General features: G+C 45.2%; 60 protein-coding genes (1 of these 60 cut by a window edge). 35 read left to right on the forward strand and 25 right to left on the reverse strand.

The features are described from left to right. Positions 1-9 precede the first annotated feature (9 nt). From OA79_RS18590 to OA79_RS03120, 3 genes are all read left to right on the forward strand, one after another. Positions 10-96 (forward strand): hypothetical protein, encoded by an 87-nt coding sequence (locus OA79_RS18590; protein ID WP_442919194.1) that lies wholly within the window; start codon positions 10-12, stop codon positions 94-96. Between the two features lie 30 nt (positions 97-126). Next, positions 127-621: a hypothetical protein gene (locus tag OA79_RS03115; RefSeq protein ID WP_156486208.1), complete on the forward strand. Its 495-nt coding sequence runs from the start codon at positions 127-129 to the stop codon at positions 619-621. A gap of 291 nt (positions 622-912) precedes the next feature. Then, positions 913-1,485 carry a hypothetical protein gene (locus tag OA79_RS03120; RefSeq protein ID WP_063331766.1) on the forward strand — a complete coding sequence of 191 codons (573 nt, stop codon included), beginning with the start codon at positions 913-915 and terminating at the stop codon, positions 1,483-1,485. A 65-nt stretch (positions 1,486-1,550) separates the two neighbouring features. Here the strand turns inward: OA79_RS03120 and OA79_RS03125 are convergent, their stop codons facing one another. Further along, positions 1,551-3,386 carry an ABC transporter ATP-binding protein gene (locus OA79_RS03125; protein WP_063331767.1) on the reverse strand — a complete coding sequence of 612 codons (1,836 nt, stop codon included), beginning with the start codon at positions 3,384-3,386 and terminating at the stop codon, positions 1,551-1,553. A gap of 237 nt (positions 3,387-3,623) precedes the next feature. Here OA79_RS03125 and OA79_RS03130 point away from each other — a divergent pair, with 237 nt between their 5' ends. The 3 genes from OA79_RS03130 to OA79_RS03140 all read left to right on the forward strand — a co-directional run bounded on the left by OA79_RS03130 (position 3,624) and on the right by OA79_RS03140 (position 5,197). Further along, a complete protein-coding gene (locus tag OA79_RS03130; RefSeq protein WP_063331768.1) occupies positions 3,624-3,968 on the forward strand; it encodes a hypothetical protein in 345 nt (114 codons plus the stop codon). Positions 3,969-4,032: 64 nt separating this feature from the next. Beyond that, positions 4,033-4,398, forward strand: a complete 366-nt coding sequence (locus OA79_RS03135) for a VOC family protein (protein ID WP_063331769.1) — start codon at positions 4,033-4,035, stop codon at positions 4,396-4,398. Between the two features lie 112 nt (positions 4,399-4,510). Further along, positions 4,511-5,197 carry an HAD family hydrolase gene (locus tag OA79_RS03140; protein WP_063331770.1) on the forward strand — a complete coding sequence of 229 codons (687 nt, stop codon included), beginning with the start codon at positions 4,511-4,513 and terminating at the stop codon, positions 5,195-5,197. A gap of 103 nt (positions 5,198-5,300) precedes the next feature. Here OA79_RS03140 and OA79_RS03145 read toward each other — a convergent pair whose 3' ends face one another. Then, positions 5,301-5,948: a LysE family translocator gene (locus tag OA79_RS03145; protein ID WP_063331771.1), complete on the reverse strand. Its 648-nt coding sequence runs from the start codon at positions 5,946-5,948 to the stop codon at positions 5,301-5,303. Between the two features lie 78 nt (positions 5,949-6,026). After that, a complete protein-coding gene (locus tag OA79_RS03150; RefSeq protein ID WP_063331772.1) occupies positions 6,027-6,821 on the reverse strand; it encodes an AraC family transcriptional regulator in 795 nt (264 codons plus the stop codon). A 189-nt stretch (positions 6,822-7,010) separates the two neighbouring features. On the opposite strand from OA79_RS03150, the gene OA79_RS03155 reads away from it, so the two are divergent. Continuing rightward, a complete protein-coding gene (locus tag OA79_RS03155; protein ID WP_063331773.1) occupies positions 7,011-7,382 on the forward strand; it encodes an STAS/SEC14 domain-containing protein in 372 nt (123 codons plus the stop codon). A gap of 7 nt (positions 7,383-7,389) precedes the next feature. On the opposite strand, the gene OA79_RS03160 is transcribed toward OA79_RS03155, so the two are convergent. Continuing rightward, complete coding sequence (locus tag OA79_RS03160) at positions 7,390-8,736, reverse strand: anti-phage deoxyguanosine triphosphatase (RefSeq protein WP_063331774.1); 1,347 nt, start codon at positions 8,734-8,736, stop codon at positions 7,390-7,392. Positions 8,737-8,847: 111 nt separating this feature from the next. On the opposite strand from OA79_RS03160, the gene OA79_RS03165 reads away from it, so the two are divergent. Further along, complete coding sequence (locus OA79_RS03165) at positions 8,848-9,123, forward strand: LysR family transcriptional regulator (protein ID WP_063331775.1); 276 nt, start codon at positions 8,848-8,850, stop codon at positions 9,121-9,123. Here OA79_RS03165 and OA79_RS03170 read toward each other — a convergent pair. Together OA79_RS03170 and pabB are read right to left on the reverse strand one after the other, a co-directional pair. Further along, entirely contained in the window at positions 9,120-9,779 is a 660-nt protein-coding gene (locus OA79_RS03170; RefSeq protein WP_063331776.1) for an NUDIX hydrolase, read from the reverse strand. The genes OA79_RS03165 and OA79_RS03170 overlap by 4 nt on opposite strands. Positions 9,780-9,787: 8 nt before the next feature. Then, positions 9,788-11,224 (reverse strand): aminodeoxychorismate synthase component I, encoded by a 1,437-nt coding sequence (gene pabB, locus OA79_RS03175; protein WP_063331777.1) that lies wholly within the window; start codon positions 11,222-11,224, stop codon positions 9,788-9,790. A gap of 88 nt (positions 11,225-11,312) precedes the next feature. Between pabB and OA79_RS03180 the strand changes: the two genes are divergently transcribed. The 5 genes from OA79_RS03180 (at position 11,313) to OA79_RS03200 (ending at position 14,484) form a co-directional block, all read left to right on the forward strand. Next, the gene (locus OA79_RS03180) at positions 11,313-12,179 is read left to right on the forward strand and encodes an alpha/beta hydrolase (protein WP_063331778.1); all 867 of its coding nucleotides are present in this window, start codon (positions 11,313-11,315) and stop codon (positions 12,177-12,179) included. Between the two features lie 67 nt (positions 12,180-12,246). Next, complete coding sequence (locus tag OA79_RS03185; protein WP_063331779.1) at positions 12,247-12,780, forward strand: GspH/FimT family pseudopilin; 534 nt, start codon at positions 12,247-12,249, stop codon at positions 12,778-12,780. After that, positions 12,777-13,139 (forward strand): hypothetical protein, encoded by a 363-nt coding sequence (locus OA79_RS03190; RefSeq protein WP_063331780.1) that lies wholly within the window; start codon positions 12,777-12,779, stop codon positions 13,137-13,139. Before OA79_RS03185 ends, OA79_RS03190 begins: the two co-directional genes overlap by 4 nt. Next, positions 13,139-14,035: a hypothetical protein gene (locus OA79_RS03195; protein ID WP_063331781.1), complete on the forward strand. Its 897-nt coding sequence runs from the start codon at positions 13,139-13,141 to the stop codon at positions 14,033-14,035. The genes OA79_RS03190 and OA79_RS03195 overlap by 1 nt, the downstream gene beginning before the upstream one ends. Then, a complete protein-coding gene (locus OA79_RS03200) occupies positions 14,032-14,484 on the forward strand; it encodes a hypothetical protein (protein WP_063331782.1) in 453 nt (150 codons plus the stop codon). Before OA79_RS03195 ends, OA79_RS03200 begins: the two co-directional genes overlap by 4 nt. On the opposite strand, the gene OA79_RS03205 is transcribed toward OA79_RS03200, so the two are convergent. After that, complete coding sequence (locus OA79_RS03205) at positions 14,468-14,728, reverse strand: PP0621 family protein (RefSeq protein WP_063331783.1); 261 nt, start codon at positions 14,726-14,728, stop codon at positions 14,468-14,470. The two genes, OA79_RS03200 and OA79_RS03205, sit on opposite strands and share 17 nt — an antisense overlap. Positions 14,729-14,801: 73 nt before the next feature. Here OA79_RS03205 and OA79_RS03210 point away from each other — a divergent pair, with 73 nt between their 5' ends. Continuing rightward, on the forward strand, positions 14,802-16,439 hold the full coding sequence (locus OA79_RS03210; protein WP_063331784.1) for an NAD+ synthase: 1,638 nt from the start codon (positions 14,802-14,804) through the stop codon (positions 16,437-16,439). Positions 16,440-16,562: 123 nt separating this feature from the next. On the opposite strand, the gene OA79_RS03215 is transcribed toward OA79_RS03210, so the two are convergent. Beyond that, on the reverse strand, positions 16,563-17,528 hold the full coding sequence (locus OA79_RS03215; RefSeq protein ID WP_063331785.1) for a carbohydrate porin: 966 nt from the start codon (positions 17,526-17,528) through the stop codon (positions 16,563-16,565). Positions 17,529-18,318: 790 nt separating this feature from the next. On the opposite strand from OA79_RS03215, the gene OA79_RS03220 reads away from it, so the two are divergent. From OA79_RS03220 to OA79_RS03280, 13 genes are all read left to right on the forward strand, one after another. Continuing rightward, positions 18,319-19,011: an aspartate/glutamate racemase family protein gene (locus OA79_RS03220; protein WP_063331786.1), complete on the forward strand. Its 693-nt coding sequence runs from the start codon at positions 18,319-18,321 to the stop codon at positions 19,009-19,011. Positions 19,012-19,037: 26 nt separating this feature from the next. Further along, positions 19,038-19,622, forward strand: a complete 585-nt coding sequence (locus OA79_RS03225) for a DUF6151 family protein (RefSeq protein WP_063331787.1) — start codon at positions 19,038-19,040, stop codon at positions 19,620-19,622. A 45-nt stretch (positions 19,623-19,667) separates the two neighbouring features. Next, positions 19,668-20,288: a pyridoxamine 5'-phosphate oxidase family protein gene (locus OA79_RS03230; RefSeq protein WP_063331788.1), complete on the forward strand. Its 621-nt coding sequence runs from the start codon at positions 19,668-19,670 to the stop codon at positions 20,286-20,288. A 17-nt stretch (positions 20,289-20,305) separates the two neighbouring features. After that, complete coding sequence (locus tag OA79_RS03235) at positions 20,306-20,941, forward strand: LysE family translocator (RefSeq protein WP_063331789.1); 636 nt, start codon at positions 20,306-20,308, stop codon at positions 20,939-20,941. An 8-nt stretch (positions 20,942-20,949) separates the two neighbouring features. Further along, positions 20,950-21,300 carry a putative quinol monooxygenase gene (locus OA79_RS03240; RefSeq protein WP_063331790.1) on the forward strand — a complete coding sequence of 117 codons (351 nt, stop codon included), beginning with the start codon at positions 20,950-20,952 and terminating at the stop codon, positions 21,298-21,300. A gap of 52 nt (positions 21,301-21,352) precedes the next feature. After that, positions 21,353-21,838: a DUF6653 family protein gene (locus OA79_RS03245; RefSeq protein ID WP_063331791.1), complete on the forward strand. Its 486-nt coding sequence runs from the start codon at positions 21,353-21,355 to the stop codon at positions 21,836-21,838. A 79-nt stretch (positions 21,839-21,917) separates the two neighbouring features. Next, a complete protein-coding gene (gene rluF / locus OA79_RS03250) occupies positions 21,918-22,949 on the forward strand; it encodes a 23S rRNA pseudouridine(2604) synthase RluF (protein WP_063331792.1) in 1,032 nt (343 codons plus the stop codon). Positions 22,950-23,293: 344 nt separating this feature from the next. Further along, positions 23,294-23,893: a hypothetical protein gene (locus tag OA79_RS03255; RefSeq protein ID WP_063331793.1), complete on the forward strand. Its 600-nt coding sequence runs from the start codon at positions 23,294-23,296 to the stop codon at positions 23,891-23,893. A 10-nt stretch (positions 23,894-23,903) separates the two neighbouring features. Continuing rightward, positions 23,904-24,902 carry a hypothetical protein gene (locus OA79_RS03260; RefSeq protein ID WP_063331794.1) on the forward strand — a complete coding sequence of 333 codons (999 nt, stop codon included), beginning with the start codon at positions 23,904-23,906 and terminating at the stop codon, positions 24,900-24,902. A gap of 116 nt (positions 24,903-25,018) precedes the next feature. Beyond that, complete coding sequence (locus OA79_RS03265) at positions 25,019-25,522, forward strand: DUF2867 domain-containing protein (RefSeq protein ID WP_063331795.1); 504 nt, start codon at positions 25,019-25,021, stop codon at positions 25,520-25,522. A gap of 180 nt (positions 25,523-25,702) precedes the next feature. Continuing rightward, on the forward strand, positions 25,703-26,968 hold the full coding sequence (locus OA79_RS03270; protein ID WP_231908798.1) for a paraquat-inducible protein A: 1,266 nt from the start codon (positions 25,703-25,705) through the stop codon (positions 26,966-26,968). Next, entirely contained in the window at positions 26,958-28,604 is a 1,647-nt protein-coding gene (gene pqiB, locus OA79_RS03275) for an intermembrane transport protein PqiB (protein ID WP_082825358.1), read from the forward strand. The genes OA79_RS03270 and pqiB overlap by 11 nt, the downstream gene beginning before the upstream one ends. Next, positions 28,604-29,218, forward strand: coding sequence for a PqiC family protein (locus OA79_RS03280; protein WP_231908785.1), 615 nt, complete (start codon positions 28,604-28,606; stop codon positions 29,216-29,218). Before pqiB ends, OA79_RS03280 begins: the two co-directional genes overlap by 1 nt. A 51-nt stretch (positions 29,219-29,269) precedes the next feature. On the opposite strand, the gene OA79_RS03285 is transcribed toward OA79_RS03280, so the two are convergent. Beyond that, positions 29,270-30,187, reverse strand: a complete 918-nt coding sequence (locus OA79_RS03285; protein ID WP_156486209.1) for a homocysteine S-methyltransferase family protein — start codon at positions 30,185-30,187, stop codon at positions 29,270-29,272. A gap of 161 nt (positions 30,188-30,348) precedes the next feature. On the opposite strand from OA79_RS03285, the gene OA79_RS03290 reads away from it, so the two are divergent. Continuing rightward, positions 30,349-30,996 (forward strand): hypothetical protein, encoded by a 648-nt coding sequence (locus OA79_RS03290; protein ID WP_063331797.1) that lies wholly within the window; start codon positions 30,349-30,351, stop codon positions 30,994-30,996. Between the two features lie 132 nt (positions 30,997-31,128). Here the strand turns inward: OA79_RS03290 and OA79_RS03295 are convergent, their stop codons facing one another. Together OA79_RS03295 and OA79_RS03300 are read right to left on the reverse strand one after the other, a co-directional pair. Further along, positions 31,129-32,001 (reverse strand): alpha/beta fold hydrolase, encoded by an 873-nt coding sequence (locus OA79_RS03295; RefSeq protein WP_231908786.1) that lies wholly within the window; start codon positions 31,999-32,001, stop codon positions 31,129-31,131. A 166-nt stretch (positions 32,002-32,167) separates the two neighbouring features. Continuing rightward, entirely contained in the window at positions 32,168-33,457 is a 1,290-nt protein-coding gene (locus OA79_RS03300; protein ID WP_063331799.1) for a cation:proton antiporter, read from the reverse strand. Positions 33,458-33,728: 271 nt separating this feature from the next. Between OA79_RS03300 and OA79_RS03305 the strand changes: the two genes are divergently transcribed. Further along, positions 33,729-34,592 carry an isocitrate lyase/PEP mutase family protein gene (locus OA79_RS03305; RefSeq protein ID WP_063331800.1) on the forward strand — a complete coding sequence of 288 codons (864 nt, stop codon included), beginning with the start codon at positions 33,729-33,731 and terminating at the stop codon, positions 34,590-34,592. Between the two features lie 111 nt (positions 34,593-34,703). Here OA79_RS03305 and dapA read toward each other — a convergent pair whose 3' ends face one another. After that, a complete protein-coding gene (dapA, locus tag OA79_RS03310; RefSeq protein WP_063331801.1) occupies positions 34,704-35,576 on the reverse strand; it encodes a 4-hydroxy-tetrahydrodipicolinate synthase in 873 nt (290 codons plus the stop codon). A gap of 350 nt (positions 35,577-35,926) precedes the next feature. Here dapA and OA79_RS03315 point away from each other — a divergent pair, with 350 nt between their 5' ends. Then, a complete protein-coding gene (locus OA79_RS03315) occupies positions 35,927-36,544 on the forward strand; it encodes a LysE family translocator (protein ID WP_063331973.1) in 618 nt (205 codons plus the stop codon). Between the two features lie 89 nt (positions 36,545-36,633). Here the strand turns inward: OA79_RS03315 and OA79_RS03320 are convergent, their stop codons facing one another. From OA79_RS03320 to leuS, 6 genes are all read right to left on the reverse strand, one after another. Continuing rightward, a complete protein-coding gene (locus tag OA79_RS03320) occupies positions 36,634-39,252 on the reverse strand; it encodes a cyclic nucleotide-binding domain-containing protein (protein WP_063331802.1) in 2,619 nt (872 codons plus the stop codon). A 26-nt stretch (positions 39,253-39,278) separates the two neighbouring features. Then, positions 39,279-39,887: a flavin reductase family protein gene (locus tag OA79_RS03325; protein ID WP_063331803.1), complete on the reverse strand. Its 609-nt coding sequence runs from the start codon at positions 39,885-39,887 to the stop codon at positions 39,279-39,281. Between the two features lie 153 nt (positions 39,888-40,040). Next, complete coding sequence (locus tag OA79_RS03330; protein ID WP_063331804.1) at positions 40,041-40,724, reverse strand: TIGR02466 family protein; 684 nt, start codon at positions 40,722-40,724, stop codon at positions 40,041-40,043. Between the two features lie 130 nt (positions 40,725-40,854). Beyond that, positions 40,855-41,892, reverse strand: coding sequence for a DNA polymerase III subunit delta (holA, locus tag OA79_RS03335; protein ID WP_063331805.1), 1,038 nt, complete (start codon positions 41,890-41,892; stop codon positions 40,855-40,857). 24 nt (positions 41,893-41,916) lie between these two features. After that, positions 41,917-42,492, reverse strand: coding sequence for an LPS-assembly lipoprotein LptE (locus OA79_RS03340; RefSeq protein ID WP_231908787.1), 576 nt, complete (start codon positions 42,490-42,492; stop codon positions 41,917-41,919). A gap of 3 nt (positions 42,493-42,495) precedes the next feature. Beyond that, a complete protein-coding gene (leuS, locus tag OA79_RS03345) occupies positions 42,496-44,943 on the reverse strand; it encodes a leucine--tRNA ligase (protein WP_063331975.1) in 2,448 nt (815 codons plus the stop codon). 188 nt (positions 44,944-45,131) lie between these two features. On the opposite strand from leuS, the gene OA79_RS03350 reads away from it, so the two are divergent. Continuing rightward, positions 45,132-45,548 carry a zinc ribbon-containing protein gene (locus tag OA79_RS03350; RefSeq protein WP_063331806.1) on the forward strand — a complete coding sequence of 139 codons (417 nt, stop codon included), beginning with the start codon at positions 45,132-45,134 and terminating at the stop codon, positions 45,546-45,548. A gap of 18 nt (positions 45,549-45,566) precedes the next feature. On the opposite strand, the gene lnt is transcribed toward OA79_RS03350, so the two are convergent. From lnt to miaB, 5 genes are read right to left on the reverse strand one after another with little or no spacing between them, the layout of a single operon-like run. Further along, a complete protein-coding gene (gene lnt / locus OA79_RS03355; RefSeq protein WP_082825359.1) occupies positions 45,567-47,156 on the reverse strand; it encodes an apolipoprotein N-acyltransferase in 1,590 nt (529 codons plus the stop codon). 1 nt (position 47,157) lies between these two features. Continuing rightward, positions 47,158-48,027: an HlyC/CorC family transporter gene (locus OA79_RS03360; protein ID WP_063331807.1), complete on the reverse strand. Its 870-nt coding sequence runs from the start codon at positions 48,025-48,027 to the stop codon at positions 47,158-47,160. 12 nt (positions 48,028-48,039) lie between these two features. Next, a complete protein-coding gene (ybeY, locus tag OA79_RS03365; protein WP_063331808.1) occupies positions 48,040-48,504 on the reverse strand; it encodes an rRNA maturation RNase YbeY in 465 nt (154 codons plus the stop codon). Beyond that, positions 48,504-49,577: a PhoH family protein gene (locus tag OA79_RS03370; RefSeq protein ID WP_063331809.1), complete on the reverse strand. Its 1,074-nt coding sequence runs from the start codon at positions 49,575-49,577 to the stop codon at positions 48,504-48,506. Before OA79_RS03370 ends, ybeY begins: the two co-directional genes overlap by 1 nt. 13 nt (positions 49,578-49,590) lie before the next feature. Next, on the reverse strand, positions 49,591-50,946 hold the full coding sequence (gene miaB / locus OA79_RS03375; protein WP_063331810.1) for a tRNA (N6-isopentenyl adenosine(37)-C2)-methylthiotransferase MiaB: 1,356 nt from the start codon (positions 50,944-50,946) through the stop codon (positions 49,591-49,593). A gap of 180 nt (positions 50,947-51,126) precedes the next feature. On the opposite strand from miaB, the gene OA79_RS03380 reads away from it, so the two are divergent. Beyond that, on the forward strand, positions 51,127-51,840 hold the full coding sequence (locus OA79_RS03380) for a hypothetical protein (protein ID WP_231908788.1): 714 nt from the start codon (positions 51,127-51,129) through the stop codon (positions 51,838-51,840). On the opposite strand, the gene OA79_RS03385 is transcribed toward OA79_RS03380, so the two are convergent. Both OA79_RS03385 and OA79_RS03390 read right to left on the reverse strand, forming a co-directional pair. Next, entirely contained in the window at positions 51,837-52,832 is a 996-nt protein-coding gene (locus tag OA79_RS03385; RefSeq protein ID WP_082825360.1) for an OmpA family protein, read from the reverse strand. The genes OA79_RS03380 and OA79_RS03385 overlap by 4 nt on opposite strands. Before the next feature lie 79 nt (positions 52,833-52,911). Continuing rightward, on the reverse strand, positions 52,912-53,367 hold the full coding sequence (locus OA79_RS03390) for an EVE domain-containing protein (RefSeq protein ID WP_063331813.1): 456 nt from the start codon (positions 53,365-53,367) through the stop codon (positions 52,912-52,914). A gap of 146 nt (positions 53,368-53,513) precedes the next feature. Here OA79_RS03390 and OA79_RS03395 point away from each other — a divergent pair, with 146 nt between their 5' ends. The 3 genes from OA79_RS03395 to OA79_RS03405 all read left to right on the forward strand — a co-directional run. Then, positions 53,514-54,617 carry an HD-GYP domain-containing protein gene (locus tag OA79_RS03395; protein WP_063331814.1) on the forward strand — a complete coding sequence of 368 codons (1,104 nt, stop codon included), beginning with the start codon at positions 53,514-53,516 and terminating at the stop codon, positions 54,615-54,617. Positions 54,618-54,787: 170 nt separating this feature from the next. Then, entirely contained in the window at positions 54,788-55,678 is an 891-nt protein-coding gene (locus tag OA79_RS03400) for a histone deacetylase family protein (protein ID WP_231908789.1), read from the forward strand. 86 nt (positions 55,679-55,764) lie between these two features. After that, a protein-coding gene (locus OA79_RS03405) for a MerR family transcriptional regulator (RefSeq protein WP_063331816.1) crosses the window boundary here: on the forward strand, positions 55,765-55,891 show its 5' portion. 230 nt of this gene lie beyond the right edge of the window; only the first 127 of its 357 coding nucleotides appear in the window; the start codon lies at positions 55,765-55,767; the stop codon falls past the right edge of the window.

Here is a 55,891-nt window from a genome sequence, read left to right on the forward strand (position 1 = left end):
TTTGAATACATTGAAGTATTTTATAACCGAAAGCGGCGTCATGCATTTTTAGATTACGTAGCGCCAGTTGATTATGAGGCTCAGTATGCCTCTTAATTATTTTATCCGTTTTATTGTGGCAACCTCATGTATTTGAATTCTGCATGTGAACAGTTCGATAGAGCTCTTGAAATATCAATAGAAGATGTTATGTGGCCAGGATTTATTAATTATAATAAAGCTAGAACATTGTATTTCTTGAGTTTATTATCTGAATCAAAAGAAAGTTGGGTTAGAGTAATGGATGATGCCATTGCGTCTCGATCTAGACAAAACCGACTTATCGATGAGGTTTTAACAGAAAGTCAGGCAGGTAAATCAGATGTTATTGATACACACTTAAGGCAGTTTTTTCTTTATCAAGAAGAGCTTGCTCGTGTGATGAAATTAAACCTAATGCTCTCTAACAGAAAAAATGAAAATAAGATTTTCTCCATGTTGTATAGAGGTACAGATATAGAAAACTTGCAGAAAGAAGATTTTATAAAATTGTTTGTAAATGTCGACAGTTTTCCAATGATTCGCTCTTATCAAGAAAAAATTATTGAAACTCTTGCTGTGGATAGAAGTTTTTCTAACTAAAAGAGTCAGAGTGAAATTATCCTTACCAGATCATTGGAGATTTCCTCAAATATCTGGGGAGGATTTAGAATGGTAAGTCATGCTCAAAGTTGATAGAACTTAACTCTAATATTACCCAGTGCCCAGGATACGAATCTCAGTGATTTAGGGTAAAATCATACTTAATTTTACTCTGACCCTTTAGATTTTACTTTAGATTTTAAGAAAGTATGATAAAAGATTCGAGTTAAAGTGATGCTTTCGCTTAGGATTAGTTAATGATCAGAACGTCAATGAAATCAAGGAGGATGAATGGGACTTACGATTAATATCATAAATTTTCTAGTGCTGATAATCCCTCCAATTGGTATATGGCTCTATCTGAGACCAAAAAGAAAAAAAATCTTGGCTCGTCATGTTACTACGAGGACTGAAAAAGCTCATCAAAATTTAGATTTGAGAGATTGGAGCAATCATTCCACCCAGTTATTTGCTAAATGTTTATTCCCAATTATTATAACTACAAACCTAATCTCAATATGGACGACAATGATGGACACAAAAGAGCAAGATATTATTAACTTAAAGTCTCAAATATCGACTTTAGCGGAAAATCACCACGATAGAATTAAGTTTATTGAAGAATACCTTTTCCCTCCGGAGGGCCCTACAGGACCAACTATTTTTCAAAGAATGGATTCAATGGAAAAAAGCAGGGATGACTTAGAGACATTAATGCTCAGAGTTACTAATCCGAATCCTGAGCTTAACAGACAGATGGAAAATCTAAAGCAGGAAATTATTTCGCTTAGAAAAGAAATGGATTCTCTCAAGCTTCGTTTAGGCCGTTCTCAACAATCAGGTTATTCTTCTAGTTCGATGTAATTGGAATAATCAGGCTCATAATCCTAGCCAATAAATATGGGCTTTTGATGTCTTTTGCATTTCGTTTAGCGATAGCCCTGTGCTTGTAGCGAAAATAAGTGAGCATATTGACCCTGTTGGGCAAGTAGATCTTCATGGGTGCCACGTTCTTTGATTTGGCCTTGACCCATGACGATGATCTCGTGGGCGAGGCGAACCGTAGAGAAACGATGGGATATTAAAATCGCCATCTTGTCTTTGGTGTGCTCTTGGAAATGCTGGAATATATTGGCTTCTGCTTGGGCATCCATGGCCGCGGTGGGCTCATCGAGAACCAGTATATCGGCTTCTTCGCGCATAAACGCGCGAGCTAGGGCGACTTTTTGCCATTGGCCACCAGACAGTTCTTGTCCATCTTTGAACCAGCGGCCCAGTTGCGTGTTATAGCCGCTTTCTAATTGGTCGATAAAGTCGGTGGCTTTGCCTAGTTCAGCGGCTTTTTGCCAGCCTGCTTGATCGTTGAAACGGTCATTGTCGCCTGCCCCTATGTTTTCACCGACAATGAATTGGTAGCGTACGAAGTCTTGGAATATCACACCAACCCGTTTTAATAGGGTGGTTTCGTCCCATTCAAGCAAATCTAAGCCATCGAGCAAAATTCGCCCTTCAGTCGGGTTATAAAGACGAGTAAGTAGCTTAATTAAGGTGGTTTTCCCTGAACCATTTTCCCCGACAATGGCGAGGCTATGTCCAGGTCTAATATGCAGATTGATTGCCGATAGGGCGGGTTTTGTACTGCCGGGGTATTGAAAGCTGACATTCTCGAAGCGAATGCCATCGTTGGGCTTTGGGCCGACCAGTAGACCTTGTTGCGATGAGGGCGTTTCTTGTTCCAAATATTCATACAAGTTAGACAGGTAAAGATTGTCTTCGTACATGCCGCTAATCGAGGTTAACGAAGCGGATACCGAGCTTTGCCCTTGTTTGAACAGCAACAGGTACATGGTCATCTGTCCCAGTGTAATGGCACCGATAATCGTGTCGCTGACGATCCAGCCGTAAGCACCGTAGAACACCAGAGTGCTGATGATGCCTAGAGCAAACCCCCAGCTTTCACGACGTAGAATTAAACGCTTACTTTCTTTAAATAGCTTGAGAAAAATTTCCGCGTAACGCTGTAAGAAGCGCTCGCCTAATTGGTAGAGTCGTACTTCTTTGATGTTGTCTTCCCTAGATAATAGGGTTTCCAAATAATTTTGCTGACGAACCTCTGGGGAGCGCCAGCGGAACATGATGAAGGCATCCCCTGAAAATTTGGCTTCAGCCACAAAAGCGGGTAACGCGCCGAGCACTAATAACCCTAAGGCCCAAGGAGAGAATTGCCATAATAAAACCGCAAAGCTTGTAAGAGAGATGGCGTTTTGGATAAGAGCGAAAGTTTTATTGACCAGCGCGAGTGGACGACTAGAGGCTTCGCGACGGGCGCGAACCAGCTTGTCGTAAAATTCGGAATCCTCAAAGTGTGAGAGTGTTAATGTCTGGGCTTTCTGCAGAATTAGCATGTTGACCTTTTGCCCTAGTAAACCTTGTAATATGGCCTGTTGAGCAGTGATCGAGCGTTGGGCAGCAGCAATGATTAAAACCAAAATGCCTTCTACGACAACATAGTTAAGTGCGGTTTGATAATGCAGAATTTGATCTTGCTGGTACATTGCCATGGCGGCGACCACCGCATCGACAATTAACTGCCCCACATAGGCCATCGCTGCAGGGACAACACCCGCAATCAAGGTGGCTATTGCCAAGCCAATGGTTAGCGCTGGAGAGGTTTGCCACACTAATTCAATAGCGCGACGACTGTAGCGAAACACACCTAACATGTTCTTATCGACGGTATTTTTAGGTGCGGCAGCGGGCTTCATTGTTTGTCCTAGCGTTAATGAGTGCCGATATTATAAGGTATTTTTCGTGGTCTTTAGGCATTTAAATCATCGTCCTTTACTGTCCAAAATTCCTGTTTTCTGTCCTTTTGAGCTTATCCTTATATTAATCATTAGGGTCAGAGCTAAATTAAATGCTAACTTCAAAGGCACAGGTGGTTCTTCAATAATAGGGTATTCCGCCAAGCGAATTTAACTGACTTATGATGCCAAATTATTATGCGTAAATCCGATAAGAAACTCGATAATCAAATCCGTATCGCCCTTACTGATGTGTGTGAATCGGCGTTGAAAAGTCTTAATGGCTTTGAGTGGTTAACCCACAGTGTGAATTATGATCGCTTTCCTGAGAGTTTGAAGGTGGTTTGTGTGTTTGATACCAATGAGCATCTTGAGGCGTTTAAAACGTCGCCATTGTGCGGCCAACTTGAGCAGCAAATCCATGCTGAGTTTAATGCTTTGGGCCTTAAGGTTAGGAATGTCCAAAGGCATGTGTCGTATGATACGGAAGAAAATTGTGTCCAATCTCATGATGGAAACTGGGCGAAAAGACTGCAAGGTTAGCGATGTGCATTATCGTTGGCGCTTGCGAGTAGACGATAAAGACAGGTAAGGATAGGTGTGTAAAATGGCAAATTTGAAGGCAGTGGAAATAAAGTCATTCGTTCCTGCTAAGGACTTTGAATGCTCTAAGCGTTTTTATCAGTTTATTGGTTTTGAAATGGCGTCTGAATTTGAAGGCATCGCTTATTTTAAATCTGGCGTTTGTTCGTTTTTGCTCCAAGACTTTTATGAAGCGGTTCATTGTAATAATTTTATGATGCATCTTTTGGTGGAAGATGCTCAAAGTTGGTACGAGCATATCCTAGCGCTGAATCTTGTTGATGAGTTTGGTGTTACGGTGACGGAGCTTATCGAACAACCTTGGGGAATGCTCGAATTTTGTCTCACTGACCCGAGTGGCGTTTTGTGGCGCATCGCCCAGAATAAATAGTGCAATCGCTCTCGTCAGTGGGGAAGCAACCGTTAGACCTCATTATTCTGTACTTTAGCGCACGACTGATGGCTTCTTGAGAGGCGTCAGCGGCCAAATGATAAGGGATTTTATGACAATTAAAGCCATACTTTTTGATCATGATGGGACCATAGTAGATTCAGAACAGGCGCATTTTGAGATGTGGAGGGACGTGCTTCGAGAGTATGATATTGAGTTAACTCTTGAGGACTATACGAACCAATATGCTGGTATTCCAACCACGTCAAATGCGGTCACAATGGTTAAACATTACGCTATAGCGGCTAAGCCTTCAGAGCTTGTGTTGGCCAAGTCTGCAGCGACCAATCGATATTTATCGGAACACGCTTTCCCTCTTATGGCAGGGGCGATGGATTCAGTGCGTTTTTTCCATGAGCAAGGTTTTAAAATTGGCATTGTCACCGGTGCTGGTAGAGAAGGGGTCGATGTCACGCTTAAATGTCATGAATTTCATGAATACGTCTCCGTTGTTGTTTCGGGTGATGATGTCATCAATAGTAAACCTGCGCCTGATTGTTATTTATTAGCCGCAGAGAAATTAGGTCTTCAGCCTTCAGAATGCTTGGCGATTGAAGACACCTATAATGGCAGTGTGGCGGCAATTGATGCAGGTATTGAGTGTGTTGGTGTCTCCACATCAAGTCGGGTAAGAGATTTATTTGTAGGAACAATTCATAAATGCCGTAATCTCAATGCCGCGACACAGTGGATCGCTGAATTTATCGAGAGTAAATCCGCTCGCAATCACTATCAGTAGGACAAGGAATCGTCGTAATTTACCACTGAAAAAGTAAGCGTTGGCTTATGTTAGGGTCAGTTCGTAACTCTGTTTTAATGCATCAGCGTCTTCCATCCTGTTCTCAATGAAACACCAGCCGCCATAGAATCCCGATGCCCAGCACAAAGAAGACCAATCCACATAGCAAGTCTATGTAGCGGCTTACCCGGCGGAGGGCTTTTTGGCTAGCGGGTTTGGTGAGTAGCCAAGCTAAGGCGCTGAACCAACCAAGAGACAATCCCCAAATAATGACTAAGGCGGAACCTTTGCCAGCCCATGACATGCTGGCTGGTATTAAGCTGGATATGAGGCTGATGAAGAACACCAATGCTTTTGGGTTGAATAGGTTGGTTAAGAAGCCTTTTGAAAAAGCCTGATGTTTTTGCGTGAGCAGGGCTTTCCCATCAGGGTCACTCAGCTCGGTGGTTTGTTGCCAATTTCGCCATGTGCCAATGAGTGCCGTGCTTCCCAAGTACAACAGGTAGCTGCCTCCTATTCCCTGCAATAGACGATATAAGGTGGGTTGCTGATGCACCAGCAAGCTGATGCCGGTAATGCTAAGAACGGCGTGAGTTAAGATGCCTAATGACAAGCCAAGGGCAATGTAAAAACCGGTTTGGCGACCATAACGGGACGCGTTTTGTACCACGAGGGCAAAGTCGGGTCCTGGGCTGATTAAAGCAACAAAATGCACTAGTGCTAAGGTGAATAAGAGGGATACTTCGTTCATTCTGTTTTCTACTGTTTGTGATAGGAAGAAGTGTATTATCGCCAATCTTTTTGGATTGAGCTTGTAAAATACTGACGCTTAACGAATTTGTGAAGGGGGAAGGCCAAAGCTGTGTTTAAAGGCTTTGCTAAAGTGAGCTTGATCGTAGAAGCCGACTTGGTGTGCCACGTCCGTGCCGGGGATCTTGGCTTTTAATAGTTTCATGGCCTGCTCAAGGCGCAAGCGAGTAAACCAAGCGTAAGGTGTCATGCCCACTTTGGCTTTAAACTGGCGTTGTAATTGACTCTGACTGAGGTCACACAAGTCGGCCAGTTGTGGTAGAGAAACCGGTTCGGCCAGATGGGCCAGTAAAAATTCCCGCAATCGTTCTAGATCACTTTTTCCTAAGGCGTATGTTGGTCTGATGCGGTTTTGACCGTAACGTTCGATCAAGGGCGAGAAGCCGTCGTAGGGCAAACAGTCACGGGCTAGCTGGCTGATGTTTTCATCACACAGGGCCACATAAGCTTGGTTGAGTGAGTGGAATACCGCAGGGTCTTGAATGACATTGTGAGGAAAGGCCAATTGGCTATGGGGCGATCCTGTGATGTTTAGGTCGTGAAACCAGTGTGGCTCTACTGAAAAGACCTGTGTTTTATAACCGGACGCTTCTAGTGCACGACCATCATGTAGGACATCCGGCGGCATGATGACAATGTCGCCCGGCCCAACACGCTGACGCTCACCTTGTGACGCAAAGGCTTGTTGACCTTCTGTAATGAGCCCAAAGTGATAATCAAGGTGGTAATGGCGGTCAAATTCGAAGGATTGATAATGTCCGCTGATTAAACTCACGCCAGGGTCAGACGATGTGAAGTGTTGTACTTTGTCCATGTTGGTGCTTTATCCAAGACGCTACTGTGATTTATGAAGGTGCTGTTATTGGTGAAGGTCGTGCCTCAGTCGTTGATTTCATTGATTAGCTTAATGTAGGAATGGTTTGTTGTCTTGTAAAAAACTGACACTCTCAGGGAAAAGGTCTAACGTTAAAGTCACTGATTGCTGCTTCATAAGGAGAAGGTTATGTTCCGCATTGAAAAACAAGGTGAAAACCATTTACACATTGAGTTTGATGGCCAGATGGATTCAGGGCAAATGGAAGTAGCGTTAAATGAGTTTATTCTCTTGGCGAAAGGGATTGAAAAAGGCACAATGTTGTATGAGATAGCGGCCTTTCATATGCCGTCGTTTAGTGCCATTGGCATTAAATTATCGAAATTACCTACCCTGTTTGGTTTGGTCGGTCAGTTTCGTAAAGCCGCGGTGCTGACTGATGAAAAATGGCTGCAGAAAGTCAGTGAGATTGAAGGACTGTTGATTCCAGGCCTCGACATTAAAGCTTTCCCACTGGCTGACAAAGCGGCCGCCGAGGCATGGCTGGCGGCGGAATCCTAGCAAGCCCTTACATGGGTTCGAACACTGAGCCTAAGCTTGGCACGAACAGTTTATTGTACATGCGGCTGGCGTAGTCGTCGGTCATGGAGGCCATGTAGTCGCAAATGATGCGCTGGCCGCTTTCCCCTTGATCACAACTTTTTTGCCATTCACGAGCGATTTCTCTGGGCAACAATCTGGCCGGATCGGCACTGTAAGCTTCGAACATTTCTAACAGCATCTGTTGGCCTTTGTAGACCAACATTTGCACTTCTGGGCGTTGAATAATGTGTTGCATCTCAAACTGCTTGAGTAGGGCCAAGGCTTGTCGTTGGCCCTCCGGTAAGCCCACATGATAACGCAATAATGGGTGTTCGAAATTCGGGTTTTCCACCACCTGACAAGAGGTAATAAACCAGCTGACTAAATTGCCAATGGCTTCTTTGCGTAAATGGCTTTGACGGCTAAACAGCTGAGTTCGTAAGGTGTTGAGGTGGTCTTTCAAGAAAGGAGAGGCGAGCGCCGACAGTTTCGGCTCCAAATGCTCTTGCCACATGTCTTTGGTGACCATACCGAGCACAATGGCGTCTTCTAGGTCGTGTACGCCGTATGCAATGTCATCCGCCAAATCCATAATGCTGGTATCGAAACTGGCGTGTAAGGCTTTTCCATGTGCTTCAGGTGAGCTGCGATGAACACCCTGTAAGGCGGTTTTGTCGGCGTGGCGGAAGGGTTCAATGATCCATTCCAGTAGTGCTTTTTCCTCTTCGTAAACGCATTTTGGTGGGGCCCAATTCGCGGCTTTGAATTGGCGGAAATTGTTCGGCTTTTCTGGGTATTGGCCAACCACTTGATTGTGTCGTACTGGGTATTTTAGTATGCCGAGCAAAGCGCGACGGGTCACGTCCATACCGTAATTTTCTGAGTAGGAGCCACGTTTACCAAGGATGCGTAATGATTGCGCATTACCTTCAAAACCACCGTGATCCAGCATCGTATAATTGAGTGCAATTTCGCCACCGTGACCAAAGGGTGGGTGGCCAATGTCATGACTTAGGCAGACAGTTTCAATCAGTGCGTCGTCTGCTAGCCAAGGCTGAAAGTCGGCATCGGCAGCGGCGCTAAACTTGAGGTGATGAACAATGCCGTTGCCAATTTGCGCGACTTCTAGAGAATGGGTAAGGCGAGTGCGGCTGTAGTCGTTTTGACGTATCGCTAGAATTTGGGTTTTGGATTGCAAACGACGAAACGCCGCGCTGTGAATAATGCGCGCTCTGTCCCTTTGATACGGGGTTCGATAATCATTGTCGCGGGATTCTTTATGGCCAGATTGTCTTTCTTGCCAAGGTAACATCTCATTGTTTGCCACTGTCATGTTTTTTATCTATTAAGGTAAAGAAACCTCAATCTTTCATGAAAACACGATATAGGTCAATGTTCGTTAAAAAAGCCTTGGGCATAATGGAGCTTATTATAAGGAATCTTTATGCTTAATACTCAACACTTAATGACATACAAAGCCTTGGTGGAGACAGGAAGCTTTACGCTCACTGCTAAGCAATTGGGTTTGACGCAACCAGCGATCAGTCAGCATATTCAAAAGCTGGAGAAAGAATTGGGTGAAACATTACTGATACGTCATGGACGTCGAATTGAACTGACCCAAGCAGGTAAAGTGTTACTCAAACACATAGACCAACTCGAAGGCTGTTACCGCGACTTTATGACCTCGTGGGAAAGAGTGGCCGAACACGCCCATTAAGGACGGTTGGTAAGGTGTCTCGATAGGGTCTGGTAAAGGCCGTATAAAATACCTGCTGTCACTCCCCAAATTCGGATGTCTTGGTAATAGACTTCAAAATAGCCACGCGATATGGAATCCAGTTTACGCTGTTTGAACGCATAGTTTTGCGGCGTCAGTAAGTGACGTAACGGAACCCAGTGGACGGATTTGACCTCTTCTTCACATAAGCTCAGTTCACTTCGGCGTGTCATCTCAGCCACAATCGGCTTAATGCAGAAACCTGATAAAGTACAATACTCCCCAAGTTCTCCTAGTAAATCGAAGCAATCTGGCGCTAAGCCAACTTCTTCTAAGGTTTCTCGCAGTGCTGTGTACTGGATACTGGCGTCATCTGGGTCGTGTTTACCACCTGGAAATGCGATCTGACCTGGGTGGTTGCGCATGTGAAGGGCACGTTGAGTCAGCAACACATACAGTTCGCCGTCTTCTGGTGCTTGCCAGATCGGAATCAATACGGCCGCAGAACGGTAATCTAATTCATAACCCTGCGGAAACATCTCTTCGTCTGGGTTATGGATACTCTGCCGATAAGGTGTTTTGTCTAAGGCGGCACGAATGTCATCTAAACTAAGGTCAATTGGGGGAGCATTCAAAAACTGCTCTATGTCTGACATGGTAAGACCTACTTCAAAAAATCTCTTTCTAGAGTATGGGTTAATTTGCCTACTTTGGTAAAGGTTTCTTGGTACTCTTCTTCACATTTTGAATCGGCAACCAAACCGCCACCAGCCCAACAATGTAATTTACCCTGATCGGCCACCAAGGTGCGAATAGTGATACTGGAGTCCATTTGACCATTGCTGCTGAAGTAAACAATGGAACCACAATAAGCGGAACGTTGATGAGGTTCCAGTTCATCAATGACTTCCATGGCACGAATTTTAGGGGCGCCTGTGATCGAGCCACCAGGGAAACTTTGCTGGAACACGTGAATGTTGTGTTCGGCTTTGTCGATACGACCTTCCACCGTGGACACCAGATGATGCACGTTAGCGTAACTTTCCAAGGCGAATAACTTAGGTACTTTAATGCTGCCAGTTAAACAGGTGCGACCTAAATCATTGCGCAGTAAATCGACAATCATGAGGTTTTCGGCGCGGTCTTTTTCTGACGACAACAGGGTCTCGGCGTTGGCTTGATCTTCTTTAGGGGTCTCCCCTCGGGCAATGGTGCCTTTAATGGGTTTGGATTCGACTCGACCTTGATCACATAACAGAAAGCGTTCTGGCGAATGACTCAGTATGCTTTGTTGCGCAGAGAATTCTAAGTAAGCGGAGAAAGGCGTGGGACAGACTTGGCGAAGCGCTTGATAAGCGGTAAACGTGTCGCCTTGATACTGAGCAGTAAAGCGTTGTGCTAAATTGACTTGATAACAGTCGCCCGCTTGGATGTAGTCCTGTACCTTGGCAAACTTGTTGGCGTAGTCTTCGGCGGTCATGTTGGAGGTAAAGGCTGAGGTCAGCTCGAAAGCGTGTTTTGCCAATAAATCATGATGTACTAAGACATCATCCGCTGCACTGGTAAAACGGTTGATCAATTGACTGATGTCCTCTTCGTGACACCAAGGTGTGTAGATCAGCTCGGTTTTTTGCGTCTGATGATGAGTAACAACCGCCCAGCCGTAAAGCCCCATGTTGAATGTGTCGAGTTGGATGTCATGGCTGACGCTGTCCGGCAGCTGCTCGACGTAATGACCACTTTCGTAACCGTAATAGCCCAATAGTCCACCCGTAAAAGGTAAGTCCTTAGGGGCTGATTGCGCCCAGCTTTCTTGGCAAATACGTGACATTAACTCCTTTAGTAAGGCCATCGGGTTTTGTTGTTTGGATAAGGTGTACAAAGGTGTTTCTGTCCACTGGATAACCTTGCTTTGATCCGCTTGTTGATGATTGCCATGAATGCGGGCAAGGGGATTGGCCACCAAAATATCAAATCGCGTGTCGCTGAAATGTTCGTGGTTGCTGTCCAGTAAGGCTGGGTAAGGTAAATCTCGAACGGCGGCGTAAAAAGCGAGTAAATTGGACTGATAAGGAAGATTTATCCGTTTGATTTCTGACATTTTGTCTTATTACCTAGTAAAATGTTACCGCAGATGGAATAGCGAATATTGTATTCCTTTAATAAGGGTCCTCACAGGTTAATTACAAGTGTCTGACGTTTTTTTTCTTTCTTTGCCCAATGCACGTATTGCGTATCGCTTACACGAAAACCCTAATGCCACTTCGGATGCCGCTTGTTTAATGTTGCATGGTGCGGGTGTGGCTGGCGATATTACCTTTTCTCCTATGTTGCCTTATTTGACGCCTTGGCGTTGGCTGCTGATTCCTGATTTAAAAGGAATGGGGGATTCTTTTCATGGGGATGGGGAAGAAAAGGCCGTATCGATTGCGGATTTGACCGCTGACGTGATGGCATTGCTGGATCATCTAAACTGGACTCAGTTTGATTTGGTGGCGTATTCCCTGGGCGGTTTAGTGGCGCTGAATTTAAATTTTCAACGTCATCAAGCGGGTCAATCGCCAGTGAAAATGGCCTTGTTAGAACCAGCGTCGCTGGATCGACAAGACCTCAGTCATTTAAAGGAGGTACGCCAAAAGTATCGTCGTGCCTCGCAATTGATTCGTGAAACGGGGGATGTGGAACTGGGGGTTGCCTGCTTTATGGACGGTGTGTCGCCCAATCGCCGTAAGCACCCTGTGGCAGAAGCCACCACGCAATCCCGTTTGGCACATCGACCGTTTGGTTTTGCCTATGCATTGGATGCGGTCACTGACTTTGTTGAACAGGCGGCCCATAATCCACATGTTCGTTATGCCATGATAGAAGCGTCACCGGAAGTCTTCTTGTTCTCTGGTGAATTGAGTCATGAGGCATTAAAACAGCATTATGAGTTATTAAGCGAACGCAATGCCGCATGGCAACACACAGTGATGAGTGCCTGTGATCACTCATTGCCCTTTCAAAAGCCGAGGCAAATTGCCAAGCATTTGAATAAGTGGTTTGCCTCGTCTTAAGCTTACGCTAGGATAGATTGGTGAGCAGGAAGCTCACCCATAAAACAATAGAACAAGGAGGCGTTCTATGGTCCAGCAATATGGTTATTCCTTATTGGAGCTGTTGTGCGTGTTGGCAATTCTGAGCTTATTGGCGCACCTTGGCTCGTCCCACTTCCTCTCTGTTAATCAAGATCTAGAAAATCAACGGACGCTCAAAACAGAAGTCGCGCGTTTAGCCAATGGCTTAACTCAAGCACGTCAATTGGCGGTGGCCAGTGGTCGACTCAGTTACCTTTGTGGCGGGGTTCGACATTGTACTGGGGATTGGTCAACGGGGTTTCGTGTGTATCAACATAGTGAATCGGGTCAGGCTGAAAAAACGTTCACTAGTATCTCATTTGCCTCGAGCTTATTGGTCGCTTGGCGAGGCTTTCCGGCTCAGAAAACACAAATTGAGTATCAGCTTAATGGCTTATCCGGCTATCAAAACGGTACGTTTGTGTTTTGTTTAGGGCGTTGGAAAATGGCGTTGGTGCTCAATCAAAGTGGTCGATTTTATGTGTCGTCTTTGCAGTCTTTGCCACAGTCAGCGCCATTGAGTGTGGAAGACTGCACATGAAAAAGTCATTGCAAATAAGGCCGTTGAAGACTCATCAAGGTGGCTGGGTGTTGCTGGAAGTTTCACTCTGCTTGGTCGTCATTGGTGTCATTTTGTGGGCCATCATGCAGCAAAATGAGGCTCAGTGGCACAGTTTGTCTTTGAGTGATGCGCAGATCAAGGCTGAACGAAATCGTCAGAAAGCACAACGGATGGCGCATTTATTAGGGCAGGATGTTGGTTTTTTAGTCGATGACGTAGAGACAGTCGATCCGGTTATTGATTATCCAGATTGCTTGGTTTGTACTCAGCAGAACCTTCAGCAATGGTTTAAAGCCAGTCTGTTGCCTGTTACGCCTTTATTGGAGTCAGCGAAATAATGGGGTCTCGTATGGCGTTAATGGGCGGCATTTTATTTGAATTGCTCATCGCTTGTGCGGTGTTGGGACTCTGCTTACCTTTTATGATGAACGCCTTGCGGGACAGGCAAGCTGAGCAATGGAAGCATCAGGCTTATCAACAAGGGCAAACCCTTCAATCCGCCATTGATGCGCATTTTCGTTCTCAGTGGCAACGTTTGCTGCCAGCGCAATGTCATCAGCACAGTGCCATGTCTCTTACCATTGAAAGCGCAGCGAATTCCCCCGCTCGCCTGTCTGCTCGTTCTTTGGTTTCTGGTTCGGATTGGTTGCTGGCAAGGGATCATGGTTTGTGCCGTGGTGCGATAGAGGTGACCGAAAACCCGTTGACGGTGGCACTGGATTGCCATTGGAAAGTGGGGGATCAAGCGCGCTTCAGTAGTTGTGATGGGAGTGTTTTGGGACACGTCGTGGGGATTTCTAGCCAAGGTGCGCAAGTCGCCTTTAGCACAGATGACGTGCTTGGGCTGTCTGGTGTGATTGCCAGTGAAGACGGTTTTTATTGGTATTTGGCGGAAGGGAAAACGGGACAAGGTGCGTTATGGCGCTCCCCTGAGGTCAGTGGTAATGCGTTAGAACTATGGGATGGCATCGAGCGTTTATCGATTTTCCCCTTGTTGGATCAGGATCAAAATGGTTTCGTCGACACCTTAGACACCCGTTACGGCCATTATGATTTGCAACATGTTCGTGCCTTGTGGGTGGAATATCAATATCGCCTCGGGGATTGTCATCCAGATCTAGCCGAAGCTGTGCCACAAGCTTATCTTTCTATGCGAGGAGAGGAGTGGCAATATCACCGTCCTTGTCAGCAAGTGGGCAATCAGATTATTGAGTTACAAGGAGGGGGCCTGTGAATCCGCTGGCCTTGCATCAGCCCACCTTAGCGGGTTGGTTAGGCTTGCCAGTGCTGGTATTGCTGTTGGTTGTCGCCAGTATGTCGATGGCGTTTCAAGACAGGTTGCTGGCGCAATACCAGTGGCGTGGTCAATTGCAAGCGGTGGCAGATGAGCAGTCCGTGTGGCAAGACTTTATACGCTTGCTGGTGGGCGCCCCTGAGTTTTCGCAAGCAAGTGACTCTCACTGTCTTGGCTTTTGTCCGTTGCAACAAGACAACGCTAGCCTAGAACAAATAGAATGGCGTAGCGAGGGGCGAACGGTGTTGTATCAATGGCATCGATATGAAAGAGACGATGGTATGGAATTCCATCGTCTCTGTGCTTCCATTAATCAACAAAGCTACCATTGCTGGTGGTGGCAAAATCGAATCCTGCGGCACCAAGGTTGGCTTACTCTGCTTGATTGAACGCTCTTAAGTGTTCAGCGCTGCAAAAAGCTCGTGCTTTTTGGTCATGTATAGCATGAGAACGAGGAACATAAGTCTGGCACTGTTGGCAACGAACCATGCTTTCTTGTTCTGTGGATGGTGACTCTGATGACGACTTTTTGTGCTTAGTCGGTGCTTTTTTTCCTTTCAAAATGACAAATTGGCGGTATAACCACCAGCCAATAAAGAAAATCGCAACAAAAACGATCAAACGGACGATCATATACTTTACCTAAGTTGGCTAATTCCAGACAATAAAGGGCATATTCTAACAGAGTTGATGAGATAGCAACGGTATGACATTAAGAATTGCAATGGCCCAACTGGATATGTTGGTCGGCGATATTAGCAAGAACACCCAATCTGTGATTGATGCGGCCCTCAAAGCCCGTGATCAAGAGCAGGCTGATGTCGTGGTTTTTCCCGAATTAACATTGACGGGCTATCCCCCAGAAGACTTATTACTGCGCCCTAGTTTAGAACCGCGTATTGAATCGGCCTTGGCGAAAATTCAAGCTGAGGTAACGGGTATTTATTTAGTATTAGGTTACCCAAGACGCATTGATGGTGAGTTGTTTAACTGCGCTGGGGTTATTTATCAGGGTCAGATGTTGGTTGAGTACGCCAAGCAGAAGTTGCCGAATTTCCTCGTATTCGATGACAAACGTTACTTTAGCGAAGGCCGTGACGCCGGTTTGGTCAACATTAAAGGCGTTAAGGTGGGGCTGAGTATTTGTGAAGACATCTGGCACCCAGAACCCATAGCGCAAGCCAAAGCCGCTGGTGCTGAACTGATCCTAAACCTAAATGCATCGCCGTACCACATTGAAAAAATGGGCGAGCGCGAAACCTTGCTGCATAAGCGTGCGACGGAAACCACCTTGCCGATTGTCTACGTAAATTACATGGGCGCGCAGGATGAATTGGTTTACGAAGGTGGCTCGTTTGTGGTCAATGCGAAAGGCGAAAAAGTCATGCAAGCGCCTTGGTTTGAGTCTGGATTGTACTGTACTGACTTTATCGTGAATGACGGCCAAAGTCATAAGGTTGAGCCGGTGTCCGCGATCATTGCTCCGGCTTTGAGTGAAGAGGCCAGTGTGTATCAGGCGATGGTGCTGGGGCTGCGTGATTACATTGAGAAGAACCGTTTTAAAGGCATTGTTTTAGGCTTGAGTGGTGGTATAGATTCCGCTTTGTCTTTGGCTGTCGCGGTGGATGCCATTGGCGCTGATCGTGTACAAGCGGTGATGATGCCATACACCTATACGTCGTCTATTAGTCTTGAAGATGCGGAAGAAGAAGCCAACTTATTGGGTGTGAAATACAGTGTGTTGCCGATTGAATCCATGGTGTCGGCGTTTAATGATGTCTTAGCGCCAGAATTTGAAGGTTACGACAAAGACACCACGGAAGAAAACCTGCAAGCGCGTACTCGCGGTGTGACGCTGATGGCGATTTCCAATAAAAAGGGCTACATGGTTTTGACCACCGGCAATAAGAGTGAAATGGCGGTAGGTTACGCCACTTTGTACGGTGACATGGTAGGCGGTTATTCGGTGTTAAAAGACGTGTTTAAAACCCTAGTTTTTAAACTTTGTCGCTACCGAAACACCTTAGGTTATGTGATTCCTGAGCGCGTCATTACGCGTCCACCATCCGCAGAATTGGCGCCTGATCAGAAGGATGAGGATTCCTTACCAAGCTACGACATTCTTGATCAGATCTTGCATATGTACATTGAGCAAGACATGAGTGCCGAAGCCATTTTAGCAACGCATCAGTTTGATCGAGATACGGTGTATCGTGTTTTACGTTTGGTGGATGTCAATGAATACAAGCGTCGCCAAGCGCCAACAGGTGTGCGTATTACTGCCCGTGGCTTTGGTCGTGATCGTCGATACCCCATTACTAATGGCTGGCATATTGGCGAGTAATCTCTCGCTTGATAGCCTCGTTTAATGGGTTTGATAAGATAGAACGAAGGAAAGAACAACGCACTTTAAAAGGGGATAATAAAGGGCGTTGTTCTTAAGTTTCTATTGCTAGAAGGTTAATAACTAGAAAGTGTAATTAAAGCGTAGACGAGTGGCCAAAACTTTATCGTTCACTCCTGCTGCTACATCGTCTGCGGTTGAATAAGACGCCGCTAATGTCATTGAAGCATTATCGATATCAAACACCGGCATGGTATAGGCCGTGTACAGGGTGGTGACGGAAGGATCGTTAGCACCATCATCAACATTAGACGTAATGATCCCAAGACCAAAATTGTCGTAGGTCATGTTGGCTGTCATAGAGCTGACTTCTTCGTCTGTGTTGTCATCTTCCATTTGAGTGACGGCAAGATTGACGTTGGCACCAGACACATCAAAATTAGCCGCTAATGCGAAACCTGATTGACTCACATTGGATCCGTTCGTTAGCTCGTAGTCAACACTTTCGTAGCCCGCTGTAATAGTGGCAGATCCTGCTTTGAACGTAATGATAGGACGAATGCCGGCGATGCTAGTAGTGTTGTCACCAGTGGCATTGTCAGAATTACCCGCTCCATATATGGTTCCCAATTCAAATTGAACGGCTTCGCTGGCATTCATATGAATGGCGATTTGACCACCGTCATCACTGGTTCGACCACGCACTTTTTTGGCTTCGTAAACAGACACACCACCTGCGTTTTCAACGACGACGTCTTTGCCTTTAGGGAAGAGGTTAGTGGCTTCAAAGCGGCCCAATTGCACGTCGATATTGGCGTTACCTATTTTTAGGTAAGCATCGGCAATGCCAGATGTGCCATTGACTTTCAATTCAATCGTACCTTTACCTTCAATAAAGTTATCACCGGAAGTGTGTTTGCCATAGCTATTCAACTCGACACGACCTGTTTGCAAATAGGTGGTATCACCTACTTCCTTATCGATTACATCAGTATTTAATTCGAAGTTTGCGTCAAATGAAGGGGCCGCAACCACACCGGCAGATAATAAGCTGCTGAAGAGGGCGGAATATAGAATGCGTTTTTTCATAATGATAAAGCCTATATTGTTTTTTTTATGTATTAGGTGGACCTTTTAGGAAATCTGATGATTTCTGTTATTATTATTGCCAAATAAGTTGTTTTATTACAATATCATTTTTGCACATTTTGTTCTTAATTTGTTCTTAATTTGCTGTATTCTTATATCTATCATTACTATATATAATATCTTTAAGATATTGATTTAAAAGAATTTATTTTATTTTTTCTGTGTTTTCTCATCTTTTTTCTTGATCTGTCTATGATATTTTGAAAAAAGTGATTTTAAATGAAATTGATTTTTTATATTTGATTAGAGAGTTGTTTTTTCATTGTTTTTTTAATGTTTCTTAAGATTTACTTTTTTCCTTAATATAGACTTAATGAACTTTGTTAAGTTATTTTTAAGTGTTTTTCGATTATTTTAGATTGCTGATATAAGATTTTTTAAGTTGTTTTTAAGCTGGTTTTTATGAGTTTGGTGGATGATTTTTCCTTTATAAAATCTGGTTTTATATGGAGTGTCGAATGGGGGATTCTAGTGCGCAGTGCAGTATTTACGTTATATAGTGGGATTAAAGGCGAATTGTCCTTCTTTAAATACGCCTTCTAGGAGCATAGGGAGGACGCATTTTCATTGACCGACAATCGATTGTTGATTGCTTATCGTCATATTCTAATCATTTGGTGCCTGTCACATTGCTATTCGCTTAAGTGCGTTTTATTGTGGGGGAGCCACGATTTTAATGGACTTTGGTGCGACGTTTTGAAGCCGCAGCAAGCAAAAAAGGTACCTGAAGATGAAAACAATTGGCTTGTTGGGCGGTATGAGCTGGGAATCGACTGCTAGCTATTACTCGGCGTTGAATCAGGGAATAAAAAATGCCTTAGGGGGGTTGCATTCCGCGAAGATCAATATGGTCAGTGTGGATTTTGCAGAGATTGAACAACTTCAGCATGCTGGTGACTGGCAAGCAACGGCGGAAATTTTGAGTCAAGCCGCGCTTTCAGTAGAGGCATCTGGTGCGGATGGGCTGTTAATTTGTACTAACACCATGCATAAGGTGGCGGATAAAATTCAAGCTGCTATTCATATTCCAGTGCTTCATATTGCCGATGCAACAGGTCAGCTGCTGCAAGCTAACGGCATTACCAAAGTGGGTTTATTAGGCACGCGTTTTACGATGGCGGAAGACTTTTACAAGGTACGTCTGACGGATCAATTTGCCATGCAAGTCATGGTGCCAAATGAATCACAACAGGCCATTATTCATCATGTCATCTACGATGAATTGTGTCGTGGCGAGATCCGCTCAGTATCTCGCCAGCAGTATCTGGAGATTATTGACGATCTACATCAGCAAGGGGCGCAAGCGGTGATTTTAGGGTGTACTGAAATTGCGCTTCTGGTGAAGCAGACTGACACTAACGTGCCACTTTATGATACCACTAGCATTCATGCGCAACGCGCTGTGCAGTGGATGCTGTCATGACCCATTAAATCTGGAGGGATAGAAAGATGACTACACCCTGTGTGCTGCTCGCTTGTCAATGTGGCTCGGTAGAAGGTCAGTTAACCTTAGATGACACCACGCGCTTTCACTTGGTGTGCTATTGTTGTGATTGTCAGGCTTATGCTCAACAGCTTCAGCAAGCTGACACCCTGTTAGATGAACATGGGGGAACTGAGCTAGTGCAAACGTATCCCGCTAATATGCAGATCACCCAAGGTCATCAACACATTGCTTGTATGCAACTATCGGAAAAGGGGATTTATCGATGGTATACACGCTGTTGCCATACCCCGATCGGTAATACTGTCCGTTCAGCGAAATTGCCTTTTGTGGGGATTCCAGTGGCTTTTATGCGGTTTGAATCGGCCACTCAAAAAAAGCAATTACTTGGACCGATCGCCTTTAAGGTATTTGCAAAATACGGCCAAGGTCAGATGCCAGAAGAGGCTTATGCTAAGGTGCCATTTGTTTTTCTGCGTCAGACTGTTGGCTTTCTCTTAAACGGCTTTTGGTTTAACAAGCATCGCCCATCGCCCTTTTTTCGTGATGGAAGCCCTGTCAGTACACCACAAGTTGGCAAAACACTTTGATAGCGTTGCTTGCCATTAAATAATGGCTAAGACTAGAGGGAATTTATGCAACAGATTGAATCGATTGACGCTTTGGAAGCTCATTATGGTAAGCCCATAGAAAGAGCTTTATGGAAAGAAATTCCTTACTTGAACCCGCATTACCAAGCTTTTATTGAGAAGTCGACGTTTGTGATTCTGGCGACTCATGGTGAAAATGGACTGGATTGCTCTCCACGGGGTGATCCGGCGGGCTTCGTGCGAGTGGTCAATGAACATTGCATTCAACTCCCCGATCGGCGAGGCAATAATCGTCTTGATTCTCTGCGCAATATCATTCATAACCCTAAGGTGGGGCTGATTTTTTTGGTGCCGAATGTGGGGGAAACCATTCGTGTTAGTGGCACCGCACAGATTCTGGTCGATCAGGCGCTGTGTGACTCTTTCGCCATGCAAGGTAAGGCGGCCAGTTCGGTGATTTCCATACAGGTAGAAAAAGCCTATTTTCAATGTCAAAAAGCCATTGCACGATCAGGGTTATGGCAAGCTGAGCACTATATTGACCGTTCGGAACTGCCAACGGCAGGAGAAATGGCGAAGGTTTTTGCCGATAGGCAAAATATAGAATTCAGTGCTGAAGAATACGACAAGAATTACCCTGATCATATGCAGAAAACGATGTATTAATATTCAAGGAGAATGCTGTGATCGATGCGATTTCTTTATTAACTATTGGTTTTGCTTTCTTTGTAGTGGCCGTTTCTCCAGGCCCTGCGACGCTCTCTAATGCCACCATTGCCATGAGTAAAGGGCGTAAAGTGGCGCTGGTGTATGGCTGTGGGTTGTCGTCTGGCATGTTCTTATGGGGGCTGGTGGCGGTCAGTGGTATGGGGGCCATCCTGCAAAGCTCTGTGTATGTTCTGATGGTGCTGAAAGTGTTAGGCGGATTGTATTTATTACGCTTGGCGTATGTGTCTTTTAAGGCGTCTTTGACCGTCGATGGTCAACAAAGTGTGGAACAAATTCAAGCCAGCAGTTACCGCAAGTGGTTTATGCGTGGTTTTATACTGAATTCTTCCAATCCAAAAACCGTGGTGGCTTGGATGGCCGCGCTGTCTATGGGCATGCAAGGTCATAACGATCTGATGTCGTTAGTGTTGGCGTTGTTGACTTGCATGTTAGTCGGTTACCTTGTCAACATCCTGTATTCGCTGGTGTTTTCGATTCAAGGTATTATGGGAATGTATCAAAAGTGTCGTCGTTGGGTAGAACGAGCAACGGCTGGCATGTTTGCTTTAGCGGGTTTAGGTTTACTCAAATCCGCTGTTAATAGAAGTTAAGGAAAAGTATGTCTAAGAAAGTTTATTGTATCGCACAATTTCTCCCTAAGCCGGGTCAAGAAAAGGCGTTGTTTAAGGTGCTACAGTCTTTGGAACCGAATACTTTGCGTGAGGATGGTTGTATTGCGTATCGAGTGACTCGACACCTGACCAGCCCGTTTGCTGAAGGTAAGAGTTTTCCGATTGCCTTTAATGAAATTTGGCAGGACATGGCGAGCTTTGAAGCCCATTGTCAACGCAACGAAATCAGTGACTTTTTCGCCACTTACTGTCAAGCAGAAGATGGCTTAGCCGCCGATTGGAATGTGTGTATTTATACGGATGAGCCAGAGGATTTTGATGCCCCTGTATTGGACTAGGGGTCAATGAAAATTGAGTGTTTAGCGTTTTAAGGCAAATGACGAGGTATTTATGGACATGGTTAAATGGGCTGAAAAACTCATGTCTATGGATGAACAAAGTTGGAGTAGGCACGCCAACCCTTGGAGTGTCTATTCGCGTTTTTCCATTATGCCAATGTTGAGTTTGGCCATTTGGTCGAGAGAATGGGTAGGTTATCATTGCCTTGTTTTTATCCTACTCTGTGTGCTTTGGGTCTGGCTAAACCCACGGCTATTTTCGCCTCCGAAAGATCACAATAATTGGGCCTCCAAAGGTACGTTCGGTGAACGGCTGTATTTAGATCGAGCAAACCAGTCTCTCCCTGCCCATCATTTGGTTATGGCAAAAGCCTTACAGTGGGGGTCTGCGATTGGCCTAGTTTTCTTTATTTACGGCTTATGGGTGCTAGACATTTGGGTTGTCATACTCGGCAATGTTTGGGTGATGGTTTTTAAAGCTTGGTTTGTTGATCGTATGGTGTGGTTATACCAAGACGTAAAGGCGAATAAGCAATAGATTCGCCTTATTTCAGTGTCACTTAAGTGTATAATAGTCCGCTCCGATAAGTTACCCCCTAGAATGACAGCGATTTTTTATGTTCAATTCCTCAATTCGATTAAATAAATACATCAGTGATAGCGGTATGTGCTCGCGTCGTGAAGCGGACCGTTTTATTGAGCAAGGCAACGTGTTTATCAATGGTAAACGTGCCAAGGTTGGGGATCAGGTTGCTCCAGGTGACACGGTGCGTGTGAACGGTCAAGTGATTGAGCCACAAGATGCCGAAGATTTTGTTTTTATTGTATTGAATAAACCGGTGGGCATTGTCAGTACTACGGAGAGCAGTGAACGCAATAACATTGTCGACTTTGTCAGTCACGGCGTGCGTATTTTTCCCATTGGTCGTTTAGACAAAGACTCACAAGGATTAATCTTTCTGACCAATAATGGCGATTTGGTCAATAAGGTATTACGAGCGGGTAATAACCATGAGAAAGAATATTTGGTGACGGTGAATAAACCCATTACCGAGAGCTTTATTTCTGGCTTGGCTGGTGGTGTGCCTATCTTAGGGACCATGACCAAAAAATGCCCGGTGGTTAAAGTGGCGCCGAATGTGTTTAACATCACCCTTGTTCAGGGGCTAAATCGACAAATTCGTCGTATGTGTGAGCACTTTGGCTATGAAGTGACTAAGCTCGAACGTACTCGCATTATGAACGTCAATTTAAAAGGCTTGCCGGTAGGTGAGTGGCGAGATTTAACGCAAAAAGAGCTGTCTGTTTTATTGCAAGCCATAGAGACGTCTTCTTCCGAAGCCAATCCATCGACTAAGCGTTCTCGTCCAAGCAATAAAAAAAGTACCAGCAGTCATGCGGCTAAGAAAAACACCGCCAAAACGCCTTATTCCTCAAAGCCAAATACCAAATATCCTCGTGGTGACGGTAAGAAACCGAGTCCTTCTGGTAAAGGTAAAGATAAGCGACCTTTTGGTGACCCAAATAAGCCAGTTAAGGGGCGTAAGCCAAGCGGTAATAAAACGCAGCCGAATAAGCCACAAGGCAAATCAACCCCAACAGGTAAGCCGACTGGTAAGCGTCCAGTGCGAGGCAAAGGCCCTCGTTAGACTTAATTCACTTTCGTGCATGCCATGATTGTTTGTTAAGTCCTTTTGCTTTTGTGTCCTTAATCTTCGAATTGCTCGTCAACTGTGAATTCTTCATGGTTGTTGAGGCGGGAGGTTTGTCTGCGTTCTCCGTGTTATTTAAGATAGGGGTTGGCGGGTTGAGGTAAAAACGCCGCTATCTGCTTGTGTGTTTATGTCGCCTGAAGGTCCAAATTCAGGAGGTCGTATTGGCACTAGCCCAATGGCACACAGGTAAGAATAAAAAGAACGCTGCGGTGTTCTTTTTTTGTCTTGGTCAATTTGTTTAGATAGTAAGAAGAATTGATCTGGGAAGCATTTTTGTTATGGAATGGGACATCAAATTTGTGTTTAGCTGCATGGCGATCATGCTGACTTTAGTGGCTTTTTTACCCTATTTATTTTCGATTATCCGAGGTCAAACTCGACCCCATGTGTTTACTTGGGTGATTTGGGGGCTGACCACCTTGATTGTTTTCTTTGCTCAGTATGAGGCTCGAGCCGGTTGGGGCGCTTGGCCGATTGGCATATCTGGGGGAATGACGATTTTAGTGGCCGTGGCAGCTTACTGCAAACGGGCTGATGCCAGTATTCATGCTATGGATTGGGTATTTCTCTTAGCGGCTTTATCTTCTCTGCCATTTTGGTATGTTATGTCTGATCCCATGTGGGCGGTGATTTTATTAACCACCGTTGATATGTTAGGTTTTGGGCCAACGTTACGCAAAGCCTACACCTTTCCTGATCAGGAAAATGCGACGTTTTTTGTTTTATTTATTCTACGCAATACCCTTGTATTATTGGCTTTAGAAGAATATTCAATCGCCACTGCGTTGTTTCCCTTTGCTGTGAATATAGGGTGCTTTGCATTACTCTTTTTGGTTGTATTTCGACGCTATCAGCTTCGTACCTTCCTTAAACAATAAGGACAGTTATATGTATACAGATGAAGATCTTGATTCTGCGGTTAAACAGGGTGTTTTATCGCCGCAATCCGTGATGTCATTTCGCGAATTTATTGCGAGCTCCCGAAAAACCTCTGTGGTTGATGAGGAAAACTTTCGCTTAGTGGGCGGGTTTAACGATATTTTTGTGGTGATTGCCTGCGCATTATTACTCTTCTCATCCTTGTGGGTTTTGCAGTTGTTCAATCCAATTGTCGCTCATTTGGTGTTTGTTATCCTCGCTTGGTGGCTAGGAGACATCTTTATTGCGAAACGTAAAATGGCTTTGCCTGCGATTTTCCTCCTGCTCAGTTTTGTGGGTGGGAGCTTTATGTTGAGTCAGGCCATTTTTGCAGGTCAGCTGTTCGCTGAAGTTATCTCTACATCGGTGTCGTTGGTTGCGGCTTACGGGCATTGGCGACGTTTTAATGTGCCGATGACCATCGCGGTGGCAACCGCCGCAGGCATGGCCATAGTGGCTTCGGCCATTATGGCTTTTCTCCCTGAAAATGGTCTGATGGTGATGTCGACTTTGTTTGTTTTTGGGGTGTTGTGTTTTGCCTTTGCCATGTATTGGGACGCTCAGGATACTCAACGTATTACTCGGAAATCGGATGTGGCGTTTTGGTTGCATATGTTGTCAGCGCCGTTAATTATTCACCCTGTTTTTTCGACATTGGGGATTCTCGACGGCAATGAGAGCCTTCTTAATATGGTGTTTATTGTGCTCTTGTATCTGCTCATGACATTAATTTCTATTACGGTAGACCGTCGCGCGTTTATGGTGTCTTCTTTGTTTTATGTGATTTATGCATTGCAGGCGTTGTTTGCTAGCTTCGGCAATGTGGCGGACAGCATTGCTATGACGGGTGTGGTCATGGGGAGCATATTGCTCTTGTTGTCGGTTTATTGGCAAACGTCTCGACGTTTTATTGTGTCTCACTTACCTTTGACGTTAAGTCGGTATCTTCCGGCCATAAAAACACAATAAATTAGGACGTATTATTACAGTTTTATACAGGCTTACAGAGAAAAAATGGCTAGTATAATGAAATGAAAGTGAGTTGAAAATTACGTATTAATCACATTATTTTTAGGGACGAAAAAATGCTGAAGGTACCGAGTACAGCGGCAATAAACCAATTAATGGCGAATGCTTATTTTACCGATTGTTTTACTTATCACACTATGAATAAAGGGCAGTCGGCCATGCAGGTGTGGTTAGACATGGTGAAGAAAACCCCTCGATGGGTAGAGCTATTAATGTGGCTTCGCAATCGAGTTGTGATCTTGTTTGGGCTAAAAAATTTGGGCTTTATTGGCGATGTCATACCAGCGAAACAAGCGTGTGATTATCTAATTGGTGATCAAGTGGGCATTTTCAAAGTCCTGTCTAGCCAAGAACAAGAAGTGATTTTGGAAGATAAAGACAAACATTTGGATGTGAAGTTGTCTTTGTTTTTAGAACCCGAAGGCGATTTGCTTAAACTGTATGTCACCACTGTCGTGCATGTGAAGAATCGTTTCGGCAAGGTTTATATGTTCTTTGTGGCACCCGTTCATAAAAAGATCGTGCCGGCGACCTTAGCTCGTTTGGATGCTGTGTCATAACTAATCGACCTAGGTTGATCAAGAATATGAATGAATTCGCTATTTTTGTATATCTTAGATAGCTTGCATTGTGGGTGGGGTATCGTGTTTGATACCCCTTTTTTATCCTTTGAGCACTTTTTTCTTTTGAATACTAAGAGCTGTTAGCCATCTTTATGTTTGCCTTGTATGAGTCAAAAAATGTTTTCTGAGCAGGTCACGGTTTGTGAGCAGTGTGATCAGGTGAATCCCATGCCTGATTTGCAAAGTGGTGAGCGTCTACGCTGTACTCATTGTGATCATATTCTGGTCAGTGTTCATTCTTATGCCCCTCGGCGTATTTTGTCTTTTGGCTTGTCCTGCGTATTGATGTTGCTGTTAGCCATCAGTTTCCCCTTTTTGAGTTTTGCGACAAATGGGGTTGAAAGAAGTGTGACGCTGATTGATACCCTGACGGTTTTATTAGGACAAGGTTATTTGATTTTGGGGGCCGTGATCAGTTTGGCGCTGTTTGTTTTTCCCTTGGTGTATTTGAGCTCTATCTTGTTTTTGGTATTAAGCTTCCGTCATTCCAATGTGTTCAATAAAGCGCAGCGTTACTGTGTAAGATGGTTATTGGTGGTGCAGCCTTGGTTGATGGTGGATGTGTTTTTAGTTGGTATTCTTGTGGCCTTGGTAAAGGTTAACAGCTTGGCGGACATTGAGTTAGGGCTGTCGTTTTGGGCTTTTTGTGGTTACGTGTTGTTGTTATTAAAAACTGTTTCCTTAGTCGATAAACGTTGGTTGTGGCATCAAGTGGCTGGCGCCGCGATGAATCCTACTGTTGATATGGGCAATGCGCAGTCACAAGGGCTGATTGGTTGTCACTTTTGTGGGGCTGTCTTGTCCGATGATCATCAGCATTGTCAACGCTGTGGACATTCAATTTATACTCGGCGACCACGTAGCTTATCCACTACGTTGGCGTTGTTGATTGCAGCCTTGGTTATGTATATTCCCGCTAACGTGTTTCCGATCATGCAAACTACGTTTCTCGGTAACACGGAACCTTCCACCATTATGGGGGGCGTATTTCTGCTTTGGTCACTGGAATCCTATCCTGTTGCATTGGTGATTTTTGTGGCCAGTGTGGTCATTCCATTGGCGAAAATAGCGGCGTTATTTTGGTTAATTTGGCAATGCTATTTTCCTAGTCGCCATCTGACCAAACAGAAAATGAAACTGTATAGATTGACAGAATTGGTTGGTCGCTGGTCCATGATCGATGTGTTTGTGGTAGCGGTGTTAACCAGCATGGTACAAATGGGGAATCTAATGGCCATTTACCCAGGCCCAGCGGTATTGTCTTTTACTTCTGTGATCATACTAACCATGTTAGCCGCCATGTCGTTTGACCCAAGATTACTTTGGGACAGAGACCGGTATGAAAATGATGTATATAACAAGGGAGCAAAGCGTGAGCGATGATCTGAATCCAGTCGAGAATATGCGCAAGGTACGTTTTAATTCAATTTGGCTGGTGCCACTGATTGCTTTGATGGTGGCCGCTTGGATGTTGTATCAAAATTGGTCTAGTCAGGGGCCTTTGATTACCTTGGTGGCTGCCAACGCAGACGGTTTAGAAGTCGGTAAAACCAAGCTCAAATCCCGTAACGTGGATGTGGGTAGGGTGATTGATATCCGTTTAAGTGATGACTATGAAAATGCCGTGATTCAGGTTCGAATGAACCAAGATACGGATCAAATGCTTAAGCAAGATGCGCAGTTTTGGGTAGTAAAACCACGCATAGGTAAAGAAGGGGTGAGTGGTTTAGGTACCTTGTTGTCCGGAGCTTATATAGACATGACACCGGGGGAAAAAGGACAAATTCAAACTCGTTTTACGATTTTAGATCAGCCGCCTTTGGCCACGGAAAATGAGGGCATTCGAGTGAACTTGGTGAGTCTAAAAGGGGCCTCTCTCGATGTTGGTGCACCAGTGCATTTTCGTGGTTATGAAGTCGGCTACATCGAGAAGGTGGACTTTGATGCCAAGCGAAAAGCCATCACTTATCAATTGGTCATTCGCTCGCCTTATGACGCTTTGGTGAACTCAGCGGTGCAATTTTGGGTAACCCCAGGTGTGTCGTTTAAGAGTTCCGCCAGTGGCTTCGAGTTTAGTTTAGATTCCTTGGAAACCTTCCTCTCGGGAGGGATTTCTTTTGCTTTGCCAGATGGCAGGCCCGCAGGTGATGCCGTAGCCGATCAGTCTGAATTTCAATTGTTTGACTCGAAAGAAAGTGCTGATAATCAAGTTTACGATGAGTTCATAGAATATGTGTTTTTGTTTGATGCGAATCTGAGTGGCTTATATCCTGGCGCTGCCGTTGAGTTTCGAGGGGTTCGCATTGGTACTGTTATGGAAGTGCCTTTTAGTGGTATTTCCATGACGTCCTTATCTAAGTTGGATACACCTGTCATACCAGTGTTGGCTCGCATTGAGCCGCAGCGCTTAAATACCCCTGATATGCCCGATGTGATGTCATTGTCCCAATGGGACGCTATGTTAGACGATCGTATGGACAAAGGGTTACGGGCGTCTCTGGTGATTGGGAATTATTTGAATGCCGCCAAGGTCATTAGTTTGGACTTTATGGACACCCCTTCGCCGATCCGCTGGCGGGAATTTGAGGGCTATGATGTGTTCCCTACGGCCCCCAATTCACTTGCTAACATCGAGTCTAAAATCAGCTTGATGCTCGACAACCTAGCGCAAGTCCCCTTGCAGAAAACCTTTAAGCAATTGGGGCATACTATGTCGGAAGTGGATACGACGTTACAACGTTTACAACAAGTCAGTGACAGTGTCAGAAAATTGATGGATCAGTCGGAGACGCAACAAATCCCTGGTGATTTATCCGCTGCCATTCGAACCTTGAATCAAACGTTGGAAACCTATCAAGCCGATGGTTTGATCGGACAGCCATTACGTCAGAATTTGGTGTCATTAGACAGGGCCTTAAATGAGTTGCAACCTTTATTAAGGCAATTGAGAGAAAATCCGAATCGACTGATTTTTGATAGTAAACCCAAAGTAGAAATACAGCCCAGAGCGGCGAAATAATGAAAAGGTTAAAGCTGTTTATGTTAGTAAGAATGATGGTCTTGGGTTTGATTACGGCAGTATTGGTGGGGTGTGCGAGTTCGACACCCCCCAGCTATGAATACCTTTTAGTCGACAGTTCAAGCGACGAAGTAAACGTCATAGCAACGGCACCAATGCAGATCCAAATGATGCCGGTCGAGGTCGCAAATTATTTGTCTGGTAACGAGATCGTATTGGTATCAAAGACGGGTGGGGTGCATCGTTCGCAAAGTCATTTGTGGGCGGAAGCTTTAGCACCACAATTAACCCGATTAACTCAACAGCGTCTGGAGAAGACTCTGAATAACATTTCCTGGTACTCCAGACAGCGTTTACCAAGTTATGCCATTGCCCAACTAAACATCGAGGTGGATCGTTTCTATGCGGATCTGCAGGGCGGAGTGAACATTACGGGGCGCTGGCAATTGATTTCTGCGGAAGGAGAAATACTGAATACTCAGGTGTTTGATGTGACCGATTATCTTCGTTCTGACGGCTATGCCACCTTAACTCAAACGCTGGCCAGTAACTGGATTAATCAGGTAGTGGACCCCATGGCAAAACAGATTGCCGAAGAGTTAAATACGCCATAACAGCATAAAAGAGTAGGCTAAAAGCACGTGATTTAGCCTACTTTACTGAAATTAAGATGTGTGATTTTGAGTGTATTCTTTAATGGCAAGAATGTGTTCAGGCCCAATACCGCAACAACCGCCGATCAAACTGGCGCCTTTGCTTTGCCACTGTTGAACCCAAGTTAGGTAGGCTGGTGGTGTAAGGTCTTCACGCAACTCATCTAAGCCATCATTCGCCGTAGCATCTTTGGGTGTGGGGGGGAAGGCGTTGGCATAAGCGCCGATCTTGATGTTATTTTCGCCCATTTCACTCAATAGCCTTTGCGTTAATTCAATGGCTTCACCAATGATTTCCGGTTGGCTGCAATTAAACAAAATGGCATCAATTCCCCGTTTTTGCATGGCTTTCACGGCGTCGACGACGGTTTCGCCAGAACGCAGTAAGGGTTCTGCGGTTTGTTCAGAATCTTCTAGTGTAAAAGATACCCAAATTGGCTTTTGAGCCGTGTCGATTTGTTCGATTAAAGTGATGACACGGTTGGATTCGTCAATGACACATTGGGTTTCTAGTAGCCATAGGTCGGCGAATGGGGCCAGCTCTTCGATAATCGGTGTGGCGATGTCAGTGACGCGATCGGCTTGGTACAGGTCGGCACGGTAAGAGCCAAATAAAGGTGCCACAGAAGCGGCTACTTGTACTTCATGGTCTGCTTCATCGGCAGCGTCACGGGCAAGTTTGCCAGACAAGTGAGTCAGTTCACGGACACGTTGCTGAAACACGTCTTCACCTATGTGAAAAGGCACAAGAGAATAACTGTTCGTGGTGATAACCTGAGAACCGCTATTAATAAAAGATTGGTGTACCGTCTTGACGGTTTCGGGGGCTTCCATTAATGCGAGGGCAGACCATTCTGGCTGTTTAAAGGGGGCGCCAAGACGCGCAAGTTCACGGCCCATGCCACCATCTAGAATGGTAATGTCGGTCATAAATAATCCTAGTCTGAAGTTGTGTATGTGGCGATTTTAGACCGATTTTCTAACTTATCAATAGTTAATCTGTGATGAAATCGTGATAAGAAAAGGTTCCTTGTAATTGTTTTGAAATTAAAATTTAATAAAGAGCCAAAGGCGTTTTGAAGGAAGATAAAATGTTACCGATCTGGAAAGGACTTGGTTGGCTTGCTCCGGTCATTTTTATTGCCGCCTTTGTGGATGTTCAAATGCTGGTGGATGGCGTGATGGGGGAGGATTTTTACCAACAAAATCGCTGGGTAAAACTCTTTTCTGTGGCGGCGGTTGCTTTGCTCGTCGCTGCCATTGGTTTGTGGCTTAATGTGCGCGATCGAATATGGCGAGTCCATTCGGAAACCGGTAAGAAAACACGCCCCTCAGCTCATACCTTTCTGTTTCTTCCAATTGAAGTCTGGGCGGTTATCGTGCCTTGTGTGTTTTTAGCGAACGATTATGTTCAGCAAGAACAAGCAAGCAAGACATTAGCGTATCTTGAAACACCGCGAGCGAATGACATTTACTCAGTCGACTTTTCGAAAATTTTCCAGAATGAAGATCCGATATACAAGTACGGCACCATGATGGTTGTTACCGTAGAAAACAATCAGGTGCTTCTCAAAAGTAGCTCTCATGCTTACGATGGCAAGCGAGGCGTGCGCAAAGATTTGAAACAGGGGACGGCCGCAGACGCGTCTTACTACAATAACCAAGTCATTCAAATGAGTATTCGAGAGTTACTCGGTCATTATAAAGACGGCACCTTGTTTGCTGTTTATCGAGAGTGATGATGGCGTCGAAAGCGTCGTCAACCATACCGTTTCAAACCATGCCGTTTTCAAACCATGCCGTTTTCAAACCATGCCGTTTTCAAACAAGGTCAATCCGCCAATAAGATGAATCCGTACACAAGAACCATGTTAGAGCGAAGGGGACTGAGCTGCTAGAAAGCGTTTCATGCTTTCCATGACATTCGCAGGGTTGGTCATGTGTAGGCAGTGTCCCTTACTTTCTATGATGTCTAATTGGTTATTGGGGATTTCGTTTGCCATGAAGTTTGCGACGTTTAAGTTCACCAATAAATCGTCTGAACACTGTAAAATTAAGCTGGGGCGATTGATGTGTTTTAACAGGTGGCGGTTGTCAGAGTAAAAACAGGCTTTGGCGAAGGGTAAAGAGAAGGTCACATCCGTTGCACAGAAACTGTTTAGAAGCTCCCAAACCATCGATTCTTGATCATCTGCTTGAGAGGCTTCATCCGGTAACTCACTGCCCATAACGACCGGGGCGAGATATTGTCCCCAACCGAGATAATCTTGACTCATTAGGCCAATCAAGCCTTCTAGGTCTTGCATATCAAAACCGCCTGAATAGCTGTCATCTATATTGATAAAGCAGGGGGATGGACACACCATGATGTGATGAGAAATCAGATCGGGCCGTTGTTGATTAAGAATCCAACCAATGGTCGCACTGATGGAGTGGCCAACAAAGATGCAGTCTTGAAGGTCAAACGCATCGCAAATTTCAATGATGTCCTGAGCATAACCATCTAAGCAGTGGTAACGATCTGCTTGGTACGCTCGACAGTCAGATGAACCACAACCAACATAATCAAATAACACAATTTTGTAGTGTGGCGTTAATTGAGGGAGAAGAAAGCGCCACATGGTTTGATTACAGCCAAAGCCGTGAGCCATTATCATGGTCTTTTGGCCTTCCCCCAGAATTTTAACGTTATTGCGTTTACTTATTTCGGTTTGATCAAGAATCATCTTATGGTTACCCGACACAGCGTAAGATCCTTCTTAGTCATAAATGGTTGTCGTTTGAATAGAATCCTAATATAGCGTCAATCTAATACACTTAACCAGTCGAATCAGTGACTTATTGCTTATTTAGGGTAATAAAAAAGACCTTGCGGTCTTTTTTATTTGAGCTTGTTTCTTGGAGCATTAGTTAGTTGTCGGTTTTATGTTGTGCCGCTTCAATGCTTCTTTGAATCAAAGGTGAAATGGTTAGACCTTGTACTATGATGGAGAAAATGACCACCACGTAGGTGATGATGACGATTAAGTCATGTAGATCAAACCCTTCAATCATAATCTCTTCGGAAGGGATCGCCGCCGCCATGGCTAAGGCAAGGCCACCTCGAAGTCCGCCCCAAGTTAGAATTTTAACTGAGTGCTTATCGTAATGACGGAAGCGCTTGAAGACTAAATAAGGGCTGCCCACACTGATAAAACGCGCGAATAACACCACAGGGATCATGACTAAACCAAGCCCAATCACTTCCCACGAGAACGGCATGGTGACAATGAGCATGCCGATAATAAGGAACAGTAAGGCGTTTAAAAAGCTGTCTGTCGCGTGCCAAAAATCTTTCACATAGCGAGTGCCGTCTGGGCCTCGACGTTTTATGGCTTTTTGACGAGTAATGTTACCCAACAAAATACCGCTGGTGACCATTGCCAACGCACCGGATATTTCCCAAATGTTTGCTAAGGCAAAGCCAGCGGATGGAATGGTTAAGGTGACCAGCAAGCGAATATTAATGTCTTTGCAATTAATGATGACAAAATGGCCAACGACCGCAATGGCCAAGCCAAATACAATGCCGCCAATGGCATCCACTAGAAAGAGCTCTGCCACATCTGCAAAATGCGCTTCCGTTCCATAAAAGGCAATCGAAAAAATGGTGGTGAAGATGACCAAACCCACCCCATCATTAAACAGTGATTCCCCTTCGACCTGAATGGAAATACCTTGTGGCGCACTCATTTGCTTGATGATGGCGAGTACTGCAATCGGGTCCGTTGGGCTGATGAGTGCGCCGAACAACAAGCAATAAATCAGCGGAACGGGGAAGCCTAATAGGCCAAAAATATAGAAGCTTAAGTAACCCACAATCAAGGTGGAAACCAAGGTGGAAAAGAGGACCAGAATGGTAATTTCCCAGCGTTGTTTGCGCAGCGCCGTTAGGTCAATTTCCAATGCCCCCGCAAAAAGAAGGAAACCTAACATGCCTTTGAGAAGCAGCTGATTAAAATCTATTCCCGCCACCACTTGGGTAATGAACAAGGCGGTTTGGTCGCCAAGCATTTTTACCGCTAGGATCAAAAGTAGTGAAATAACCACTGAGCCTGTGGTGATGGCAATGGTGGTTTGCATTTTTAAGACATATTGGTTCGTAAAAGCGATAAAAACCGCTAAAGCCGAAAGAAAACAAATGAGATACCAAGCGTTCATTTGAGAACCTTATTTTTATCAATAGTTTTGAAGACAAGAATAGACGCATAGAGGAATGCTAGGCTGGTTATGTTAGCCCTTGGGATCAGTCGTGTCACGAAAATCACGGCGTAAAACTGATCTTAATCTAATTAAGTGCGGATTAAGGCAAAAATGTAGTAATTTACTTTCAAAACTTAACCAAATGGTTGGTTATAGGTGAAGCGAAATCATAAGCTCTGTATAATGCAGCGCAATATCACTTTGTGACCGTTTTTAGGAGTAACTCTCAATGGCAACACCTTCGCAGCATGATTTGCGTAATGATTTTCGTAAGCTACTACAAAGTGGCAAATGTTATTACACAGCTTCCACTTTTGACCCTATGTCCGCGCGCATCGCGGAAGACTTAGGTTTTGAAGTGGGCATCTTAGGTGGTTCGGTTGCCTCGCTACAAGTATTAGCCGCACCGGATTTTGCTTTGATTACGTTGAGTGAGTTTACTGAGCAAGCAACACGTATTGGTCGTGTGGCACGTCTGCCTATTATTGCGGATGCTGACCATGGTTATGGTAATGCATTAAACGTGATTCGTACGATTGTTGAGTTAGAGCGTGCTGGTGTGGCGGCGTTGACCATTGAAGATACCTTATTGCCTGCGAAATACGGCCATAAATCAACGGATTTGATTCCAGTCGAAGAAGCCGTGGGCAAATTGAAAGCGGCATTAGATGCTCGAATAGACCCTGCTATGAGCATCATTGCACGTACCAATGCCGGTCAGTTAACCACAGAACAAACCATTGAGCGCGTGAAAGCGTATCAAGCAGTGGGTGTGGACGGCATCTGTATGGTGGGTATTCGTGACTTTGCTCACCTAGAAGAGATTACTCAGCATATTGATATTCCTGTCATGCTGGTGGCTTACGGAAACCCTGAATTGGCAGACAGAGATCGTCTTGCGGCCAATGGGGTACGCATTGTGGTAAATGGACACGCTGCCTATTTCGCTGCGATCAAGGCCACTTATGACTGTCTTCGTGAGCAACGTGGTATTGCGGAAGGTAAATTGAATGCTTCTGAACTTTCCACTCGTTACTCAACATTGGACGAAAACCGCGTTTGGGCCAACAAATACATGGACGTTCAAGAGTAATCGACCTGCCGTTCGTCGGAACGGTTAACGACTCTGAGATATGAGAAAGCCTGCAAATTTGCAGGCTTTTGCGTTTCTGGTCGCTTAGTTCATTGAGCGTACTTGGCGAGCTTAAATTAAGTTAATCGCTTCCATGGCTGCTTTTATCGTGGCTTTAGTGCTGTCTTGTAACGCAACAATAGGTAGACGGCACTCTTCCGTACACAAACCAAGCAAAGACATCGCGTATTTTGGGCCCGCTGGGTTTGGTTCAATGAATAATGCACTGTGTAATGCGAACAGTTTGTCTTGTAATTGCGCCGCTTCGACAAATTGACCTTGGCGACATAAAGCGTGCAGTTCTGCTACCAATTTCGGAGCAATGTTTGAGGTGACCGAAATGCAGCCATTACCACCGCCAATATTGTACGCCACGCTGGTGACATCATCGCCGCTTAGGTAATTGAAGGTTTTGTTGATCAGAGCACGTTCACGAATTGGACGAGTTAAATCGCCAGTGGCATCTTTCACGCCGATGATTCTAGGCAGTTCTGCCAATTTAGCCATGGTGTCTACATCCAGCCCGACGATCGAACGTGGTGGAATGTTGTAGAGGATAATGGGCAATTGGCTGTTGTCATGAACGTATTTGAAATGCTCGTATAGCCCGGCTTGATTCGGACGGTTGTAGTAACCTGCCACATGAAGTGTTGCATCCGCACCAGCTTGATACGCATAGTCAGAGTAAGTGACGGCTTCCACTGGGTTGTTAGAACCTGCGCCAGCTAAGACTGGAACCGCTTTATTGGCTTCTTGTACGGTGATTTCAATAACACGCTTGTGTTCATGCTCGCTTAACGTAGGGGACTCACCTGTGGTACCCACTGGCACTAAGCCATTGATACCTTGGTCTATCTGCCAACGAACAATTTTTCGTAACGCTTCTTCGTCTAATCGACCATCACGAAATGGGGTAATTAAAGCCGTAATTGCACCGTGAAACATGTTTTTGCCTCGTTTGTGCCGGTTGGCATTCTTGCTGAGAGTATTTGCTGCTTGAGCGAAGGGAGATACCGTCAGCGGGAATGCTGCCGGGTAATAATGAAATCTTAAATACGCACGTCAGCATCGCAAAGCTTGTATGCTTTACGTTTATCGCCGTTGCGTTTATTCAAGACAGTTAGGTTCATAAGATAAAATAGATCGCTTTGTAAAAAGTCATTTTATCCTGACGTTTTTTGAGAAAAAGGTCAACACGATTTTTTAGTTTTTGAATTCAAAATGAACGTCGTTTTTTCACCATGGCTTGGTTAGAATACGGTTTTAAAATAACAATCGATGTAAAAGGTGAAGAAATGGATTTAGCCAGTTGGTTATCTTTGGTGGTGATTTGTGTCATGGGCGCCTTATCGCCAGGCCCGAGTTTGGCTGTTATTCTCCGCATTTCGGTTTCTCAATCTGCTTGGCACGGCGCATTGGCCGCGATTACTCATGGCTTAGGCATTGGCTTTTGGGCCTTTTTAACCTTACAAGGTTTGGCGGTGTTGATGCAGCGCTATCAAGAGGTTTTCTCTGTCTTAACGGTTTTAGGGGGATTGTATCTTGCTTGGTTGGGAATCAAGGCTTGGCGTTACGCTGGTATGTCGAGTGATGACACTATTGAGCCTGCTGCTTCGTCTTATTTTGGCGCCGCCCGGGATGGCTTATTGATTGCCTTAATGAATCCGAAAGCTGCCCTGTTTTTCCTCGCGTTATTTAGCCAAGTGATTCCTCATGAAATGACCGGCATGATCAAATTCCAGCTTTGGTCTACTGTGGTGTTTATTGACAGTATTTGGTATGTGATTGTGGCGTTGTTATTGGCTGGCGGTCCCGTGCTGGCATGGTTAAAGCGTCATATTATCTGGGTTGACCGTGGCATGGGCAGTCTATTGATTTTGTTGGGTGTGAAAGTGGTATCGGGGATTTTCTAAGCGATTGTTAGATGATGCCAGTGCCGTTAAGGCAGAATAAACGCTCAGTTCATCCTGTGATGACTGAGCGTTTTACTAAGTAGAAAAGGTTATTTACTCTGGAAAATAAAGTCCGCATTCTCTAGTAGTTTTTTGCTCCATAGCTCATAAGCTTTTGGTGCCAGATGCAGACGATCCCCTTCGAACAAGTTTTCTCTTATCTGATTTTTCTTATCCAACAAAGTAGAAAACAAATCAACGTATTGAGTATTTGGACGGGTTTTCGCTAAACGCTCAATTTGTCGGTTGGTTTGTTCAACCACATCGCGCATTTTTTCACGAGTCGGACTGCATTTTATACTAATCAGTGTTACTGGAATGCCCGCCAGATAACGATCGACTTTTTGTAACAGCTCGATGTAGAGTTCAATCACTCGATTGCTATCACAGTGGTTGCCGATGTCGTTGTCGCCAGCATAAATGACCAATGAACGAGGCTTGTGAGGCAACACAATACGTTCAAAGTAATAGACACAGGCTTCTAAGGTTGCTCCGCCAAAACCGAGATTAATGCCGTCTTTGTCACGAAATTGTTCTTCAAATTCATGCCATAAACGCATAGTGGAGGAGCCATAGAAAGCCACAGGCTGCTCTGTATACTCTTGATGAGAAAGATGGAATTCCAGCTGACGAACGTCTGACTCAAATTCCACATCAATTTGATTCAGGCTCATCACATTGGAGCGGTAGCCACTTTTGGCACTGAAAATGGGGTACTGTCTGATTTCCTGTGATAATTCAATCGCTTCGTTGACATAGCCTTTGTATTCTTGCTGATACTCAACCAAGAACGCATTCAATGCTGCTTTGTCAGTATAGTCTACTCGGCTCGACAGTTTGAACGCCGGTTTGATGACCACGGTATAAATATTGTGGTCGGCACGTTTATCAAAGTTTGCCACGGCAATAGGGACGATCCAAGGTTCATCTTCTCCCATGGAACCCGCAATTTCAAAGGCATGAGGCAACAAGGCTCCAGGTGAATGTTGGGTATTAAAGCTTTGTCCTTCTGGTGAAATCATCAATGGGAAATTTTGTTTTAGTGTGCTTTGAGACGCTTGAATAAAGTCATCGTATTCTGGTGTCTCGCGACGTAAACCTTCCCAGCTGCTGATAAAGATATTGCCGAATTTTTCATAGAAGTCATCTCGCCAAAATTCGCTGTCTTTACTGCGGCGAACCACGCGTTGACCTGAAATACCATACTCATTGTCAATGACCATAGAACCAATGAACTGAGCGTCCATGGAAAAACGAAAGCCATTTGGTAGTCGGTTGGTTGGGGAGCCAAGTAAATGGTTGTAGATGAAAATAGAACCGGCTTTTTTCGGCAGGTTTTCCAGCCCTTTAATTACGTAAGGGACTTGCTGGAAAGCTTGCTTAAAATACTCAGTGCCAAAACGTCTGGCGTCTAGGGCTGGAGTGTCCATGGGTAAGCTATTGATGCCGTCATAGGCCGTTTGCAACTGGCGATAGAAGGCATTTTCTCGCTGTAAGTCTTTTAGAATGTCCAAACACATACCGGAAATGGTTCTTTCTAAGACACTGCCAAAATGCAGGCACTTGTACATGATGCCAAATGCTTCGTCCGTAGTAATGGCGCTTTTTAGTAATTCGCTGACTTTGTAAAGTGGTGAACTGACCGGTAAGAGTGCGGCATTTTGTTCAATAACATTACTGACCGCGAGCACTTCATCATTGGCAATTTGTGACAAATAGCGCATTCGAGCCGCGAGCAAATGAGCGCCAACGAGCCAGATCAGACGATACATGTATTTCACTGAGAACTTTTCGTTCTCTTTGAACAGGGTCATTAAATCATCTTGTTTGATGTATAAAACACTGCTGTCTCTTGAGGAAATAATGGAAGTACGATTTTTCAATTGCGCATTCGGCGTTGACCAAGCTAATACGGTGCCCGCTCTTGAAATAGAGCGAGTGGTAATGATGTCACCAGAATCGGTTTGATAACTGACGACCACCTTCCCCTTGATCAAAAAGTAGAGGCCATCCGATGGTTGATCTTGCTGACATAGGATGTCTCCTTGATGAGCGAGCAAAATAGTGGATTTCTTGGCCAAGGCATGAATGTCGGCTTGAGTGAAAGTGTCACAAAATGGTGCGTAGTTCAGCAGGCTAATGGCGTCTTTTAAGGCGTGGGTTTGTGTTTCGGCCTGAACTAACGGACGGGTTTCTTCAAACGCAAGGGACTCATTGGAAAAGAAGGGGCGAGTCTGATTTTGAATATTGGTCAATACCGGTAACGATTCTTGATAGACAAATTGCAAAAAAGCATTGGCAAAAGGCAGGTTGCTGTCCAATAGCTTTTGTAATTTGACTAAAGGCCACACCAAGAGTTTAGAGGACTTGGTGGCTGTAAAAGTGGTTGCGTATCGAGATGGATGGCGAAAGGCCGACCAGCCAATAGGTGATAGGTGTTGGCTGATGGTGCCGACGTTATAGGATTTTCCTGAGTCTTGTAAGGGCACAGAAATAGCCACTTCACCGGATAATAGAAAATAAATATTTTGTCCAATTTCGAACTGTTTGGCTAAGACATCACCGGTCTTTAAGTTTTTGATACTGGCCAGATCCACAAGAGATGAATGCAATTCTGGATTTAAATCGGCCATGAATGGGAAAGCGCTTAATTGTTTTGTCACGTCCATTATTATTACCTCTAATCAGTATTGCCCTAATCAGGACGTTTAATCGTCATGGTCTCGCCTAACAAGGCATAATCATTGCCACCCAGTCTTGTGAGTGGGTTGAGCGATTGACTATTTACATAAGTACGGTCGCCTTTTTGCTGAATCACTTCGTCTTCAACGTATAGGTTTAAAATTTCTAGATACACGGCTTCAAAATTGCTTCCCGCCAAGCGGTGCACATCGAACAGGCGACAATGAAAGGCGACTTTCGCGGCCTTTATACGAGGCAAAGTCGGTGTAAACTCGATCAGCTCTAAGCCTGTCTTCGACACTTCAGATTCGCCGTAAGAAAGGTTAGCCGCACTGTCGTTGACTTGGTTTACTAGTTCGCCACTGGGAATATGCAAAACACATTCCTTTTCACGGAGTAAATTACGCTTGGTGTCTTTTAATGTTTCTGGGTTTTTGTTGCCAATTGAGACCACCAACAACGCTGGATCAGATGAAAGAGAAGTAAAATACGAAAACGGGGCGAGGTTAAAAGAACTGTCTTCATTCTTGGTCATGATCCAAGCAATGGGTCTGGGTATCACAGTTTGGGTGATCAGGTGGTAACGTTCCGTGCCACTAAGTTGATCAAACGGATAATGCATAACGCTCCCCAAGATGGTGAATGGTATTTTGTTAAATTACTACAAAACCCCGTTGCTTGTGAATCGTTGCATAAAAACTTAACAAAAATCTTTATGAATCTCCCCGTCAAGTGGATCGAACTTGACGGGTGTTTGATGGATGAGTAAGGAATATTAATAGAGTTCAATAATACTGTTGAACGCGATAACGACTCGATCTTTTTCACCAAAGTAAGGCAGGGCAGAATGTTTTAAGTAAGACGGGAATAAGACAATCTGGCCTTCTACTGGCGTGAAATCCCACACTCCATGTTGACCTAGATACGCGGTGCCTGGATCAGCATAATGTTCGGCATTGACGCGAGGATCGTAGAAACGATTGACACCGCCCACGTTCGACTGAGCCGCCTCACCTGGGTCGACGTAATAGATACCACACCAAGAGCAGTTTGGATGTGAGTGAGCATCATGGTAGCCGCCGTTGCCCGTTACGTGATACCAAGATTCAATGATATGAGCATTCGCTTCTGCATCCTCAGGCCAATAGGCTTGGTTTAAGCCACTTGCCACTTCTAATATTAACTCTTCAAGTTGGCGTTTGGTTTCCATCAAGGTGGCATCTTGCTGATCAAGGAAGTCCAATTGGCTTTCGTGCAATGCGTGTTTCGCAGAAGGCGCCACTAAGCTGTCGATGGCGGTCTGTTGCTGTGCTTTTTGCTGATAAATCAGTGCCATCAAGTCGTCTTTCAGAAATTCATGGTCTGGCATTTGCGTAACAAACAAGGGCGTTGTCCAGACATCCAGTTGTTCGATGCTGTGTTCCGCGATGGGCTCTATTGAAAAATCGGTGGAATTCATTGATTCGTATCTTATCCAAAAGTTAATGCAGGGCATCATATCAGGGTAACAAAATAAAGGAAGCAGTGGTTGTTCCATTACAGTGTGTCTTTATACCATTATTGATAGGCCGCACTTCAGTTTGCGTGGGTTAAAACTGAGGCGGTAAGTCCAATTCCGTCATGGTGGGTTTGTAACCGCAAAACATCATGACTAGGTTTCTAAGGCCGATTTCAAGGTCGGGGCCATCCAATCCTTTGACACTTTTATCCATCAAAGCTAGGTAGTTTTGCATGTAAGGCAAGGTGACTTGGTTGTGTCGAGACATGGCGCTTTCATAAAATGGAATACGTTTGTCCCATATTCTTTGACTTTGACAGGCTTGACGTAAACTGCTGGATGCCATGGCTTGTAATAAGCTGACTAAGGTATTGGTCTCGCGGTTAATCAGCCAAAGAATGATGTTGCTTTCAATGCCTTCGGCTAAGAGTTGATTCAGGCAATGTAAGGCTTCTTTGGTTTTTCCCATTAGCAAGCGATCACTTAAATCATAAATCGAGTAGCGACTGCTGTCCGTAACGGAATCAATGACTTTTTCCGCATCGATTTTCGCGCCTGCGCCATGCATCAAGGCAAGTTTTTCAATTTCCTGTGATAGGGCCAAAAGGTTACCTTCACCGCGTTCACAGAGAATGGCGGCGGCATCACGGGATAAGGATAAATCAATGGCTTGTGCTCTTTGTTGAACCCACGCCGGTAGACGATTACCGTCAATCGGCCAGATCTGTACAAATACACCTTGTGATTCAAGTTGTGTAAACCACTTGGCTTTTTGAGTACGCGCGTCCACTTTGGGTAAGGTCAGCAAAATCACATTGTCTTGGCTTAAAGATTGGCTCAATTGGGCTAAGGCTTTGCTGTGTTTTTCTGCCATTTTGTCGATTTGGATATCGAATAAACGACGACTAGAAAACAGGGATAGGCTTTGGCTTTCCAAAATAACATCTTGCCAATCAAACTGCGCGTCGGCGACAAACCTTAGGCGTTCTTCAATTTGATGATGTTGCGCGGCTTTGCGAATGCTGTCAGCGGCTTCTTGGCACAACAACACCTCATCCCCTGAAATAATATAAATTGGGGCAAGGTTTTTGTGTACTTGAGCGGCAAGCTGATCGGCACGAACTTTCATAGCGTTTGTATGCTGTCTCGCTGGTTACAGCGGAGCGTATCCTAGGTCGTACATAAGTTGTTTTGCCAAGTCAGTATACATGTCTTTCATCTGTGCTTGGTTGTAAGACAATTTGGCGCTTTCTTCCGCATCTTGGTTCACTAGGGTCTTATTGGTACTGATGTTACGAGGACCATATAAAGACTTGCCATCTGCTTGGCGAATGAAATAGTCACCAGCAAGTCGACGTTGGATTTGAGACACATCGTTGGAACTATTGCGCGCCAATTCCGTATCGGAAATACTGAGTTTGTTGATTTTTAATTCTAATGTATCAGCACTGGCTTGAGAGGCATCTAGGATAATGACACCTTGCTGAGAAAGAATCAGACGCAACGCACGATCAAAATCTTCTGAGCCACTTTGGGAAGATAAGGTCAGTACTTTGAGTCTATCGGGAATTTGCACGGAGCCTACCAGATGGAAACCACAGGCCACTAAACTCATAGCAAAGAAGGCAAGTAAGAAGAGACGAGTAGTGTGTTTGAAAGCGACTGTCATATCCATGATCTCTGTGCGAGTGAAGAAAATAGGGATGGCCACAGGCCATCCCCGTTGCATTGCTTAGTTTGCTACAATGTTGACCAAACGACCGGGTACCACGATGACTTTGCGTACCGTTTTACCTTCAAGGAATTTGACGACATTAGGGTGCGCTAAGGCTTCTGCCTCAATGGTTTTGTTATCGGCACTGGCTGAAACGGTTAATTCTGCGCGTTTTTTCCCTAGCACTTGAACCACGATCGTTAACTCGTCTTTTACCAAAGCGGCTTCGTCTAGAGAAGGCCAAGGGGTATCAACGATGTTGTCCGTGTTGCCTAGGTCCATCCAAAGTTGGTGGGCGATGTGCGGCACAATAGGAGACAACAATAACACCGTGGTTTCTAAGGCTTCACGCTCAACCGCTAGGCCAAGTTCAGAGGTATCCTCGAACTTGCTGATGTCATTACACAATTCCATCACAGCGGCAATGGCGGTGTTGAACGTTTGACGACGTTCGATGTCGTCGGTGACTTTTTGAATGGTTTCATGAGTCTTACGACGCAAGGCTTTTTGCGCACCGTTAAGAGCGTCGATGTTCAATTCACCAACTTTACCCGCGTTAACATGACGAAGTGACAAGGCCCACAAACGGCGTAAGAAGCGTGATGCACCGTCCACACCCGCATCATTCCACTCTAGGGACTGCTCTGGTGGCGCACTGAACATGATGAACAAACGCACTGTGTCAGCGCCGTATTTTTCGATCATTTCTTGCGGGTCAACCGTGTTGCCTTTGGACTTAGACATCTTGGTACCGTCTTTATTCACCATACCTTGTGTCAACAGACGTTTAAATGGTTCGTCAGAGTTCACAAGACCTGCATCACGTAGCAACTTATGGAAGAAGCGAGAGTAAAGTAGGTGAAGTATCGCGTGCTCTACACCGCCCACATACTGGTCAACCGGTAACCAATAATTGGCTTCTTCCGTTAACATGGCGTCAGTGGCATCTGGGCAGCAGTAACGAGCGAAGTACCAAGACGATTCCATGAAGGTATCAAAGGTATCGGTTTCGCGTTCGGCTTCTTCACCATTAAACATAATGGCAGAGAAATCAGGGTTGTTTTTGATTGGCGAGTTCACACCGTCCATGACCACGTCAGTTGGCAGTTCAACGGGCAATTGGTCCGCTGGAACAGGCACAACAGAACCGTCTTTTAAGTTAATGGTTGGGATCGGTGTTCCCCAATAACGTTGACGGCTGACGCCCCAGTCGCGTAGACGGTAATTCACTTTTACTTCACCTAAGTTGCGCTCTGTCATCCAAGCGGCAATGGCATCAAACGCTTCTTTAAAAGCTAAGCCATCAAATTCGCCGGAGTTACAAAGGATGCCTTTATTGGTGTAAGCCTCTGTTTCGATGTTGATGGTTTCATCGCCAGCAGGTTGAATCACTTGCTTGATCGGCAAATCGTATTTTTTCGCGAATTCGAAATCACGCTGATCGTGAGCCGGAACCGACATCACGGCACCAGAACCGTATTCCATCAACACGAAGTTAGCAGCAAACACGGGAACGGCTTCACCAGTGATGGGGTGAATGGCTTTAAATCCGGTGTCTATGCCTTTTTTATCCACAGTGGCCATGTCGGCTTCAGTGGTCGACATCAACTTGCTTTCCGCAATGAAGTTAGCCAGTTCAGGGTTACTTTCAGCGGCTTCTAAAGACAATGGGTGTTGTGTGGCAACCGCCACATAAGTGACGCCCATAATGGTATCTGGGCGTGTGGTGTAAACCGACAATCGATCTGCTTTGCCTTCGACTTCGAAGCTGAATTCTAGACCTTCAGAACGGCCGATCCAGTTACGTTGCATGGCTTTTACTTTTTCTGGCCAGTCGTCTAACTGATCCAAATCATTCAGCAACTCTTCAGCGTAATCGGTAATGCGGATGAACCACTGAGAGATTTCTTTTTTCTCTACTGTGGTGCCACAACGCCAGCAGCCGCCATCTTCCACTTGCTCATTGGCTAAGACGGTTTGATCGTGAGGACACCAGTTAACCGCCGCGGTTTTTTTGTAGGCTAAGCCTTTTTCGATTAGCTGAGTAAAGAACCATTGTTCCCATTTGTAGTATTCTGGGGTACAGGTTGCGATTTCGCGATCCCAGTCATAGGCAAAACCGAGCTCTTTAAGTTGGCCTTTCATGTAGGCAACGTTTTCGGTTGTCCATTTTGCGGGTGCAGTTTTGTGTTTAATCGCGGCATTTTCTGCAGGTAAACCAAAGGCATCCCAACCCATAGGTTGCAGAACGTTCTTACCTTGCATGCGTTGGTAGCGAGAAATAACGTCACCAATGGTGTAATTACGAACGTGACCCATGTGCAGTCGACCACTTGGGTAAGGGAACATCGATAGGCAGTAGAATTTCTCTTTATTGGAATCAGCGACGGCTTTGAAGACTTTGTTTTCGTCCCAAAAAGATTGTACAGCTTGTTCGATTTGCTGCGGATTATATTGCTCTTGCATGATGTATGTATTTCCCATGATCGACGTGAGGTTGGTAGACCTGTATTCTCTTTATATGTGATTGTTCAGCATTATAACGACCTAGCTCAAGATTAGGGAGCAAAGGCCAACAGAGTCTGAAAATATCCGCTATTTTATAGAGATGGCGCTCTAATTAGAAGGTGCATAGAGAAGGAGTTATGAAATCTATGAAAAAAGATCTGCAAAAAAGCACTTCGGATTCCAATTTAGTCGAAGAAGCACGTAAAACCTTACAAGGTGCGAAAGATTGGTTATTGGAAGACATGGCATTAATGTCGGCTTATTGGCATGACAAGATGGGGTATACGGAAGCTTGGGTGGATGCCAATTGGCATCTGGTGTTAGACGGTGGACATGAATTGGTCGAAGAGTTGGATGAAAAGGAAGATGCCGCCTTACTTTGGCTTATCAATCACGTGAACAATAACCCAGTCCCCTTAGAAGAATGTCATGTAGCGGGTACTCAAGTAGAGGCTGGAAGCTATACTTGTATGTCTTGCGGCCACTTGAATCAGCTGGCACAAGCGCAAGTATTGCCAACCTGTGAGATCTGCCATTACGGTTTAATGTCTTCACACGATTAGACGGGCCGAGCAAAGTGCTTACGCGCTTTGCTCTTTTTGTGTCTGACCAACCGAACCTGTCTTTGGAAAGAGACTGTTGAGATAGCAAAACAAAGCCGCTAACCCGATTAAGGCTAAGGTCGGCCAAGCGCCCCACGTAACATAAGGCGTGCTGCCTGCAAAAGCTTTGGCGGTGGTGGTGAGTGTGGTTTGTTTAAATTGCGGTGCTTGAGCAACAATCTCTCCCTGTTCATTGATCACCGCGGTAATGCCAGTATTTGTGCCACGTATTACATAGCGTCCGGTTTCTTTGGCTCGAAATTGCGCAATTTGAAGGTGCTGCCAAGGGCCAAATGAGGTGCCGAACCAACCATCATTACTAATGGTGATCAATAGATCACTGTCGCGTACCATCTTACGAACCTGCTCCGGGTAGACGATTTCATAGCAAATGAAAGGCGCGATGCCCCATTCGCCCGCTTGTAACACAGGTTGGTTGTCATCGCCGGATTGAAAGTTGGATAAAGGCATGCCAAAGATGTCCAAAATAGGACCTATGTAATCAGCGAAAGGGAGGTATTCACCAAAGGGGACCAGATGTTTCTTGTAGTAAAGACCAAAGCCATCACCGGTTGCCCAAATAGCATTGTAATACTCTTTGCCGCCTTGTAAGACGTCTGGAATGCCGGTAATTAAGGTGGTTTTACTGTCCGCCAATTGTTGGCTGAAATCCGCAAAGTAGGGTTTGATTTGCGAGTAGGCGTAGGTCACGGCGGTTTCGGGCCAGACAATCAAATCACTGTCTAAATGCTTTAGTGTGGCTTGTTGATAATAATTTAATGAACGGGCCGCCGTCTGGGTTAACCACTTTTCATCTTGTTTGACATTGCCTTGTACTAAGGTGGTTTTCAATGTGCCGGTTTGTGTGACCCACTGACTTGGAAAGTAGTTCAAGTAAGCCGCGCCACTCCAACTTAACACCACGATGGTCATTAGCATGATTTGATTGCGCTGTTTTAGCACTAGGCCAGCCAAAGTGACGGCGGTCAACACCACGACAAAACTGGTGAGCCAAATGCCACCAAGGGGCAGTAGTTCAAAAAGCCAAGTATTTTCAACCGCGTAACCGGGCAACAGCCAAGGAAAGCCAGTGAATAAAACGCTGCGCCCTAGCTCAGCTAGTAACAGGCTGAACATCACCCAAAAGGTGGCAGGCAGTGCTTTGAATTTAGCCTGTAAATGCCAGCCTAACCAAGCTGAAAAAGCCCAAAAAACACTCAATACGGCAATGAAACAAAAGGTGATCAACGCGGCAATCACATTACCGACTTGGCCGTATTCAGCAATGCTGACAAACACCCAGGATACACCGGAGGCAAATACGCCAAAGGCAACTGACGAGCCTCGCCATAATGCGGTTTTGGCGGTAGGGCTGGTCATGACCAAGATGGCGTAAAAAAATAGACTAATGAAATAGCCGGGCCAAAAATGAAAAGGGGAGAAGCTGGTGACACCAATAGCACCAGCGATCAAACCGATGATCAGCGCCCCTGTAAGCGATAAATTTGAGAAAAAGTGCGGGATTCGCCCCGCCATTATATCGGTAGAATCGGGGCGAATGGTTGACATCTTAGTCTATCGTCTCTTCGGTAGCAGATTTTGATACTTGGATCGTCTTCACACGACGACCATCGGATTTCACCACTCTGAAATCGAAATGGTCAAAACTGATGGTTTCATCACGCAGAGGAACGTGGCCGAATTGTTGGACGAGAATGCCACCAACGGTGTCAAATTCTTCTTCGTTAAGCTCCGCTTTGAAAAACTCGTTAAAGTCTTCGATGGTGCACAGTGCTGGCACTAAATATACCCCAGCTTCACTGGTGACTTGAATGCCTTCATGTTCGAGTTTGTCGGTTTCGTCTTCGATCTCACCAACAATTTGTTCTAATACGTCTTCAATGGTGACGAGTCCGGACACACTGCCGTATTCATCAAGTACCATCGCCATATGGTAGCGCTTGGTTCGAAAATCATTGAGTAAGACATTTAATCGTTTGCTTTCTGGAATAAAGTTAGCAGGGCGTAACCGCGCTAAAATGTCTTCGTTGGTGATGTCGCCGTCTTTAAACAGCAAGGGCAATAGATCTTTGGCGAGTAGAACCCCTAAAATTTCGTCAGAGTCTTCACCCACCACAGGGAAACGTGAGTGAGAAGAATCAATGACTTTGCGAATGGACGTTTTTGGATCGTCTTCAGATTTGATGATCACCATTTGCGACGGTGGAATCATGATGTCTCTGGCTTGTACTTCAGACACTTCGAGAGCGCCTTCGACAATGGTGAAGGCGTCGCGGTCTATGACGTCAGACTGCACAGCGGTTTCCAGAAGTTGAATGATGTCTGCACGGCTGTGTGGTTCATCATTAAAGGCTTGAAGGAAACGTTCAAACCAGGATTTATGTTGATCGTTGTTTAAGCTCGATCGGTCATCGCTCATTAGGGGATTAACTCACTCTTTTATCAAATAAGGGTCGGAAATCGACAAAGAAGCCAATAATTCGGTTTCTAAGTTTTCCATTTCTTCAGCGTCATCATCATTTATATGGTCATAACCACGTAAATGCAAGATGCCGTGAATGGTCATGTGTGCCCAATGCTCGAACAGGGCTTTGTCTTGCTCAATGGCTTCTTTTGTTACCACTTGCTGGCAGATAACCAAATCACCTAATAAAGGCAATTCGATACCTGGTGGGGCTTCAAAAGGAAACGACAGCACATTGGTGGGTTTGTCTTTGCCACGGTATTCGTGATTCAGTGCTTGGCTCTCTGCTTCGTCTACGATGCGAATGGTCACTTCGTATTCATCACCAGAGGTGGGTAAGGCTTTTTCAACCCATAAGCGAAAGTCAGCTTCACTAGGAAGCTGATCTGTCTTATCGGTGGCAATTTGTAAGTCGAGTTCTAAATCTGGCATTAGGTCTTAGGTTCTGTTGTTACGTTTGCACTGTCTGCCGTTGCTGCTTGAGCCTTTTCTGCGGCTCGGGCTTCATTGCGCGCTTTTTTCTCGGCTTCGGTTTCTTCATCGAATTTATCGTAAGCTTCGACAATGCGCTGAACCAATGGGTGACGTACCACATCAGATGAACCGAAGGTGGTAATGCTGATGCCTTTAACGTCTTTTAACACATGCATGGCTTGGGCTAAACCCGATGACGTGCCACGAGGCAAGTCCACCTGAGTTCGGTCACCTGTGATAACAGCCGTTGAGCCAAAACCAATGCGCGTCAAAAACATCTTCATTTGTTCGCGCGTGGTGTTCTGACTTTCATCGAGAATGATGAAGGCATTGTTTAGGGTTCGGCCACGCATGAAGGCCAAAGGCGCGATTTCAATGACGTTTTTCTCAATCAGCTTATCGACCAACTCAAAGCCCAGCATTTCGTACAAGGCATCGTACAAAGGGCGTAAGTATGGGTCAATTTTCTGTGACAAATCGCCAGGTAAGAAGCCCAGCTTTTCACCGGCTTCCACCGCAGGACGAACCAACATGATGCGTTCAACTCGATCCGCTTCTAAGGCTTCCACGGCACAGGCCACCGCAAGGTAAGTTTTACCAGTGCCGGCGGGTCCAATACCAAAGTTGATGTCGTGTTTGCGAATTTGCGTCACATAATTTTGTTGGTTCTGGCCTTTGGGTTTAATGAAGGCTTTACGGGTTTTAATCACCACTTGATCACTGTGGCCGCGTTTGTTGCGAGTCAGTGATTCAATAGCCGACTCCTGTAAATACAGGTGTACCGTTTCTGGCGATACTTGCGGGTTGACTAACGCTTCACGATAAAGGTTTTGCAACAAGGTTTTGGCAGCCAATACGTGTTCAGCATTGTCGCCAGACAGGTCGAATAACTCGCCTCGATAGCGAATCTCTACCTCAAGGCGTTTTTCAATTAATTTGATGTTTTCATCGAGTTGGCCGCACATACCAGCCAAAGCATCGACATTGGCTGGTGTTAAGCGAATTTGTTGAGTTGTCTTTGTGGTTTCCAAGGGCTACCTGTACTTATTGAATGACGAAGTCGTTGTCGAGTTCAGAGCTGATCAATTCACCCAGTAGGGAATTGGGGTAAGCATCTGTAATGACAACGTCGGCAAATTTACCAATTAATTGTGGATCAGACGCACGGAAGTTCACAATGCGATTGTTTTCCGTACGGCCTTGAAGTTGACCTGGATCACGCGGCGAGTAGCCACTGACCAAGATGCGTTTCACTTCGCCAACCATGGCTAAGCTAATGTCAAACGCTTGTTGGCTGATGCGGCGTTGTAAAATCGATAAACGCTCTTTTTTCACCTCTTCAGGGGTATCGTCTTCAAGGTCAGAGGCGGGCGTACCAGGGCGTTGACTGTAGACAAAACTGAATGAGTGATCGAAGCCAATTTCTTGGATCAGGTTCATGGTATCAACAAAGTCCTCATCGGTTTCACCAGGGAAGCCAATGATAAAGTCGGATGATAAGCTGATGCCAGGACGCGCGTCTTTAATGCGGTTAATTTTATCAATGTAGTATTGACGATCGTGGCCGCGTTTCATGGCGCTAAGAATGTTGTCGGCACCACTTTGTACGGGTAAGTGTAAATGGCTGACCAGTTTTGGCTCGGTGCGAAACGCTTCGATTAGGCTGTCAGTAAATTCCACTGGGTGTGAAGTGGTGAAACGAATACGCTCAATACCATCGATACGCGCCACGGCGTGAATGATGTCGGCCAAATCGGCTTCATCGCCTTCTTCTGTTTCGCCACGGTAAGCGTTGACGTTTTGACCCAGTAAATGGATTTCACGCACACCTTGTTCTGCTAACTGAGACGCTTCCAGCAAAATGCTGTTAAAAGGACGGCTGACTTCTTCACCACGGGTGTAAGGTACAACACAGAAAGTACAGTATTTACTGCAACCTTCCATAATGGAAACGAAGGCTTCGGCCCCTTCTACGCGAGGCGCAGGCAGGTGGTCAAACTTCTCAATCTCTGGGAAGGTGACGTCAGTAATCGGAATGTGTGTCGCAGCGGCATTCACCATCTCAGGAAGTTTGTGCAAGGTTTGCGGGCCAAAAATCATATCCACGTGTTTGGCACGTTTACGAATGTTGTCGCCTTCTTGGCTGGCCACACAACCGCCAACCCCAATCACCAGATCAGGATTTTTTTGCTTAAGCTTCTTCCAGCGACCAAGTTGGTGAAATACCTTGTCTTGCGCTTTTTCACGGATCGAGCAAGTGTTTAGCAGCAGTACATCTGCTTCGTCTGCATTGTCTGTTAGCTCCATCTCATGACTTTCGCCTAATAAGTCGGCCATACGAGAAGAATCGTATTCGTTCATCTGACAGCCATGAGTTTGGATAAAGAGTTTTTTTGCCATGTAACCTATAAACCTAAAAAAGAGTTCGTCATATCGACTTTGCGCTTATTATATTTGGCTTTGCTTCCGAATCCCAGACTTGTCATTCATTCCCGCCATTTTTAATGCAAATATCACAACAATTTCCATGTTTGGGTGGCACTTGATGGGGAATCTCTTCACAATACAACGCAGAAACGATTGGATAAATTATTTGCCGGAGGCGAAAAACGGGTGTTGTTGCGCGCTTTAATCATATTACTCACCTTTTCCCGTATGGCCTATGCGGAAGAACAAAAGCCTAATTTTGCGGTGGGATTAGGCTATGGATTGTTGGAAAGTAAGTCTTTGCTCAACATCGACTTTAAAGTGAATATCCCGATCAATGATTACTTCTCGACACAAGTGTTATTAAACAGTAATTATTTAATTACCGGTTCCAGTAAAGACAGCTTTGCCCAGTCAGAATTATTTTCAAATTGGTTTTTCAGTAACCAGTATGCTCGCCTTGGTGTCGGTTTAGGTGTCAGTGAATTGGAACCGATGGATGAGGCCGTGAAAGGAGAGCGTGAAGTAATAGGGCAGTTCACCGGGGATGTGTTTTTTGATGATGTGACCTTAATTGTCAACACGCAATCCAATCAAGCGACTTTAAGCAACATCACCAGTTCACGTCTAGGTATCAGTTATTATCAATCAGAGAATGTGCGTTTCTCTTTGTATCGTGAAAAATACAATGACTTGGATACGGGCTGGCGATTCGAAAGCTATTATCAGCCAGAAAAATATCATGATATGGCCAGTGTTGGGGTGATCGTACGAACGGGCAAACAGTATGATTACATTGGTGCTGTTATCCAATATTACTTTGATTACGATGTGACGCTGCAAGAGCGAGAACGACACTTTAATTAGTTTGATTGGCGTGGATTTTCCAGCTCATCGACACTCCAAATGGTCCATTTGGGCAAAATGACTTGTTGGCTGACCTGCAATTGTTCCAATAGGCGCACTTCTACACGACGATTTTGTTGGCGATGGTATGCCGTATCGTTATCGACAAACGGTTGATTTGCGCCGTAGCCTAGCGCCATGATGCTTTGTTCATTAATCGAATGTTCCTGCTCGAGATAACCGGCGACTTGTTCTGCGCGTTGCTGAGAAAGCCTCATATTGTGCTGAAACTGACCGCTTGCGTCTGTGTGCCCTTCTATTAAGACAAGTTGTTCTGGTTGCTGAATTAGCCTCAATACCAAGGGTTGTAATAAGGCTTTCTGTTGTTCAGATACACGGTATTGGTTGAGCTTGAAAGGGAGGCGCCAAGATGTCGTTGTGTCACCTTTAGTGGGCGTTAAAATACGGGCGACAACACGACGATTCCGTTCTGTATCGGTCGACCCAGTGTCAGCAGCGATGGGTCGCTGTTGACCGTACCCGATGGGAATAATGCGTGTTGGTGCAATTTGAAAGTGAGTCACTAACAACGCTGCCAGCGCGTCGGCACGCTTCTTAGAGAGTCGCAGATTGTAGCGAGGCGATCCTTGGCGGTCGGTATGGCCTTCTATGAATATAAGGCTGTCGGGATAGGTGTGAAGGGTATCCGCCAGTTCGGCTAATTGACCATGAAGGGGGGCATCAAGTTGGTACTGATTGGTGTCAAATTGGGCTTGAAAGCGAACGCTGTGATACACAGTGTTGGTAAGCGCACAGCCTTCATTATCGATGGCGCTGCCCTGGGGGGTATCGGGGCATAAGTCACGTGAGTTAATCACACCGTCGCGGTCAGCGTCTTGTAGCTGACTTTTTATTGAGCTGGGGTACAAGGAGGTGGCGTTAACCGAGGCGCAGCCTAAGAACAAAATAATAAAGCAGACGAGTATAGCGTTCCTTGCTATCGACTGGGTCATGTTATTTACTCATGAACCACGAGACAGAGACAGTGAATAAAAGCACTTTTCTTTATCAACATATTGAATTCCTTATCAATTATTTTAAATGTTGCTGTATGCGATGCCAGTCTTCGGTACGAATTGGCATAATCGATAGACGGCTGCCTTTTTGTGTCAGTGGCATCTCACTCAATGCCGTATCTTCTTTAAGTTCCGCTAAAGAAATAAGACGTGGAAACTTTGTCACAAAGGCCACGTCGACCATAAACCATCGAGGTTGTGTCGGTGTGGATTTAACATCAAAGTAGGCACTTTTGGGGTCCCAACTAGTGTAGTCCGGATAGGCTTCCTTGACCACTTTAGCGATGCCCACAATGCCTGCTGGTTTACAGCTGGAATGGTAGAAGAAAATTTGGTCCCCAAGCTGCATTTGTTTGATGAAATTTCTAGCTTGGTAATTACGCACACCATCCCAAGGTGAGACTTGCATAGCGGCCAGATCATCAATGGAGAAAGCATCAGGTTCGGACTTCATTAACCAATAATTTGGCATGGTTACCTCGTTTCGTTTGCACAATGAAACATTCTCTTTGTTCACGCTTACAAAGATTCTAACTACAATAAAAGTCTGACGCTATTAAATTAGCCAATACCATGATTAGCCTCAACCCTTTTGGCTAATGATAATGGATGGGAAAGATGAGCCATTTTGCCTGTAAAGAATTTTCTGCCTTAGAAAAAGATCTCAAGGATGACTTGCTAGAGTGCTATGTTGAGGCACAGCAAGAAATTGAAGAGATCATTAATAGTATTGAAGGTGAGGGATTTTCCTTTGATAAATTGGACGAATTGTTTCGTTCTCTACACAGTATGAAGGGCAACTGCTCAGTGTGTTTTTTGGATCCACTGGTGGGTGTTTTACATAAATTAGAAGAAATCGTCGATGGTATGCGAGGCGGTTACATTCAATATCACCATCATTTAGGGGATCTTATCAATGTGGTGATAGAAAACGTCTACTCTTTGCTGCAACAAATTTATCAATCTCACGTGGCCGAAAGCGAGCTGAGAGATATTTTACAGCAAGGGTTGGATGGTATTTATGCTGAAGAAGATGACGCGGAGCGCCCAAAATTGGCGGCTGTGTTACTTAAACAGTGTTCACATCAGGTTACCGAAGAGGAAGAAGACTGTCGTGACGCTTCCTCTCTCATCATCAAGGTGGAATTTACCGAGCAGCAACAAGCAGACATTGATTTGTTTGCTGGTTTTAGCCACAAATTAAATCGATTACTGGGCTATTCTACGGAGCGCAGCGAACGCATTCTCAAACTTTGCCAATTGATTAATGCTGAGTTAAGAGCGCCAGTTGATCCTTGTCAGCTGAGTGCCGCGGCTTACATGCACAACATGGGGATGGCTTTAATCCTAAATTGCAAAGATGATGAAGAGGCGAAACAGGACGCCACCATGAACCACCCTATGGTTGGGGCAAAGCTGTTATCCAAGCATGAGGGCTGGGAAGAGGCTGTCGACATGGTGAAAGCACATAAAGAGCGATTTGATGGCTCAGGTTACCCTGAAGGTTTGGTAGGGCCGCTGATTCCACAAGGCGCGTTCATCTTGTCTATGGCCGTCATGTTCATTGATAGTGTGTGGGGTAAGTCTGGCAGTGAATACAACAAAAGTGCCATGCGGGCCGTGCAATCAGTAAACTTCGAAAGTGGTAAAGGTTTCCCGCAGCACCTCATTGAATCTTTCAATGCGGCGATTCGTAAAGCTCTCGTAGCGAAACGCAAATAAAGCGTGTCGCTACTCTGCATCCTCAGTGGATCCTTGTTATGATGGCCGTTTACCTTATTGTGTTTCTACCGCTAGGATTTGATTGTTAGCCGCTTATGAACCCCGCTTTGCTACCCTTGGTTTTTCACTCTCATTACAGTATTCCGTTTCCGGCAGGCCATCGATTTCCCATGCACAAATTTCGTCTGTTGGCAGAGACCTTGCGCGAGCAGGGCATTCTTTCGGACGATAACCAATATACTCCTGAACCTTTATCTCTGTCGGTATTGATGGCGGCGCACGATAAAGCGTATGTGCAACGTTTTATACGTGGTGAACTGACAGCAAAAGAAGAAAAAGACATTGGCTTGCCCTGGTCTGAATGGTTAGTCGAACGGACGTTGAGAGCCGTTTCTGGCACCATACTGACCAGTCAATTAGCCTTGCAGCATGGTTTGGCTTGTCATTTGGCTGGTGGAACTCATCATGCTCATCCGGACCGTGGCGCAGGCTTTTGCATCTTTAATGATCTGGCCGTCGCGGCGTTGAACCTGATTAATACAGGTGAAGCGAAAAAGGTACTCATACTCGATTGTGATGTGCATCAGGGCGATGGCACCATCGCCTTCTTTGCTGATCAGGCCAACATAGTGCCGGTCTCTTGGCATTGCGAAGAAAACTACCCTAATATCAAGCAAACGGCTGGCATTAACATTGCTATCCCAAAAGGCGCCGACGATCACACCTATTTAGCCATACTCAAACGTACCTTGCCGGACATTTTGGCTCAGCATCAAGCCGACTTTGTCTTTTACGATGCGGGAGTAGACGTGCATCAAGAGGATCGATTAGGGCATGTAAAACTTAGTGACCAAGGTGTGTTAGCACGGGACAAATACGTGATTGAAACCTGCTTAGATTTAGACCTACCCACTGCTTGTGTGATTGGCGGCGGTTACGATCGGCAAGAAGACAAGGTGGCTTGGCGACACAGCTTATTGCACCAAGCAGCGCATCAGATTTGGCAAACACATCCTAAGATCAACAGCGTAAATGAAAAGTTCGGGTCGTTTGACGTTTAGAATGATGCATCATCTGTTTGGTGTGGTCTTGGTCTAAGTTTGGCTTTCATGTTGGAATAAGTAGGACACACAGTAAGGACGAAACAATGCAGGTCAGTGAATTCTCTCAATTAACGGGCGTCTCATCTCATACTCTTAGATATTATGAAAAAATTGGCTTATTAAAAAATGTGCGTCGTAATGCCAGTGGGCATCGGGATTATGCCGAGAAAG

This window comes from Marinomonas sp. TW1 (assembly GCF_001625355.1).
Classification (GTDB): Bacteria; Pseudomonadota; Gammaproteobacteria; order Pseudomonadales; family Marinomonadaceae; genus Marinomonas.

What these genes read in the sequence shown, in the direction of transcription:
- OA79_RS03190 (WP_063331780.1), top strand. Translation starts at nt 12,777, where the DNA reads ATGAAAAAGTCATTGCAAATAAGGCCGTTGAAGACTCATCAAGGTGGC.
- OA79_RS03215 (WP_063331785.1), bottom strand. Translation starts at nt 17,528, where the DNA reads ATGAAAAAACGCATTCTATATTCCGCCCTCTTCAGCAGCTTATTATCT.
- OA79_RS03220 (WP_063331786.1), top strand. Translation starts at nt 18,319, where the DNA reads ATGAAAACAATTGGCTTGTTGGGCGGTATGAGCTGGGAATCGACTGCT.
- OA79_RS03360 (WP_063331807.1), bottom strand. Translation starts at nt 48,027, where the DNA reads ATGAGCGATGACCGATCGAGCTTAAACAACGATCAACATAAATCCTGG.
- OA79_RS03225 (WP_063331787.1), top strand. Translation starts at nt 19,038, where the DNA reads ATGACTACACCCTGTGTGCTGCTCGCTTGTCAATGTGGCTCGGTAGAA.
- rluF (WP_063331792.1), top strand. Translation starts at nt 21,918, where the DNA reads ATGTTCAATTCCTCAATTCGATTAAATAAATACATCAGTGATAGCGGT.
- OA79_RS03300 (WP_063331799.1), bottom strand. Translation starts at nt 33,457, where the DNA reads ATGAACGCTTGGTATCTCATTTGTTTTCTTTCGGCTTTAGCGGTTTTT.
- OA79_RS03140 (WP_063331770.1), top strand. Translation starts at nt 4,511, where the DNA reads ATGACAATTAAAGCCATACTTTTTGATCATGATGGGACCATAGTAGAT.
- OA79_RS03230 (WP_063331788.1), top strand. Translation starts at nt 19,668, where the DNA reads ATGCAACAGATTGAATCGATTGACGCTTTGGAAGCTCATTATGGTAAG.
- OA79_RS03255 (WP_063331793.1), top strand. Translation starts at nt 23,294, where the DNA reads ATGGAATGGGACATCAAATTTGTGTTTAGCTGCATGGCGATCATGCTG.
- OA79_RS03260 (WP_063331794.1), top strand. Translation starts at nt 23,904, where the DNA reads ATGTATACAGATGAAGATCTTGATTCTGCGGTTAAACAGGGTGTTTTA.
- OA79_RS03195 (WP_063331781.1), top strand. Translation starts at nt 13,139, where the DNA reads ATGGGGTCTCGTATGGCGTTAATGGGCGGCATTTTATTTGAATTGCTC.
- OA79_RS03280 (WP_231908785.1), top strand. Translation starts at nt 28,604, where the DNA reads ATGAAAAGGTTAAAGCTGTTTATGTTAGTAAGAATGATGGTCTTGGGT.
- OA79_RS03265 (WP_063331795.1), top strand. Translation starts at nt 25,019, where the DNA reads ATGCTGAAGGTACCGAGTACAGCGGCAATAAACCAATTAATGGCGAAT.
- dapA (WP_063331801.1), bottom strand. Translation starts at nt 35,576, where the DNA reads ATGTTTCACGGTGCAATTACGGCTTTAATTACCCCATTTCGTGATGGT.
- OA79_RS03120 (WP_063331766.1), top strand. Translation starts at nt 913, where the DNA reads ATGGGACTTACGATTAATATCATAAATTTTCTAGTGCTGATAATCCCT.
- OA79_RS03210 (WP_063331784.1), top strand. Translation starts at nt 14,802, where the DNA reads ATGACATTAAGAATTGCAATGGCCCAACTGGATATGTTGGTCGGCGAT.
- OA79_RS03325 (WP_063331803.1), bottom strand. Translation starts at nt 39,887, where the DNA reads ATGCATTATCCGTTTGATCAACTTAGTGGCACGGAACGTTACCACCTG.
- OA79_RS03305 (WP_063331800.1), top strand. Translation starts at nt 33,729, where the DNA reads ATGGCAACACCTTCGCAGCATGATTTGCGTAATGATTTTCGTAAGCTA.
- pabB (WP_063331777.1), bottom strand. Translation starts at nt 11,224, where the DNA reads ATGTCAGAAATCAAACGGATAAATCTTCCTTATCAGTCCAATTTACTC.
- OA79_RS03350 (WP_063331806.1), top strand. Translation starts at nt 45,132, where the DNA reads ATGAAAAAAGATCTGCAAAAAAGCACTTCGGATTCCAATTTAGTCGAA.
- OA79_RS03390 (WP_063331813.1), bottom strand. Translation starts at nt 53,367, where the DNA reads ATGCCAAATTATTGGTTAATGAAGTCCGAACCTGATGCTTTCTCCATT.
- leuS (WP_063331975.1), bottom strand. Translation starts at nt 44,943, where the DNA reads ATGCAAGAGCAATATAATCCGCAGCAAATCGAACAAGCTGTACAATCT.
- OA79_RS03320 (WP_063331802.1), bottom strand. Translation starts at nt 39,252, where the DNA reads ATGGACGTGACAAAACAATTAAGCGCTTTCCCATTCATGGCCGATTTA.
- OA79_RS03170 (WP_063331776.1), bottom strand. Translation starts at nt 9,779, where the DNA reads ATGTCAGACATAGAGCAGTTTTTGAATGCTCCCCCAATTGACCTTAGT.
- OA79_RS03240 (WP_063331790.1), top strand. Translation starts at nt 20,950, where the DNA reads ATGTCTAAGAAAGTTTATTGTATCGCACAATTTCTCCCTAAGCCGGGT.
- OA79_RS03385 (WP_082825360.1), bottom strand. Translation starts at nt 52,832, where the DNA reads ATGACCCAGTCGATAGCAAGGAACGCTATACTCGTCTGCTTTATTATT.
- OA79_RS03400 (WP_231908789.1), top strand. Translation starts at nt 54,788, where the DNA reads ATGCACAAATTTCGTCTGTTGGCAGAGACCTTGCGCGAGCAGGGCATT.
- miaB (WP_063331810.1), bottom strand. Translation starts at nt 50,946, where the DNA reads ATGGCAAAAAAACTCTTTATCCAAACTCATGGCTGTCAGATGAACGAA.
- OA79_RS03130 (WP_063331768.1), top strand. Translation starts at nt 3,624, where the DNA reads ATGCGTAAATCCGATAAGAAACTCGATAATCAAATCCGTATCGCCCTT.
- OA79_RS03315 (WP_063331973.1), top strand. Translation starts at nt 35,927, where the DNA reads ATGGATTTAGCCAGTTGGTTATCTTTGGTGGTGATTTGTGTCATGGGC.
- OA79_RS03330 (WP_063331804.1), bottom strand. Translation starts at nt 40,724, where the DNA reads ATGAATTCCACCGATTTTTCAATAGAGCCCATCGCGGAACACAGCATC.
- OA79_RS03135 (WP_063331769.1), top strand. Translation starts at nt 4,033, where the DNA reads ATGGCAAATTTGAAGGCAGTGGAAATAAAGTCATTCGTTCCTGCTAAG.
- OA79_RS03285 (WP_156486209.1), bottom strand. Translation starts at nt 30,187, where the DNA reads ATGACCGACATTACCATTCTAGATGGTGGCATGGGCCGTGAACTTGCG.
- OA79_RS03290 (WP_063331797.1), top strand. Translation starts at nt 30,349, where the DNA reads ATGTTACCGATCTGGAAAGGACTTGGTTGGCTTGCTCCGGTCATTTTT.
- lnt (WP_082825359.1), bottom strand. Translation starts at nt 47,156, where the DNA reads ATGTCAACCATTCGCCCCGATTCTACCGATATAATGGCGGGGCGAATC.
- OA79_RS03125 (WP_063331767.1), bottom strand. Translation starts at nt 3,386, where the DNA reads ATGAAGCCCGCTGCCGCACCTAAAAATACCGTCGATAAGAACATGTTA.
- OA79_RS03145 (WP_063331771.1), bottom strand. Translation starts at nt 5,948, where the DNA reads ATGAACGAAGTATCCCTCTTATTCACCTTAGCACTAGTGCATTTTGTT.
- OA79_RS03205 (WP_063331783.1), bottom strand. Translation starts at nt 14,728, where the DNA reads ATGATCGTCCGTTTGATCGTTTTTGTTGCGATTTTCTTTATTGGCTGG.
- holA (WP_063331805.1), bottom strand. Translation starts at nt 41,892, where the DNA reads ATGAAAGTTCGTGCCGATCAGCTTGCCGCTCAAGTACACAAAAACCTT.
- OA79_RS03340 (WP_231908787.1), bottom strand. Translation starts at nt 42,492, where the DNA reads ATGCAACGGGGATGGCCTGTGGCCATCCCTATTTTCTTCACTCGCACA.
- OA79_RS03160 (WP_063331774.1), bottom strand. Translation starts at nt 8,736, where the DNA reads ATGACAGTGGCAAACAATGAGATGTTACCTTGGCAAGAAAGACAATCT.
- OA79_RS03165 (WP_063331775.1), top strand. Translation starts at nt 8,848, where the DNA reads ATGCTTAATACTCAACACTTAATGACATACAAAGCCTTGGTGGAGACA.
- ybeY (WP_063331808.1), bottom strand. Translation starts at nt 48,504, where the DNA reads ATGCCAGATTTAGAACTCGACTTACAAATTGCCACCGATAAGACAGAT.
- OA79_RS03155 (WP_063331773.1), top strand. Translation starts at nt 7,011, where the DNA reads ATGTTCCGCATTGAAAAACAAGGTGAAAACCATTTACACATTGAGTTT.
- OA79_RS03270 (WP_231908798.1), top strand. Translation starts at nt 25,703, where the DNA reads ATGTTTTCTGAGCAGGTCACGGTTTGTGAGCAGTGTGATCAGGTGAAT.
- OA79_RS03115 (WP_156486208.1), top strand. Translation starts at nt 127, where the DNA reads ATGTATTTGAATTCTGCATGTGAACAGTTCGATAGAGCTCTTGAAATA.
- OA79_RS03185 (WP_063331779.1), top strand. Translation starts at nt 12,247, where the DNA reads ATGGTCCAGCAATATGGTTATTCCTTATTGGAGCTGTTGTGCGTGTTG.
- OA79_RS03245 (WP_063331791.1), top strand. Translation starts at nt 21,353, where the DNA reads ATGGACATGGTTAAATGGGCTGAAAAACTCATGTCTATGGATGAACAA.
- OA79_RS03150 (WP_063331772.1), bottom strand. Translation starts at nt 6,821, where the DNA reads ATGGACAAAGTACAACACTTCACATCGTCTGACCCTGGCGTGAGTTTA.
- OA79_RS03395 (WP_063331814.1), top strand. Translation starts at nt 53,514, where the DNA reads ATGAGCCATTTTGCCTGTAAAGAATTTTCTGCCTTAGAAAAAGATCTC.